This is a genomic window from Leeuwenhoekiella palythoae, from assembly GCF_900130045.1.
GTDB classification, from domain to species: domain Bacteria; phylum Bacteroidota; class Bacteroidia; order Flavobacteriales; family Flavobacteriaceae; genus Leeuwenhoekiella; species Leeuwenhoekiella palythoae.
This window is the reverse complement of sequence record NZ_FQXT01000001.1, coordinates 716,356-774,026: the sequence shown is the minus strand read 5'-3', so window position 1 is coordinate 774,026 and position 57,671 is coordinate 716,356. Positions and strand designations below refer to the sequence as shown.

The window sequence follows — 57,671 nt, the reverse complement described above, 5'->3', positions numbered from 1 at the left end:
AGCCTATTTTGGGCAACAGGAAATCTACTTTGGGCAATGCCCCAACAAACAGTATTCGGTACCATTACCGATACAGAGCAAAATCCCATTCCGGGCGTAAGCATACGCCTTTTAAATAGCAACACGGGTACGCAAACCGATATGCAGGGTGCTTTCAGTATTCAAGCACAACCTAGCGATACTTTAAGCATCAGTTATCTTGGGTTTAAAACGCTACGCCTACCGGTAGGGAATCAAATCACATTTACCATCACCCTACAACAGGACATCACCGATCTGGGCGAGGTGACCATCAACGCCGGGTATTACAATACCACACGCCGAGAGCAAACGGGCAGTATCGCCCGGGTGACCACCGAAGAGATCGAGCGGCAGCCGGTGACCAACCCGCTGGCGGCTCTTCAAGGTCGGATGGCGGGAGTGAATATCACCCAAACCACCGGAGTACCGGGTGGGGGTTTTGATATTCAGGTACGGGGGACTAACAGTATAGGCGCGGGCAATGACCCGCTGTATATCGTGGATGGGGTTCCGTTTTCAGGAAATTCTCTGGGTATTGCTACCAACAATGCTCGGGTAATTCCCGGTAGCGTTTCTCCTCTTAATGCCTTGAGTCCTTCTGATATTGCAAGTATTGAAATACTAAAAGATGCCGATGCGACGGCTATTTATGGTTCGCGCGGGGCTAATGGAGTAGTTTTAATTACTACAAAAAAAGGAAAGGGGGGTAAAACCAGCTTATCGCTGAATATGCAGACGGGAATTGCTGAAGTGGCTCAGTTTGTTGACCTGATGGATACCTCACAGTATCTGGAGATGCGCAGAGAAGCTTATGCCAATGACGAGATCACCACTTATCCTTCCAATGCTTTTGATGTTAACGGCACCTGGGAAGACAACCCGGAAACCGATTGGCAAGAAAAGCTATTGGGCAATCAAGCGCAGTTTCAGGAAGTAAACCTAAGATTAAATACGGGTAGTGCACAAACGCGATTTTTAATAGGTGCCAATCTTAGAACCGAAAACACGGTTTTTGAAGGAAACAGTGACTATACCAAAGCTTCGGTGTTGAGCGCGATGAATCACCAGTCTGCTGATGATCGATTTGCTGTCAATCTTTCCTTGAATTACGTAAGTGAGGATAATGTATTACCCTTGTCTGATCTTACCAGTCAAACCCGCATTCCGCCAAACTCCCCAGAGGTGTATACGGAAGACGGGAGTCTCAACTGGGCAGGCAACACTTGGGGGAATCCTTATGCCGCCATTTTAAATGAAAGCTACCGGTATAAATCAAACAACTTAATTGCAAATGCGACTTTTTCCTATGCGCTTACAAAAGCGCTGAGCTTTAAGGCGAATCTGGGTTATAATCAAATCGAGATGGAAGATAAACGCCTCTTCCCTTCTACGCGATATAACCCGGCAGCCAATCGAGACAGCCGCTACTCGGTGGTGTACAGCAACACCGCCTCAAGGGATTCCTGGATCGTGGAGCCTCAGCTTACCTACGAGAATCGATGGAAAAAGCTGGATGTATCGCTGCTTGCAGGGGTTACCGTACAACAGCAACGGGAAGAACAATTCTATGTATCTGCTCAGGGATTCCCAAGTAATCAGGAATTGGATAATCTGGCGTCAGCCACCACAACAACTATTTTGGATAACGGATCTTCACAATATCGCTATCAGGCCTTTTTCGGTCGTGTTAATTTAAACTGGGATAAGAAATACATGCTTAACCTTACCGGGCGTCGCGATGGAAGTAGCCGCTTTGGAACCGGCAATCGCTTTGCCAATTTCGGAGCAGCAGGTCTAGCGTGGATTTTTACTGAAGAAGCATTATTTAAAAATCAAAACGTATTGAGCTTCGGGAAACTAAGGGCGAGTTATGGAATCACCGGAAACGATCAAATAGGCAACTATGAATATTTAGATGCTTATACCCTAAGTGGTCGCAGTTATGGTGATCTTAACGGTCTTGCTCCGGCGCAGCTTTTCAATCCGAATTTTAGTTGGGAAACCAATAAAAAACTAGAGCTGGCTCTGGAAACCGGCTTATTGAATAACAGGATCTATGTAATTGCAGCCCTCTTTCGAAACCGCTCCTCCAATCAGTTAGTAGGTATACCTCAGCCGGGCACAACCGGCTTTACCAGTTTACGTGCTAATCTTAACGCCGAAGTTGAAAATAGAGGCTTTGAGCTGGAATTGCGTAGTGTGAATTTGGATGGCAAAGACCTAAGATGGGTGACCACGTTTAACTTCAGTCTACTTAAAAATGAGTTGCTTTCGTACCCGGGGTTGGAAAACTCCACCAATGCTAATCTGTTGGTTATTGGCGAATCTTTAAATCTGGTACAATTGTATGAACTTCAAGGGGTAAATCCGGAAACCGGTATTTATGAATTCCGTGATTTTAATGGTGACGGAAGCATTAGTTTCACCGAAGACCGAAAGTACATACGCTCCTACGATCCGAAGTATTTTGGGGGGCTGGGTAACGAAATATCTTATAAAAATTGGAACCTGAGTTTCCTGTTGCAATTTGTAGGACAGGATAAAAACGGGCTCATCACCAACATCCCGGGAGCCATGATAAATCAACCGGTAGCTGTGCTCGACCGTTGGCAACAACCGGGAGATGAGGCTACCTATCAGCGCTATACAACCGGGAGAAATTCAGCCGCCCTTACCGCATACAACCGTTTTGTAAACAGCTCCGGTAATTTTGTGGATGCTTCCTTTGTACGGTTAAAAAATGCTTATCTATCCTATCGTATTCCTACAGTATCTAAGACTATTACGAATGCAAGTATTTTTCTTCAAGGTCAAAATCTTATGACATTCACTCCTTTTGAGGGCGCTGATCCCGAGTCCGGATTTAGTACCAACCTGCCGCTCCTACGCCAATTCAGCCTTGGCCTTCAAATACAATTTTAAAACTACTATTATGAAACCTATTCTCCTATATACCCACCTAAAACCTTTTCTCGCCTTTTTGGTGCTACTCAACCTGATATTGACAGGTTGTGAATCGTTTATTGAAGTAGATCTGCCTCCCGGGCAGCTTACCGGTGAAGCGGTATTTACAGACCTGCGTACCGCTGAGGCTGCACTCACAGACATCTATGCGCTTCAGCGTGATCAGGGTATACTCAGCGGTGGTAGAAGTGGCATCAGTTCTAATCTGGCGCTCTATGCCGATACCTATGAACAATTTGGATCCCAAAGCAGTGATCCCTATTTCTTTTTCACCCATTCTGTAAGCCCCGATACACGTACCATAGCCAATTTCTGGAATACTTCTTATAACAGTATTTACGCGGCAAATGCACTTATCAAAGGCATCCCTGGCTCTGACGCTCTTGATGCAACCGCCGCTGAGCGTCCTCTAGGTGAAGCGTATTTTATCCGTGGGTTGATGCATTTTTATTTATCCAATCTCTTTGGACCTATTCCTTATGTCACCACCACCGATTATCGGGTAAATCAAGAGCTTTCAAAAAAGCCCGTAGATGAAGTCTATACTCAAGTAGTGCGTGATCTTATTCAGGCAGAAGCCTTAATCCCGGAAAGTTACAGTTCTGCGGAACGTACTCGGCCCAATGCCTTTGCGGTAAAGGCGCTATTGGCTCGGGTTTACCTCTATCAAGGCGAATGGCAAAAAGCCTATGATAAAGCCGGGGAAGTATTAGAGTCTGAGTTGTATACTTTGGATATTCCCTTAGATCAACTTTTTTTAAAAGAGAGCAAAAATACCCTCTGGCAATTTATGCCTCAGAATGCAGGAGCGAATACGCTCGAAGGACGCAATTTTATATTAAGCGTGCTTGGCAGTAATTATGCCGCTTTTAATCCTGACTTTGTAACTAGTTTTGAACCGGGAGATTTACGAATAGAAAGCTGGATCGATAGCATCACCCAGAATGGTATCACGGCCTACTTTCCCATTAAATACCGGGAAGAACTTAGTACTGCCTCCTCACTGGAGTACAGTAAAGTCTTAAGACTTGGAGAACTTTATCTGATACGGGCAGAGACAGCCTGGAGGCTGAACCGGATTCCCCAAGCTCTTGCTGATCTCAATGCCATACGCCTACGGGCAGGCTTGTCATCTTTAAATGCTGCGACTTCAGAAGAACTTGAAAACCTGATTTTATCGGAACGCCGGGCAGAACTCTTTACCGAGTTTGGGCATCGCTGGTTTGACTTAAAACGATGGGATAAAGCGGAGACCGTACTTCAAGAAAGCAAACCCGGTTGGGGTGCCCAAAGCTACCTGCTTCCTATTCCTGAAACCGAATTAGGTGCTAATCCAAACTTGCTCCCCCAAAATCCCGGATACTGATGTTTAGATTATTGACCACCCTTATACTATTTGTTGTGGGCATAGGAATTCCCTATGCCCAATCTAAGAAACTACCTGATCTAGATGACTATAAGCTTTGGTATTCACTAAAACTGCGGAGCACTTCCCCGAAGGGAACTTGGATGGAACTTTACAAAGATTATGAAAACCTACAGGATACCACCGAGATCCGTTCACTGTCTGGTGACAAACAATATGCGTTTACTAATATCCAAAGCGTAACGCTCGATGAAAATTGGTGTTTCTACAAGAGCCAAACCGGTATTGGAATCGTGAATTTACTAGAGGATACCCAAAACCATTTTGAAGGGTATAGCGCCTATACGTATATTCCTGATCTACATATGCTACTACTTGAAAGCAGGAGTGGAACAATTGACCTAAAGCTTCTGAATCTAAATAACGGGAGACAACAAGATCTAACGGACCTAGAGGATTACGCTTTAAACGCCCAGAAAACTCAGGTGGTTTACGCGCTACAGGATACAAGCGCTCCCAGACTTGAAGTTTATGATCTTGAAACAGGAACACGAAAACCGATACCGCTTAAGTTAGAACCCGGAACACACAACAGATTGATCTGGAATCCCGATTCTAGTAAAATTGCATGGTATTATACTCCACAGGGGACTAAGGAACCGGAACTCTTTTGCTATAACCTAGGCGATAAAACCTTGATGGCCTTTAATGCCACCAACCGCGCTGAATTTCCGGCGGACAAACAGGTAAACAAACCCTTTACGCATAAGCCTTTCACGTTCTCCAAAACCGGTGATTGCCTGTTTTTTCGAATACAAAGCATACCAAGACGGACATTAGCCTGGGGGTCCGGTGTAGAGATTTATCGCAGTAAGGATGTGTATGAAGTTATGAACCCTCGATATGTGGAAGCCCATATCAACACGGCTGATTATGGGGTTTGGAATCTGAAAACCAATGGGTATCAACAGCTAACCGATTCACTTTGGCAGACCAGTTACCTTACCGCCAATGATAGCCTGATCTTACTTACCCATTCCAAGCCCTACCATCCTAGAATTAAACTTATAAATGATGCCGATATTCAATTGCGAAGCACAATGACCGGTGATTCCATCTACGGCGCCTCTAAAATTGAAGGGATCACATCCTATACCGGAATAGAACCCCACGGACGTTTTATGTATTATTACAAAAACGGAAGGTGGCTGATTTATGATATCCAAAGGAAGGTGGAGATAGACCTTTCCGTCTACATCCCAACACCCCTGTCTACTGCAGATCCCTCACAAAGTGTCTTTCCTTTCCCCTATGGCTTGGCAGGTTTTGATAAAACCGGTACGCAACTATTGGTTTACGATCAGTTTGATATCTGGCAGGTGGATTTAATTAAACTTCAAGCCAAGCGCCTGACTCAGGGGCGAGAACAAGGTCGAACTTACCGATTGATAACCGAACCTAAAATCTTACAGGATTGGGAAGGTACTTCATTATTTACCCCTGACGTTTTAGATTTAGAAAAGCCCCTGTATTTAAAAAGTAGTGATGAGACATACAGGAGTGGTTTTGCATGTTATGCCAACGGAAAACTAAAAAATATCGCTTTTAAGGCTTCACGGCATTACAGTCCGAAAATAACAGAAAATGGGTTATACTATCTGGAGGAAAATCAAGATCTGCCGCCACGGGTCATGTTCTGGAATAGGGCTAACACAACACTCAAACGGGGCTATCAGTCCAATAGACACTATACGCGCTTCACTACCGGAAAAGCCGAGTTGCTGCAGCTAGATAATGAAAAACAAATGGACGGGTTACAGGCTACACTTTTATACCCTTTTGCTTACGATGCGTCAAAGTCCTATCCTATGATTATTGATTTGTATGAGCAAAATGCAGGTGCCATACATCACTACTCCGTTCCTTTTCTTGGAGACCGTAAGGGGATAAATTATACGCGGCTACGGAGCGAGGGATATTTCGTGCTGTGTCCCGACTTAACGTATAAGTCTAACCAACCCGGTGAATCCTCAAAACAAAGCATTGATTTGATTTTGAAAGAAGTTCTTAATAACACCGCTATCGATTCTAAGCGAATAGGCCTCAATGGCTATTCCTTTGGAGGTTTTGAGGTTAATTATATAGTTGGGTCCGGGGGACGATATGCTGCTGCAGTCTCCGGTGGTGGACTTAGTGATCTGACACGAAAATACACCACTGTTGACGGGGTGGGTAATACTAAATTTTATCATCTGGAAAATTACCAGGGACGTATGCAAGGCCCGTATTATGAAAACCAGCAGGCTTATATGGATAACAGTCCCATTTGGAAAGTAGATCAAGTGAACACGCCACTACTCCTTTATGCCGGTAAAGAAGATTATCATGTGAATCGCAACCAATCAATAGCCTTATATCTAGGATTAAAGCGCGCCGGTAAAGAATCAACCTTATTGCTTTACCCGGATCAGGGTCATGCCTTTTCAAATCTTAAGGCGATACAGGACGTAAATGATCGTATTTTAGCATGGTTTGAGCATTATCTTAATGGGGATCAAAAACCTCTGTGGATGAAAGCAAATGCCTATTAAAATAGAACCCGCACATGGTGCGGGTTCTCTCTTAGCCTATTGAGGTATTTGATACAATGGCGTTTCACACATTGTTCCATCTAACTCAAATAGGTTACGCGTACCATCGGTACAGGGAATTCCTGTATCAATAGTACTACATTCAACCCCGGCGTCTCTACACTCCAGCTGAACATTGTCGTAATAATACCCAGGTACCTGGGCATTGCTCGCAGCATTTACTTTTGCTGCACTTGTCATAAATGCTCCTCCCAGGGCCAGTCCAATGGCTGCTACCGGTAAGAACACTTGCTTTTTTAAATTTTTCATAGTTGTAAAATTTAATAATTATTGACCTACTCTAGTTCAGGTTTTCGGTCGTACTCCTGATATTGGCCGATATATTTTAATTGGGTGTTACTCTATTTTGTATTGTTTTTTGATAGTGTATCAAATAAGTTCCACAAATTGCATAGACTTGATTATTCTTTAGCGCAAGATCCATCAATGGTTTCATCCCTGGATGCTGCAGGTATAGGCTATGCGTATACAGGCCCTTATTGAGATCATAGACATCAACAATAGAACGTCCGTCATCCAGCTCTGGCTCGTACTTACCCAGACGTTTAGAATGAACATATAGTTGCTTGCCCGAGGTGGCTATAGTATTAGAAACGTGAATAGTATTTGATCCAAGTTTACGTTGGCCTTTTCCAGCAATCGTGTCTATTTGTAATTGTGCAATACTGATCGTATCGATAAGCTTTTTTCTATGAACCTCATTGAGATTGGTATCCATTATCAAATATTCATTCCGAAAGCGGTACACATAAATTATGCGCTGCAACTCCTCATTAAAGGTTAAAAAACCTTCTACGTCAAATATGCCGTCTACCTGTCGTTCAAGTATTTGTGGAATTAGTTTAAAACCAGAGGTATCTGCATAAGAATACAACCCCAGTTCATTTTCATTGGTGGCTGCCGCTCTAGAAGTAAAAGCATATCTATTTGATGCTAAAGGCTGCAGTTTGGTAAAATAAAATGGTGTACGCCGGGGAGTTATTTTTCTGCTTTGTAAGGCTCCACTAAAGAGCACCGGTACTGTACCATCATAGAGCAATAACACAGAATCATTTACCTTGACTTTAGAAGCCAAGAATTTGATATCAGAGGCATTTTCAAGCTTTATCTGTGAAGAATTGAAATCTGAAAGATTTTTATCAAAGCTCAATAAGGTAAAGGGAGCGGTTGAATTTCCCAGATAGATACTATCTGTGGTAAGCCCTGCTATATAATAGGAATTCACTCCTAAATCATACACTTGCTTTTGATCAAATACGTGCGGAATATATCTTCGTATAAAAGCATTGTTTCGATGTATTTGCTTTTCTGAGGTCAAAAAAAGTACAATTACCATAACACTACTAAAAAGCATCCCAGACCCTAAAGGCAATAGCCCGTTTGCTAAAGATCTGTGCTGTGACTGATTGCTAAAAGACAATCGATTTATAAAAAGGACTAGCAAGATCAGAATAATACAGAAGCCATTAAACAGCAAATGCTCCGTCCAACTTAAAGCTTCGAGAATGCCTCCGCAAGAGCAGGGAACAAAATCGGCGTAATTGAGAATGATGATGATATAGGTGGTAAAAGCCGTCATCAAACACAGACTCCCATATAAACCAATATTTTTCGTTTTTGGAATTAACAATAATGTACTCAACACATATTCACTCAAAGGAACCAACCAAACTAGAATACCCGCATAGGCACTTAATAAAGGAGATTGCCCCAATTGAATGCTAAAAGCTTCGAACTCCAACAGCTTAGCCGTAGCTGCATAGACCCATAGTAACATGAAGAGGGGTACTACTCCCATGCTTGCAACTTGTTTTATATAACCTGCTTTTGACATGCTTTGTGTTTACAGGTTAAAGGTATGAGAGGTGTTTGGGAAACAGTATGTTATGAGGGATTGAAACTCAGGTGTACGGGATTATTGGTGCATTTTCCGGTACTGACTGGGTGCTACACCGAATTCTTTTTTAAATGCCTGCCCAAAATGTACGTAGGACTTAAAGCCTGTTTGTAAAGCGATACTCGATAGGGGGTCTGTGGTGGACCTAATGAGATGCTTGGCCTTATGTAAGCGCTGTTGCAATTGGTATTTAAATACGCTGGTCTGATAAAGTTCTTTGAAGCCTTTTTTAAGTTTATATTCATTAAGACCAAAGCGTACTCCCAAGATCTTTAAGGAGGCGATACGATCTTCCGGGTGGTCTTGGAGATAGGCTTTCACATCCTGAATATTTTGTATGTCTCGTGTGTTTTTGAGCGCCTCGAGCTTCCGTATCGGGTATTCTTTTTTTGAAGCATCCTCTTTCAGTAAGGGATTAAGACTTTGAATGCGGGAGGCCACTACCAGAAAGTTACCGGCAACTGCATCGTAACGCAACTTAAAAAGTGTACATTCTAAAGGTACGTTCAGCGTGTTTGAAGCTCGCAATTCTAATCTACAAGGTACACTAGGGTATTGTTTTTTTAGCAACTGTTTTAAACGCTTTTTAAAGATTTTTTTTGAAGCTGGCGTTAACAGATGTAAAAAGTTTTGATCAACGAAAGTGGGTTCTGCATCGAGGTCAAAATTTGTAGAAAGTATACTATGCTCTGGGTTGATCAAAAAGAGGTAGTGTCTCACCTTAAAAATACTATCAGCCGGCGCATTGAATATAAAAGGATTGTACGAGACTCTCAATTCCTGAGCCAGCATATTAAGCGATGCTGCAATGGCTTCAGTTTCATTGTTTTCGCCTGTACGAGGAATTTGGTAGTTAAAATTACCTTTAGCCATTTCTAAAATCATCGTTTTGATTTGTTTTGCTCGAGTGTTTAAGTAGTTCATACGCAAGAAAGGAATTAGTTGAAGCGATCATCACTCTCGAAAGCTGCTTAGGAAGTTCCATGCAGTTCTAATATCAAATACCAATTGGGTGGGGATAGCCGCTGATCCGTTTTGTAAATAAAATTGCATCATAATTTCAGTTACTGGATAATCAATGCGAAAAGCCAGAGCACGCACCAAAGCATTGCCATTTTGAGATAAGAAATCCCGTGCTTCTTTTTCAGAATCTATAATAGGGCGTACATCGCAATATACCGGATAAGGTTGGCCCATTTGGACGGCAAGACGATCTTGAACGACCTCTTCTGCTGCCTTAAGACTTAGACAAGCTTCAGGTTTATAATATAAAAACAGGATTCCCGCTTTAATCCGATATTCAGCATACGCGTTTTCGTAATCAGGACGCATAGTGAACAAGTTTTGTAAGGTTAAATGTATTAAAAAGCCTGTCTAGTTGCTTAATTATAAAGGATTTAATCTATAGTGTTGAGGAGTTTTATGAAGGTTTTTGGAGTTAAAGTAAAGTCTCAGGGATAAATAGTAAAGTTTAAAGGAATAATACTTGTTGAATTTTTAATGCTGATATTCAAGGTGTTAATAATTGGTTAGATTCGGTCTGATACAACCAAACTTCTTTAAAATGGCTCAAATCAAACACAACAATTTTCGGGATACCGTTGATAAGGTGATCACGGAAGCTAAAGCGGAAGGTATCGTACATTTGCGTGCTGAAGACAGACAACATACCGGTAGATGGCTTACGGTACAAGGAAAAGCTTGTTATCACTTTGGAAATACCGGGTATTTAGGTTTAGAACAAAATAACCGGATCAAATTAGGGGCCATGCAGGCCCTCTTGCGCTACGGTACCCAATTTCCTTTATCTAAAACCTATATTTCGCATCCGCTTTATGAAGAACTGGAAGAGAAGCTGCAGCTACTCTTTAAAAATCCTGTAATTATTACCAAGAACAGCACCTTGGGTCATCTGGCAGTCATCCCGACGGTGGTGCGGGATGAAGATGCTGTTATCTTGGACCATCAAGTACATTGGAGTGTACAAAATGCAGCGCAGCTCCTTAAAGTACGAGGAATACCCGTACAGCTTGTACGCCACAATAATCTGGAAATGCTGGAAACCCTGATCCAAAAACTTTCTTCTAAAGTTTCTAAAATATGGTATATGGCCGATGGGGTATACTCGATGTTTGGAGATTATGCACCGGTTAAAGCATTGTTAGCACTCACTAAAAAATATCCGCAGCTCTATCTCTACTTTGATGATGTACATGGAATGAGCTGGCGAGGTGCTAATGGGATGGGCTATGTATTGAGTCAGCTGGGAACCCTACCGGAACATGTGTTGGTATTTGGAACCTTAAGTAAATCCTTTGGAGCATCGGGTTCCGTTTTAATCTGTTCGAATAAAAAGTTCTATAACCAAATCAAAAACTTTGGAGGTCCCTTAACTTTTTCAGCCCAGTTAGAACCTAGTGCGTTAGGTGCAGCCATAGCCTCGGCAAACATTCATTTGTCTGATGAGATTTATCGTCTGCAGGAAGCGCTGAATAATCGCATCGCCTACTTCAATCAACAATTGGTTATGGCCCATTTACCACTTATCGCGCGAAATAGTTCGCCGGTATTCTATATAGGAACCGGCTTGCCTGCTACAGGTTACTTTCTTGTAAAACGCCTGATGGAAGCAGGGATCTATGTAAACCTTGGTTTATTTCCCGCAGTCCCTGCTAAAAACACCGGACTTCGTATTACTCTCTCCAACCATAATGCTTTTGATGATATTGATCAACTGGTGGAGCAATTGATAAGCAATTATGATATCGCCCTTATGGCTACAGATAATTCCCGTTCTCGAGTGGGAAAAGCTTTCCGTATGGATTTTGTAGATGGTAAGCCCTTTGCCACCACTAACCAGGATTTACAATTTAAGGAATTTAAAAGTATTGCTGAGACTGATGCAACCCACTGGAATACAACCCTAGGGAAATTCAATATGCTAACTTATGATGGGCTTGCCTATTTGGAGCAAAGCTTTACTCAGAATCAAGAACCCGAGCACAACTGGCGGTTTTGGTATATACAGATTGTGGATGATGCTAACTGCCCAGTATTGATGACTTTTTTAACCGAAAGTCTTTGGAAAAATGATATGCTGGCTCCGGCTTCGGTCTCTAAACTGCTGGAGCACCAGCGAAAACGTAATCCCTATTTACAAACCTCGCGGGTATTATCTTTGGGCTGCTTATTTACTGAAGGAAACCATCTTTATCTGAATGAAGAACACCAACAGGTCACCTTGGCTTTAAAGCAATTGTTGGAATACATTGAAAATCTGGCACAGACAAGGAAGGTTACCATGACCGTGCTTCGCGATTTTGATCTGAACTACAACTGGTCAAAGGCGATTTTGGATCAAGGCTATATTCCCATAGATATGCCCGATTCGTGTGTATTGCTAGACTTACATCATAAGATCGAAGCTGATTATACCCAATACCTTTCTAAACGATCTCAAAAGCATTTCAAGAAAGATATCGAGCCCTATTTAAGTTTGGTTAAATCTAATGTGGTTCAACGGGTGAGTAGCGCAAACATTAAAGTCTATTACGAGCTCTATCTACAGGTTCAGCGTAAAAATTATGGACTTAATACCTTTACTTATCCTCTTGAGGCTTTTGAAGTCTTGCGCAGTCATCCCAATTGGGAATGCATTCTTCTTAAGGCTGTTGAAGATGAACGCCTATTAGGGGTTATGTTTTGCTATAAAAATTATTCAGGCGTTTATGTACCCAGTCTAATTGGTATGGATTATAAGTATTTAGAAGTATTTAAAACGTATAGACAGCTTTTATATCAAACCATTTTAAGAGCCCGAAAACTGAACATGAAACAGATAGATTTTGGGATGAGTGCCAATTTTGAGAAGCGCAAACTAGGGGCTGCAGTTCTGCCTAAACAAGCCTTTGTGCAAACTGATGACCATTTTTTTCTGGAGGAATTAGAGATGATGCGTACGGGGCACTCCGGTTAATTTTTGAGTGACCAATAGATTATCTCACTATCCTAATGCTTTTGAACCTATCAATTTCTCCTTATGTACTCACCTGTCTAACTGATGTTACCATGTTTGCTACAACCCTACAAAACTTTCACCATGAATTAAAAACTCAAGTATTTGTAATACCTGAAACCCTGAAAAAGGCAGAGGTGGGGATTGAAGTTGCATCTAAAACGCTGATCTGTCTCAAGGAGCTCGTAGAGCAGGAAGATTTTGAAGATGTACCTCATGAAATACACTTTTTTAAGCATCTTAAACCCTGCCCGATGAGTTATCTTATATACTTTACTGAGATGCGCACCTGTGAAATGAGAAAACCGAAAGCTGGCGCTTCTTTCCAGATTAGGTTTTATAAGAAGGAATTGCGCAAAATCAACAAATTCTTTAACCACAATATGCACTTTGTAAGGTATATGGAGGAAGAACACACCTATTTAGATCATCAGTTCTTTACGCGCAATACACAGCAGAATTTTCCAATGACCCCTATGCTGTACCACTACGATTATCCTGATTTTAGTAGTGCGTATGATATGCTCTGGGCTAAAGTGCAAGCCATGTATCGCCTTATACATTATATTCGTGATGCTCTTAAGACTCTAAATTCTCCCAGTGAAACTGTTCCGTTACCTCAGAAGTATCATGTGATGCTTTGGTCTGGGTCTAAAACAGCTTTAGTCGAACTCATTTATGCTTTACACGCGTCACAGTATCTCAATCATGGGTTGTCTGACCTTAGTACTTTAGTAGCCTCTTTTGAAGGTTTTTTCAATATTAAATTGGATGGAGTTTATAAAACGTATGGAGAAATCAAAGCCCGAAAGGGGAGTAGAACTAAGTTTTTGGAGGAGCTAATCTTAAAATTAGAATATAAGATGCGGCAGGATGACGTTTAATTTAGTAGTATAGCCTGCAGCAGATTTGAAACATAAAAGCTTTGGAATATTTTGCATTTCGTATTTTCAAAAAGGTACTCTTTTTTCAAAGCCTCAAAAGGAAAACAGTAATCGGAAACCTTGTGTATGTCGTCTTACCGTTGTGCTATTCAAACCGTTTCAAGCCTTTGGTCTTTACGTTATTCTTTGGGTTAAATCGCACAGCTCACGTGAAACTATATAGGTAGGTATGGCTTCTTTCATTATAAATTTACTTAAAAGTCTTGTCGCTAAACCTCGGGGTTGGTTTTTTTAGAATGAAACTGTAGCTCGAGGTTCATGCGTATCTGGAGGATAGAAACGGATACGCGCTCAAAAGGTTGTGTAATCATCTAAAAAAGAAGGTCTGATCATTTCATAAATGATCAGATTTACAAAGAAGCTGAACATCTTTAAGAAGTTTGACGCCAATTTGGTTAATTCATAAACCGAATGGCGCCAAACAGCATATTTAGTTTCAGTCAAGGATAGCTCAGACTATATTTTAGGAAGTTCCCATCCGTTATGGTAGTTCGCTCGAATAAGGGCATCTGCTTCAGGATTATTGAACGTTTGCGATTGCTCATCCCAATAAATTTTATTACCTGTTTTAAAGGCGATATTACCCATATGCGCTGTGATTGCTGCTCTGGCTCCTGCTTCGATATTACACTTGAGCTCGGTAGGCGTGTTATTACGTATAGTGTCAACAAAATTTTTAGCGTGATTGTCTAAGGCATTACCTTCACGGTCTTTCCAAGACACCTCCGGGGTTTTATCAATCCATTGATCGTTTTGCCTTTCCCGCTCGGGAACCACTTTCCATCCTCCTCGGTTGACCACTAAAGTTCCATTATTTCCAATAAATGCAATACCTTCTGTTGAACCATAATTACCCCCATCAATACCAGTAGCATGCTCCCATAACAGATTGAAATTTTCAAATTCATAGACGGTTTGTAGGGTATCTGGAGTTTCAGAAGCATCATCGGGATAGGCAAATTTACCACCAGATGCCAAAATAGATTTAGGAGCGCCCGCATTCATCGCATACAAGGCTATATCTAATTCGTGAACTCCCCAATCGGTCATCAGTCCTCCTGCATAATCCCAAAACCACCTAAAATTAAAGTGAAATCTATTCTCATTAAAGGGGCGTGAAGGTGCGGGACCTAACCACATGGTGTAGTCCACTTCTTTTGGAGGCGTTGTATTTGGCTTTACTGGAATGGGATTCATCCAACCCTGATACGACCAACACTTTACTAAACGTATAGGACCTAGTTTTCCTGATCTAACATAGTTAACAGCCTCATCATAATGTTGCCCACTTCGTTGCCACTGTCCCACCTGAACCATTTTAGTGTTGTAGCGTTTGGCTGCGTCAAGCATCACATTACATTCTTCGATACTGTTTGCTAATGGTTTTTCTACATACACATGCTTATCAGCCTGTAAGGCATGCACAGCATTTAAACAATGCCAATGGTCTGGTGTACCTATGATAACCGCATCAATAGCTTTATCCTCTAAGAGTTTCCTATAGTCAGTGTAACGCTTCGGTGCAGTACCAGAATTTTTTTGAAGTTCTAAAGCGCGTTTATTTAGAACCCGCTCATCAACATCTGCTAAGGCAATACACGTCACATTAGGCAATTTTAAATGTGCCTGCAAATTAGACCACCCCATCCCGTTGCAACCTATAAGTCCTAAATTTATACGGTCATTAGCTGAAAACAAATGAATAGGTTGTGCTAAAAGGCTATTGGTCAAACTTAAACCTGCAGAGGCTAAGGCAGTTTTTTGTAGGAACTTACGTCTGGGTAGTGTTCTCATATATAATAGAATAAAGGTTAGCCCTTAAATATAGTCATTTTTACTATATAGATAATTATTAGGGTGTGCATATGATCTCTACTAACCGCTATTTATGGCTACAGGAAAGACAAGATGCTATACACAAAAATCACAATCTGAAATCATATAGGGTTGCTCTCGATGTTTATAAATGATAACCTGTGCTCAAAACACGCGATACGATCCCCAATCTTCATTGGGACAGGCAGCGCGGAAACATCAATGTAAGATGTGCGTATTTCGTATTTCTACTTTTGTATTTTGTATTTCCGTTATCGTATGTTGAAAAAAGTCTCTGGTTTGGTAAACCATAAACAGCAAACAGAAACCTGCCAATTGCTACGGCCAACTGTTAATCTGTATTTCGTATTTCTACTTTCGTACTTCAGTATCTTATAAATACTACATAACCGGAAGTTCTAAGGTAACCGTAGTTCCTTGATCTTTTTGAGAAGTGAGATGGAAGGTGCCGCTCAAGGCCTCGCAGCGTTCACGAACGAAGCTTAGTCCTAGTCCATAACCGGTTTCTCCTTGGGTTCCTTTTCGTGGGATTGCCCTACCAGTACGCACCGCTTCTTGGGTTTCGGGAGTCATCCCGATGCCGTTGTCTTCTACCCTCACGTGAAGGATTTTAGCTTTTTGGGAAGATGCCAAGTGCATTGCAACTTGAACTTTTCCGTTGGTCGGCGTGAACTTTAGCGCGTTAGCAATAAGGTTACCAATGATAGGAAGGAGATTTTTTCGGGGAAAGCGCAGGACCGAAGGGGTCGCACGCACATTAAAGGCGATGGCTTTAACTTGAGCTTGCGGACTGTATAAATCGGTTAGTTTTTTGGCTAAGGCTTGGGTGTCATAAACGTGGAGCTGCTGGTCCAGAAGTGGGGTATCCTCTAAAATAGCTTCGGTTAGCTGCAACAAGCTACTGGCGGTACCTGCGGCATCGCTCAGTAAGCTTTCCAGATCGCTGCGCTGCAAGCTGCTTAAGCTGGTGGTTGAAAGCAACTGAGAGAGTCCGCTTAACGGACTGCGAATGTCGTGTGCCAGCCGGCGCTGCATACGTTTAGAATCGGCTAGCGCCTGTTCTAACAGCTGCTGTTGTTTCTGTTGTTGTAGCAAACGTTCCAGCTCTTTGGCAATCAGATGCAGTTGTTCTTTTTGCTCTTGGGTGAGGGATGTTTTATCTTTTCCTGCGACACATAAACTGCCTACGGTCACGTTTTGATCTAGCTTAAGCGGAATCCCGTAGTAAAACACATAGCCTTCATCTACCACATAGGTTGAGTCTTTAAAACGAAGATCTTCGGCTACCAGCGATTCAAAATACTGCTCCTGTTCAATGGTTACATTACAAATGGAAGTTTCCCTGGGTTTTTGTGTGGCTTGATTCTGGGTTCCGGCAACGGTCCATTGGGTATAGGCATCGATCAAATTCACCTCGGAAAGTTGCGTGCCTGTGACTTTTGCGGCGAGTTCGCTCAGCAGTTTAAAATCTTGTACAAGCTGCTGGTAATCCAGATCTAAGTCGGCCAGACTCTTTATGCGTGAATACTCTTTTGAATGCAATGCTCACTGATTTAGGGAAGGCAAAAATATCAAAATCTCTTTTGTAAAGAAGGAGGATCTCAAGTTTAAAAATACTTTAACACAGCAGCTTAGCGCCATAAAAAATCCCCGGAAGAAAAAGCTTCCGGGGATTGCTATAACATGCTGGAGCCGCTAGGCTAAAGCGTGTAGTACGGATTAATAACCCGGATTTTGCCAGTCGGCTTTCATATCCGGAGACAGGTTAGAACCGTCTTCATTGAGCAATCCGTCTATAAAGGATTGCGGTACCGGACGCAGTTCGTGCTTATTCTCAGTGATATTGGTCGCCTGCGGATTAAACGCACGCGCACGCTGAATCAAAGTTCCTGTACGAGAAAGCGTTTCCCAACGCATCCACTCGCCTAAATGCTCACGGGTACGCTCATTTAAGATAAAATGAAGGGCACGCTCATACGACCCGGAAACGCCTAATGCCGCAAGCACCGCTTCATCTTCGTCAGGCAGGTTGTCTGGGAAAGAGGTTAAACTCAGGTCAGAAGCCGCAGTGGTTACTTCAACATCCGGATTAGAAAGGTAATAGGTATTCATATTCAAATTGGAATTGACATAATTGGTAGCTGCCGAACCGGTATTGAGGCTGTTGTTTTCAAATGCAACAGAGCCATCGATATAATACGAACGATTTTCTCCTTCTTTCCAAGCAGCACGCGCACGTACGGTGTTGAGGTCGTTCATCGCATTGCCGTATTGCTGTAAACGCGCATAACACTCTGCACGCAGCAAGTAGGTTTCTGCCAGGCGTGCCATAGTCACGTCACGGTGCGCATCTCCTTTTTCTGCGAAACGAGAACCGTCATCGGTTTTGTTGATTCCGGCGAAAAAGTTTGAAATCGGTGTACTCTTAAAATCAGGCGAAACATACTGCCCATTTTGATACAACACTAACGAGTTGGGTACAAACTGCCCCGGAGTACTGGTTAGCGAACCTGAAGTTTCGGTTTGACGCATTCCTTGACGCCATTCGGGTAAGCGACCATCAACGTCTGACCAATTTGGGTTTTGAATATTGGCACCAAAAGTAAAGTCATTATAGGTATCGTCATCTTTCGTATTCAAGATCATTACAATCCCCGGATCTCCTAATTCTACCCCGGCATCGGCGTTGATCACATTGTTTACGCCATATACCGTTTTAAAGGTTTTCCACATACGCGAATCATTCACGTGATCAAAAACCGCATAGGTATATTCGGTAGGACGCAGTCGCTGAAAATCCATACCTCCAATCCATACACCACGACGTACCCAACCTCCTGAGAAATTAGAAAATTGTGGGGTGAAATAGTTATACGTACGGTTTCCGAAACGTCCTGTAGTCGATGCATCTGCATTGTGCGGCGCAGCCATTAGAATTTCGTCTAACTGCTCAGCTTCACTGTCAACACCCGTCCAATTGGCATATAAATCACGGTAATCTGCAGCGAGACCACCTCGTGCGTCAATCGCATAAGTAGCAGCTTCGATCGCTTCATTCAGGTCTCCTTGAATGTATTCTGCATTCCAATCGTCGTTACGCTCAGAAGCTCTAAACAATAAGGCTTTGGTAAGAAAGTGTGCTGCGGTAGCTTTAGTCCAGGTTACCCCTTTTCCATAGGTGTAAACTTCTCCTTCAAAGTAATTGTAAGCTTCTCTAAAGTCTGAAATGACTTGCGCCCAGGTCTCTTCATCAGTCGCTCGGGTAAAGTTACGCACCACACCTTCGGCAGGCTCTAACTGCAATACCACACCTCCGTATTGTGCGGCAAGGCGGTAGTAATTATAGCCTCGTAAAAAATGCGCGTGCGCCAGACAACGGTTGCGGATGCCCTCATCTTCAATCACCTCGGCATTAGCGATTATGGTGTTTGCCGAAGCAATCCCGTAATACATCTGATCCCAAAGCGCCGCAGGAGAGGTCGCGTTGTTGTTAGCCGCACCGGTTTCGGGCGTTGCACCTACCGGGTTCAAGCGGTTATCATAGGTGTTCCACATTTCATTAGTGAGGTCATTGGCGTTGGTGAACTCATCGGTACCGTAAAGGGTCAACCCATAGGCCCATTCGTACCCAAAATGCCATCTGATATTTCCGTAAAGGGAAACTGTAAGATCTTCAAGACCTTGAGCAGTTTCAAAATATTCTGTGGAGTACTGGTTGGTCAATTCTTCATCGAGAAAATCATCTTTACACGAGGTGCTGCCCAAAGCGAGCGCGCCACAGAGTAAAATAGTACTACTTCTTTTTAATATATTTAATTTCATCTTTTTCTTTTTTGAATTCAATTGAGGATTATAGTCCGATGTCTAAACCTACAGCAAAGCTTCGGTTGAAAATGGTTGAGTTGGTATCAAAATCATACCAAGCAGCCCCTTGATAAATACTTCCCGGGTTTACCGCTTGTACATACACTCTCAAGTTGTTTAAGCCCATTTTTTCGCTTTGCTCAGGAGAAAAATTATAACCCAGTGAAATGTTTCTGATCTTAACAAAACCGGCATCCTGAATCCCTAATAACCCTGAGAATTCATCCTGAGATCCTGAAGTCGCTTGACCTAAAATAGGCTTTTGAAAAGCAGCATCGGTATTGTCTGGCGTCCAGTAATCGATCTCACGCTGGTTAGAACGTGCGGTCATTGCCTCACCGCCTATATTGGCTTTATATCCTAAACGAGAGATGATAAGCGTACTCAATTCAAAACCTTTGTAGCTAAAGGAGTTGTTCCAACCTAAAGTCCATCGTGGTGTTGTATTGCCTAAGATCGTGCGATCGTCAGCATTCATAACATAATCGCCGTTCTGATCGGTAGGGCGCACATTACCCGGGCTGAAATCGTATCCGTTCTCATTCCATAAGGCCATTTCTGCTTGATCTTCGGGAGTGTCTTGCCACAATCCTTCGTTATCGTACCCATAAATCACTCCAATAGACTCGCCGATAAACCAGTTGTTGTCTACCATATCATTTTCGCCGTAGGCTAATTCTTCGATTTCGTCACGTTGCCACGCTACGTTAAGATCTGAAGCCCATTGGAAGCCTTTTTCGGTCGCTACCGGAATTAAATTCAGACTTGCTTCAAAACCTTTGTTGTTGGTTCTACCAATGTTAGCGATGGTAGAAGGGAACCCGGTCAGGGTAGGAATATTAACCGACATCAATAAATCTGAAGTATAGGATTTATACACGTTCAAACTACCCGAAACACGATTGTTAAACAGACCGAAGTCTACCCCTAAGTTGTACTGTGTGGTTTTCTCCCAGCCCAGATTTGGGTTGGCTAAAGACAATTGCGATCTGGAATAATACGGCTCATTGGTCGTATACCCGATTTGGTTCGAAAGTCCGTTAAACGGAAGGAAGATCGAAATAATATCTCCTTTAGTAGCGTATGGATCTACCGCTGAGTTACCTGTAGTACCATATCCTAAACGCAGCTTCAAGTTATTCACCCAATCTGCATTCGCAAGAAAATCTTCCTGATCTAATCTCCAGGCCAGCGCGGCAGAGGAGAAGAAGTCCCATTTATTGCCAGCGCCTAACTGTGAAGCACCATCCCAACGTCCTGAAACTGTAAGTAAATATTTACTGTCAAAACCATAGTTTAAACGCACCATATACGAACTCAACTGACGCTCGTTAAGGTTAGAGCCAATACTTACATTGTTTTCCGAATTGGTAAGGTCTATCGCACCGAAATTATTCCACAGCATAGAGGCTTTTGGGATATTGTTGGCAGACATGCCTGAACTTTCAATATTCCAAGAAGAAGCGGTTTGCAGTAAGGTTACATCAAGATTGTGTTTCTCTCCGAAGCTTTTGCTGTAGTTGATCTGGTTATCCAGCGTCCACGAAAAATCTCGTCTGTTGTTCAAACGCGCATAGTTAGTACCTAGTGAACCGTCTGAATTGATGCGGTGCGATGAACTTCCGTCTATGTAAACCCCTTCTCTGAAGTGACGAAAGTCAGGCCCAAAACGTATTAAGTATTCTAAACCTTTTAAAGGTTGGTAGATCTCCCCAAAATCAAAGGTAGCACTAAGACTACCCAGCGCACGCAAGGTTTGCGATAATTGGGTACTCTTATTCTCTTCGCCAATGATGGTATAAATGGTGGTCTCACCTCCCGGGTTGATCACTAAATTACCATCGGCATCATAGGGTACTGCAATATTGTAGATGTTTTTAGCAGCGCCGTAAATCGCATTAGGTACCGAACCGCTACGACCCCCTAAAGTAGAGAAACCATAATCTTGCTCACTCCACGATAGGTTAAAATTGGCATCAAACTGAAACCAATCTACCGGTTTAATACTTGCACTTAAGTTGGCCGTATAACGCTCGTAAAACTGTCCTTTTTGCGTTCCTTTATTATTTACATAACCCACAGAACCGTAAGCGTTGACTTTTTCGGTACCCCCACTGGCACTTAAGGTATGCTCGCTTAAGATTCCGGTTTGCGTTACAAAATCAGTCCAATCGGTGTTGCGCACGCGAGAAGCGTCAAAGCTTCCGTTTTGCCAACCTTGCAAAACATTATCTCGTGAAGTCTGCCCGTCAAGCGGACTGTCAAAAATATTGGTGTCATTAGCCAAAGTAGGACTGTCTGGGTGAGCATACGTCTCAGGATCGAGGTTGTATGCCGCCCAACGTCTAAAATCAATAAAGTCTGCAGCACTCATTGCCGGTGCACGATCTACGATATCAGAAGTGGTCACCGTACCCGAATAGTTTAGGGTAAATCGGCCGGTCTTTCCTTTTTTAGTCGTTACGATGATCACCCCGTTAGCCCCTCGCGATCCATAGACTGCGGTAGCCGAAGCATCTTTTAATACGTTGATCGACTCGATGTCTCTTGGGTTTATGGTTTCAATAGAAGAAGCTGAAAGCAGCGGTACCCCATCTACTACATAAAGTGGCGCATTACTCGCAGTTAACGAACGGTTTCCCCGAATACGTACCGATCCTACCGTACCAGGACGCTCACTGCTGGTAATGTCTACCCCGGCAGCTTTACCTTGTAAGGCTTGAAATACGTTACTCACAGGTTGTGTAAGCAGTTCTTCAGAACTTACTGAAGAAACCGCACCTGTAAGGTCAGATTGTTTTTGCGTTCCATACCCAACTACCACTACAGCATCGAGTTCGGCACTGTCTTCTTCCAAAGTGATCGTATAGGTGTTTTGTGCACCTACGACTTGCGAAATCGATTTCATTCCGAGGAAAGAAAAAAGCAAGGTCTCTCCTTGGGCAGCTTGTAAGCTGAAGTTACCATCAAAATCGGTTTGTGTTCCGCGCTGAGTGCCTTGTACCAAAACATTAACTCCGGGCAGCGGCATTCCGTCAGCATCAGTAACGGTCCCGGTTACCGCTTTTTCCTGAGCCCACAAGCTGGTGGAGAGCATCAGTATACTGAAACACAGTAGAAAAAATTTGTTTGTTTGTTTCATGTGTATTAGAATTATTTAAGAATATTAAACGTATCAAGTACATTTGATCGTGAAAGTAGGTAAAGAAAACGTTTGAGGTGTCCTGTACTATGATGCTTTTTAGCTAGAGAATTAGTTTAATTTTAAGTTAAATCGATTTAGAATCTAGGTTTACACGTAAGCATAAAAAAAGCTGTTCTTTAAGCAGAACAGCTTTTTTGTGGAAGCATTGCGCGAAAAAGCGTATTACTACAACTTCTTTTTATCGAAAAATACTAAAAATATCCCGGCATTAATCATACCCCGGATTTTGGTCATACAGGTTTTCTTTAACCGTGATTTGCGAACTAGGTACCGGGAACAGGATTTGGTTCTCATCCATGGTTTGCATTCGGTTTTGTACATCTTCGGTAGCGATCCAGGCATTGATCGTACTCACAACGGTACCCGTACGTACCAGATCGTACCATCTTCTGCTTTCTCCGGCAAATTCAAGACGTTTGGCCGCTAAGAGCGTTGCCAGATCCACATTGGCAACCGGATCTAAACCGGCACGGTCGCGTATTTGATTGACGATCCCATCTACTTCAGCTTGTGTTCCGTTTGCTCCCATAAGAATCGCTTCGGCTTTCATCGTTAAAATATCGGTATAACGTAGGATTGGGTAATTTAATCCCCAGTCAAAGCGGTCCTGTCCGGCGCGTTCCAGATTTAAATATTTCGTATAAAAAGGCACCGGATTGAAGTTTCCATTTTGATCGGTATATCCGTTTTGAATATCAAGATCGTCTCTAAGGTCGTCTGCCTCGTAGGCGTTGATCAAATCTGTCGCCACCTGTTTTGCAGTTTCCCCATTAGAAAAACCTACGCCATTCACGCGCAAATAGCCATCGGGCACCGGAAGGGAAGGGTATTCAGCTCCAACTCCTAAACCGCCTGAGAGGTATTCTATATTCAATACAATTTCGGCATTGTGCTCATTGTTGTAATCAAAAATAGCAGGGTAATCGCTCACAAAAGCAAAAGGTCCGTTATTGATGATATCATTAAACTGGGTTACTGCCAGATCGTATTCATCAGCATCTAAACCTGCGCCTTCAATACCGTAGGTAGGTCCGCTTCGGGTGAGATACACGAGGCCTAAGGTAGCTTTGGCAGCCCACGAAGTCACTTTACCTTGTGCGTCAGAACCATAAGAATCCGGGAGCAAATCGATGGCGGTATTCAAATCTTCGAGAATCAGGTTATAGACTTCGGCAACCGGAGCACGTGGGATCTCCAGAGTTTCGGTAGGCGTATACACCCGGTCAAACACGGGGACCTTACCGTAGGTGCGCACCAGATCAAAATAGAAAAAGGCTCTCCAGAAGCGTGCTTCTCCTATGATGCGGTTCAATACAGCGCCATCAGGTACCAACTCTTCATTGATCTGATCTAAAACGGTGTTCGCTCTAAATATTCCGGTGAAATCGGTGTTCCAGTTGTCTGCAACGATGGCATTGGTTGCGAGTGAACGATCAAAGGCATTGATAGGATCGTAAGCACGCACACCTGTAGGTGAAACCGCATATAAATTGTCTGAACGGGTTTCCGAAAGGTAAAATTGATAAATAGGATAGCTCTGTAGCGTGCTGTATATTCCGTTTACGGCAGCTTCAAAGTCTGCGGTATTTCTGTAGAAATTATTACTTCCCTGCTCAGAAATAGGCGTTTGGTCGAGTTCGTCTGAACACGAAACTACCAATACAGCTAGCAAGATTAAGGTTATATATTTTTTCATGATGCTTTTTTTAAAAGGTGAAGTTTAGACCGGTAACAATTGATTTTGAAAGTGGAAAGGCTCCATAATCATCACCGTTGCTGTTAACGGCTTCAGGGTTAAAGCCACCGTAGTATTGGTCATTACCAAACCAGTTTTCTGCGGTAACATAAATGCGTAAGCCCGAAAATAGATTGGTGTCTATCACAGCGCCTAAGTCGTAGCCCAGCGTGATGTTACGTATTCTCCAGTAGTCTGAAGAGTATAACCAGTCTGTATTTTTAATACGACCAAAGGTAGAGTAAGCTTTTCCTTCAATGCCGTTACCGGGATTTTCAGGAGATCTCCAGCGATCGCGAATAAACCCTAAATGGTTATCCTGATAGCCTTGCCCAGTTCGGTCAATCGCTCTACCAAAGGTGGAGTAGATTTTACCACCGGTTTGTCCCTGAACCAGAACGGTCAGGTCAAAACCTTTATACGTAAACGTATTGGTCATCCCATAAACATAATCGGGATTGGGATGTCCTGAGATCACACGGTCTGCCGGACTTATAACACCGTCTCCATTAGCATCAACATATTTAGGGTCGCCTTCCATCTGATTTCCGTAGAGTGCGGCGCCGTTGTCGATATCTTCCTGTGAAAGAATACCGTCTTGTTGTACTACATAAAGACTGTACAGCGGTTGACCTACCTGAAGAATATTGTGTTCAATATCAAAAGAACCACCTAGGATCGGGGAGTTATCCGGCCCTAATTGTTTTACCTCATTGGTATTGTGGCTGATGTTGAAATTAGTAGTCCAAGTAAGAGCACCCCCTTGTAGATTGCGGGTCGTTAACTCCAGTTCCCAACCGCGGTTCTCTACCTTACCAATATTGGTCACCGCTGACGAAAACCCGGAAGCGGTAGGTACCGGAACACTCAATAAAAGGTCTTTATTGGTTTTTACGTAATAGTCAAAAGAAGTAAAAATGCGTCCCTTTAAGAATCCGATGTCTGTACCAAAATTGATGGTCTCAGACTCTTCCCAGCTGAGGTTAGGATTGGCTGAATTGATAGGTACCTGCCCGGTTACAAAATTTCCACCGTAGGAATAGTTAGAAAATCCAATTCTGGAAATACTGGCGTAATCATCACTAAAAGTGTTGTTACCTGCAAGACCCCAGCTGGCTCTAAGTTTCATATTGCTGATAAAATCAACATCAGCAATGAATTTTTCTTTATCAATATTCCATCCTAAAGATGCTGAAGGAAATACTCCCCATTTGGTATCACGACCAAAATTAGACGAGCCATCACGACGTATACTCGCCGATAGTAAGTACTTGTCTTTATAACCGTATTGCGCACGACCAAAATACGACAGCAGTACTTTTTTAGTTTCAAAAGTATAGGTGCCGCTGGCGTTGATGTTGTTTGCTGCATTGAGTGTAGTGATGTCATCAGACCCAAACCCTTGAGCTGCAAGAATGCGCTGATTGTCATATTTAAAAATACTGTACGATGCTCCTCCTAATAAGGATAGGGTATGGGTGTCATTAAAATTGAGATCGTAGTTTACTGTATTCTCATTGACAAAGTTTTGCTTCTGATACGCGCTAAACGAACCAGCTGCCTGTCTATTACGATCTACAAACGAAGGCCTGAAGTATTTGTTCTTAGCTTCCGTATTATCTAAGTTAAGCGAAGATTTAATGCGTAAGCCTTCAATGATCTCATATTCTCCATAAAGGGTTGTGAGTGTTCTGAAGATTTTATTCTCTCCGATGGTGTTTTCAATAGTACGAATAGGACTCGGAACGCTGCGACCCCAGGCATAAGCGGTATTGTCGCCAATGTTATAATCCAGGCCATCTTCAGAAATAGGCGTGGCAGAAACCACATAGTGCATCAAGTTGTCTTTACCTTCAACTCCGGGATCTTGGGTTACCGAATACGAAGGCGCGATGTTCACACCAAATTTAAGATTGTCACTTGCAGTAATTTCCACATTAGCACGTGCAGAATAGCGCTTGTAGTTTACGCCCAAAGCAATACCATCTTGATTAAGATGTTCTCCGGAAATAAAATAATTTACAAATTCGTTTCCACCGCGTGCTGAAAGCTGATAGCTCTTTACTTCGCCGGTTCTAAAAAATTCGTCTTGCCAGTCGATATAATCCAGACCGGGATGACCTTCCTGAAACCAGCGGTCGTCTTTGATAAAGTTGGTGTCAAAACCGCCTAGAATGGCTTGCCGTTCTGCGCTCGTTTGGTCTGCCGTACGACCAGCTCCTGAATTTACCCAGCGGGCATCGATGATCTCCGAAGCCCGATCAACCCATTCTTCCGCGCTAAGCATATCAAGCTTTTTTACCGTTTTGTTGATCCCGTAATAAGTGTTGAAACTCAGTTTAGGTTTGCCCAGTTTTCCTGACTTCGTCGTGATCAAAACAACCCCGTTAGAAGCACGCGAACCGTAAATGGATGCGGCGGCAGCATCTTTTAAAACCTGAATAGACTCGATATCCCCGGGATTGATATTGTCTAAAGGATTTCCTGAGCCAAAATCGCCGTTGCCATTTTGTGTAGACGGCTCTAATGGAAATCCATCAATAACATAAAGTGGCTGATTTCCGGCAGAGATCGAGCCTGTTCCCCGTACCTGTACTGAAAAACTTTTTCCGGGAACCCCACTGGTTTGTTTAACGCGTACCCCGGCCATTTGTCCTACCATCGCCTGATCAACCTTACTGATGGGGCGTTGGTTTAGAATTTCGGTATCCATTGTAGCTACGGCAGTGGTAATGCTAGATTTTTTCTGTGTACCATAACCTACTAAAACTACTTCGTCGAGTTCGGCACTGTCGGCCTCCATCGTTATCGTATAGGTATTTGCGCTACCTACGGATTGTGTAATCGATTTCATTCCGAGGTATGAAAAAAGCAATACTTCTCCTTCTGAAGCTTGAAGACTGAAGTTTCCATCAAAATCGGTTTGTGTTCCACGTTGAGTGCCTTGCACCAAAACGTTTACTCCCGGTAGGGGCATTCCTTGTGCATCAGTAACGGTTCCGCTCACTGACTTTTCTTGTGCCCAAGCTAAGCCTGTGAAACACAGTATGCTTAAGCACGTCAGAATCCATTTGTTTAATTGTTTCATATTTTAAATAATTTGAGAGAATACTATATGAATTGATAAGTATTGCGTTAAAATTATGCTATTACAACGTTGTAGCTGTCCTGTACTTACCGTGCTGTGGTGTCCTGTACATTACGAATTTGAGCAATAAATAATAGTTTTCACAGGACGGCACAGGATAGCAAATGCTTCTTGAACTTCTAATTTTAGCCTAACTTGAAGCGCTTTGCAATGCATTGTATTTTCAATTTTCAACACTCTTTTATGCGTTTTTCTCTTTTTTCCACAGTGGTGGGTTGCTTATTGTTTTTTAGCTGTCAACATCAGGACACCCAAGCGGTCGCAACTGATGCGGCTCTTTGGCCAGAACTGACACAAACCGCTAAGCCCTGGACGCGCTGGTGGTGGATGGGAAGCGCGGTTGATAAACCCAACATCAAAGAACATCTAATCGCTTTTGAAAAAGCCGGATTGGGCGGCGTAGAGATCACTCCTATATATGGAGCTAAAGGCGAAGAAGAACAATTTCTCGAGTTTCTTTCTCCGGAATATTTAGAGCTTCTTGATTTTACAATCACTACTGCAGACAGCCTGGGGCTTGGTGTAGATATGGTTTTGGGTACCGGATGGCCGTATGGTGGCCCTCAGGTAGAGCGTGAATTTGCCGCGACCAAATTGGTTGTTCAAAAGTACGAACTCAAGCAAGGCGAGGTCTTTGATCAAGAATTAAAGCCGGATGCAAAAGAACGACAGCCCGCGTCCCTGAGCGCTGTGCTGGCTTATGATACTAAGGATAATTTTAAAGATCTAACCTCAGATGTAACTGAAAACAAATTAAAGTGGACCGCGCAAGATGCTGCTTACACGGTTTATGCTTTGTTTACCGGCAAAACCGGGCAGCAAGTAAAGCGGGCAGCTCCGGGAGGTGCCGGCTATACCTTAGATCATTACTCTAAAGAGGCATTTGAAGATTATGTACAACCTTATGATACAGCATTTTCCGAAATTCAAGGGCATCTGCGCGCGATTTTTAACGACAGCTATGAAGTTTATGGTACCGACTTTACACCGAAGTTTTTTGATTTTTTTAAACAATGGCGGGGTTATGACCTTAAACCTCACATCAATCTTTTATTGAGTGATAGCGATAACGATTTAGGAAATCGCGTTAAGAGCGATTATCGCGAAACACTGTCTGATTTACTCCTGCATCAATTCAATGAGCCTTGGACCGATTGGTCAAACCAACACGGATTTAAAACCAAATTACAAGCCCACGGCTCGCCGGGGAATCTTATTGATCTTTATGCTTCGGCAGATATCCCGGAGTGTGAGACTTTTGGTTCGATGCCTTTTGATATCAAAGGCTTTCGACGCGAAGAAGAAAATATTCGTACGGGCGATGCAGATCCCGTGATGCTCAAATTCTCTTCTTCGGCAGGTCATATTGCCGGGAAACCGCTTATTTCCTCAGAAACTTTTACCTGGCTTAGAGAACATTTTAAAACAGCCTTGTCTCAGGCAAAGCCTGAGGCGGAAGAATTACTGCTCAATGGCGTGAATCATATTTTCTTACACGGCTCTACGTATTCTCCGGAGCGTGCCGGTTGGCCGGGCTGGAAGTTCTATGCTTCAGTAAATTTTAGTCCGAAGAATACCATCTGGAAAGATGCTTCGGCATTGTTTGGCTACCTCGGCAATGTGCAATCGGTTTTACAAGAAGGAAAAGCAGATAACGAGACCTTGTTATATTGGCCTATTTATGACCAATACAATAGTTACAAGGATGGGAATTTATTTTTTCAGTTTAAGATCCATTCTTTAAATGAGTGGTTGCTTGATACGCCGTTCTATGAGACCACAAACACCTTGATGGATAAGGGCTACGGTGTCGATTTTCTTTCGGATGCTTTTTTAAAGCAAGCTAAAGTAGAAAATGGAAACATCGTTTTACCCGGCGGAACTTATAAAGCTTTGGTAATTCCTGATTGCGAATTCATGCCGTTAGCCAGTTTAGAAAAACTGGTAGCACTCAAAAACGCCGGAGCTTCTGTGATCTTTACCGGCTTACCAGAAAGCGTTCCCGGATATTTTGAATATGAACAACAAACTGCAGCACTTCAAGACCTGATCGCTAAAAATAATTTAGCCATTACTGCTTTAGAATCAGGTCTACGTGCAGCGGAAGTACATCCTGAAACCTTAGTAGAATCGGGATTGAAATTTATCAGAAGAGCTCAAGGCAATTCTAAGATTTACTATTTGGTCAATCATACTTCAGAAGCTATTGATACCTATATTCCATTATCGGGCAATGTCGATAATGCAGTGCTTTTAGATCCGCTTACGCGAAAAGTGGGTACGGCAGCTGTTCGTACTACCGAAGGACAGGCTGAGGTTAAAGTGCAAATAGCTTCGGGCGATGCGTTGATCTTAAAAACCAATTGGAGTTTGCCTGAAGAACACTGGGCGTATACGACGCCAATGGCTGAAGGAATTCCGCTAGAAACTGAATGGAATATCAACTTTGAAGAAGGAGGACCTGTGCTTCCGGAAGCTGCGACTTTGAGTAGTTTAAAATCCTGGACGAAACTTGGCGAAGATGCTGAGCATTTTTCAGGTACTGCAAGCTATACCACCACGTTTACTAAACCGGAAACCGAAGCAGGTACATGGCAACTTGATCTGGGAGATGTAAGAGAAAGTGCTGCCGTGTGGCTGAATGACACCTATGTGGGTACCGCTTGGTCGGCGCCATACCATTTGGATCTTGGTGCATTGCAGGCCGGGGAAAATACTTTAACCATTAAGGTGACCAATCTGGCAGCAAACCGACTTCGCGCTAAAGAATTGCGCGGGGAAGAATGGAAGACCTTTTACGAGATCAATATGGTAAATAAAGATTATAAACCTTTTGATGCCACCGTCTGGGAACCTACACCTTCAGGACTTTTGGGGCCTGTTCAATTGGTGCCATTGGCTATAGAAACAAAATAATTCACGAGATATAAAACGAATATAGATGAGAAAACTACTGGTTTTAGCTGTTTTGGCAGCATTCAACTTTAATTGTGCGGCGCAGCAACAAATCAATCGGGATGATGTGCTCGCAAAAATGGAACTTGCCAATGCGTATTTTATGAAGAAATGGCCTGATGTAGGCAAAACCATCATCACCAATAAAGAACGCCCGAGTAACATTTGGACGCGCGGCGTGTATTATGAAGGTTTGATGGCTTTGCACGAGATCTACCCTAAAAAAGAATATTATCAATATGCTTTAGATTGGGCCGATTTTCATCAGTGGGGTTTCCGCAGTGGAAATGAAACCCGTAATGCAGATGATTATGATGCAGCGCAGACTTACATTGATTTGTACAATTTGCAACCCGATCCTGAAAAGCTGAAGAACACCAGAGCCTGTATGCAAAAGTTTTTGGTAACACCACAAAATGGCGATTGGGATTGGATCGATGCCATACAAATGGGAATGCCGGTTTTTGCTAAAATGGGCGTACTGGAAAATGATGCGCGCTATTTTGAAAAGATGTACGAGATGTATATGGAAAGCCGCAACGTTATTGGTGAAAAGGGTTTGTTCAATCCGGAAGATGGTTTGTGGTGGCGTGACGCTGATTTTGATCCGCCGTACACTGAGCCTAACGGAGAAGACTCGTATTGGAGTCGTGGTAATGGTTGGGTGATCGCTGCGTTGGCAAAGACGCTTTCGATCATTCCTGAAGATGCTCCGCACCGCGAGCAGTATATTGAAGACTTGCAGGCGATGGCCGAAGCCCTTGTAAAAGTACAGCGCGAAGATGGGTTTTGGAATGTGAGTTTGCACGACCCAACACATTTTGGAGGGAAAGAAACTTCGGGTACGGCTTTATTTGTCTACGGAATCGCCTATGGAATCAACAACGATTTATTAGACCGTGAAAAGTACTTGCCGGTAATTACCAAAGCTTGGAATGCGATGGTCTCAGAATCGCTTCACGAGAATGGCTTTTTAGGTTGGTTACAATCCACCGGAAAAGAACCAAAAGACGGGCAGCCCCTATCTTATGAGAAGATCCCTGATTTTGAAGACTATGGTTTGGGGTGCTTTCTGCTGGCAGGAGCCGAATTGTACCGTTTAGAATACTAAAATTTAAGGGATGCCTAAACGCTTAAAAAATATACTTATGCTACTAGGCTTTGCAGTTACGCTGCAAAGCCTTTTTGCACAGCGCCAAACCTATAATTTCAATAGCGATTGGCAGTTTAAAACCGGTGAGATTGAAGGTGCTGAGGCTACTTCTTTTGACACCGAAGGATGGACGGAGGTAACATTGCCGCACGCGTACAATCAAGAGGAGGCCTTTTTAAAATCCATTGATGAGCACAGCACAGGAATTGTTTGGTACCGTAAAAATTTTGTACTTCCGGAAGCGGCAAAGGGACAAAAGATCTTTTTAGAATTTGAAGGCATCCGTCAAGGTGGAGACATTTTTGTAAATGGGAAACAGATAGGTTTGCACGAAAACGGGGTAATGGCTTTTGGTTTAGATCTTAGCGATATCGTTGTATTTGACGGGAAGGAGAATTCTATTGCCTTGCGCATTGACAATGATTGGCATTACCGTCAGCGCAGCACTAATGCAACCTACAGGTGGAATAACATCAATTTTAATGCAAACTACGGCGGGATTCCTAAAAACGTATTTCTGCACATTACCGATAACTTATATCAAACGCTTCCGCTGTATTCAAATCTTGAAACTACGGGAGTTTATGTCTATGCTATGGCTTTTGATATTCCACAGGCCTCAGCGACTGTGCACGTCGAATCTGAAGTAAAAAACGAATATGACTCATCTAAAACCTTTCAATATTCGGTAGCTGTTTTTGACCTGGATAATAAAAAGGTTGCTGAATTTACGGGAGCGGAAACTAGTCTTAAACCGGGGGAGCGCACGATAGTTTCCGCAGCACAACGTCTCAATGATTTGAATTTTTGGAGTTGGGGTTACGGGTATTTGTATACGGTTAAATCGATGTTGAAAGTTGATGGTAACGTCATTGATGAAGTCAGTACCCAAACCGGTTTTAGAAAGACCGAATTCAAAGAAGGAAAAGTTTATCTCAACGATCGCGTATTGCAAATGAAAGGCTATGCCCAGCGCACCAGTAATGAGTGGCCGGCGATCGGGATGTCTGTCCCGGCGTGGTTGAGTGATTTTAGTAATCGTATGATCGTCGAAGGCAACGGAAATCTTGTACGTTGGATGCACGTGACTCCGTGGAAACAGGATATCGAGTCTTGCGATCGCGTGGGCCTGCTCCAAGCGATGCCTGCCGGGGATGCCGAAAAAGATTCTCAAGGCGACCATTGGAAACAACGTACCAACCTGATGCGCGACGCAATAATCTACAATAGAAATAATCCCAGTATTGTGTTTTATGAAAGCGGGAATGAGTCCATTAGTGAGGCGCATATGGCCGAGATGAAGAGCTTACGCGATACCTACGACCCCTATGGCGGGCGTGCTATTGGTTCGCGTGAAATGCTAGATAGCCGTGAAGCAGAATATGGTGGCGAGATGCTTTACATCAATAAAAGTGCAGGAATCCCGATGTGGGCTACTGAGTACAGTCGGGATGAAGGGATGCGCAAATATTGGGATGAGTTTTCACCACCTTTTCATAAAGAAGGCGACGGACCTTTATACAAAGGGGAACCGGCAACGTCTTACAATCACAATCAGGATCGGCACGCGATCGAGGATGTTATTCGCTGGCATGATTATTATGAAGCCCGCCCGGGAACCGGTCACCGCGTGAGTTCGGGGGGTGTGAATATTATTTTTTCAGACTCCAACACGCATTATCGCGGGGAACAAAATTACCGTACGAGTGGGGAAGTAGACCCGATGCGTATTCCTAAAGACGGCTATTTTGCACATCAGGTGATGTGGAATGGCTGGGTAGATACAGAAGAGCACGGCACGCATATGTTGGGGCATTGGAATTATCAACCCGGCACACAAAAAGATTTTTATGTGGTTTCTACCGGCGAAAAAGTCGAACTTTTTATCAACGGAACGTCGCAAGGCTTTGGTAAGAAAGCTTACAGTTTTCTGTTTACGTTTGAAGATCTAAGGTTTGAAACCGGTAGTGTCAAAGCCGTGAGCTATGATGCCGAAGGAAGGATCCTGAGCACAGCAGAAAAGACCACCGCAGGAACACCACATAGCATACGATTGAAGCGTTTAGAAGCACAACTTCCATTTAAAGCTGATGGTGCGGATGTTGCCCTTTTTGAAGTTGAAGTGGTCGATAAAGACGGGCAGCGTTGTCCAATTGATAATTCTAAGATCGAATTTGAACTGGATGGTCCGGCAACCTGGCTGGGTGGTATTGCAGATGGTCCTGATAATTACATTCAGTCGAAAGTGCTTCCGGTTGAAAATGGTGTAAATCGCGTGATGATTCAATCTACGACGCAGGCCGGGAGCATCAAGATTAAAGCTAAAGCTTCCGGAATCAAAAATGCTTCTATACAATTGGATTCCGAAGCATTTGAAACCCAAAACGGATTGGCAAATGTATTACCCGGAGCAGATTTGTCATCTTATCTCGACCGCGGTCCTACACCCAAAACACTTTCTTTTTCATGGAAACGTAAGCCGGTGTTTATTCGTTCGGCACGAACCGCTAATGAAGAAGATGAACCGTATCTGAGTTATGATGATAACGAACTCACCGAATGGCGCAATGACGGTCAAGCAAAAACCGGTTGGATCACCTATACCTTAGCCAAAGAAGCTGAGGTCAATGAATGCGTGATTAAATTGACCGGTTGGCGCAGAAAAAAATATCCTTTACGTATTTTAGCAGGGGATGAAGTCCTCTTTGAGGGCGAGTCCTGGCAAAGTCTTGGGTATATCACCATTCCTCTGAAAACAGTAAAAACTGATGAGATCACGGTGCAGTTGGCCGGCGCTCAAAAGGAGGAAGATGGCTTTAATGATATTGTTGAGGTTGATCCCAATAAGGAACTTGATTTATTTAAAGACGATAAAGCGGCAGCAGCCAAAGGGCAGTTGCGTATAGTAGAAATAGAATTTTATGAAGAATTATAAATCCGTTTATTCGGTATTCGTATGGGTTTTAGGCGTTAGTTTTGTGAGTATGAACAGTCTTCACGCACAAAAGGAAGTCAAACTTTGGGAAAACGGAGTTCCTAACAGTAAAACCGATGCAGCCTATCAAGAAGTACAACACGCTGATAACGGGCAGGTGTATGGTGTAGATAAGGTTACCGATCCTACGTTGACCATTTACGAGCCCGAAGCCGTCAAGGCCAACGGAACTGCCGTAGTGATTTGTCCGGGTGGTGGTTATGGTCATTTGGCGATTGATAAAGAAGGCTACAAACTTGCTGCCTGGTTTGCCGAGCAAGGCGTAACCGGTTTTGTATTGAAATACAGACTCCCCAGCGATGCGATTATGGAAGATAAAAGCATAGGGCCACTACAGGATGTACAGCGTGCCATTCGCTATGTGCGCGAGCAGGCCTCTACTTACGGAATTGATACTTCAAAAGTGGGAATCATGGGCTTTTCTGCGGGAGGGCATTTAGCATCAACCGCAGCTACGCATTATGCTGATAAGGTTTATGATGCCACCGAAGGCGTTTCCGCAAAACCCGATTTTTCGGTGTTGATCTATCCCGTGATCAGTATGCAAAATGGTATTACGCATCAGGGTTCTAAGGATAATTTATTAGGGAAGAAAGCCTCCAGAGGCGCTGCGTATGCGTATAGCGGCGAGTATCAAGTAACGCCCGAAACCCCGATGGCTTTTCTGGCGCACGCCACCGATGATTATGCGGTTCCTGTAGAAAACAGCATTAACTACTACTTAGCATTGAAAGATGCCGGAGTTCCTGCGGAAATGCATTTATACGAAGATGGCGGCCACGGTTTTGGAATGGGAGGCACCCACACGGCCGATTCCTGGCCCGCAGCATTAAGCCTTTGGATGAAAAAGCACGACTTGATTACTGAATAAATGGCATCAATTAGTTTACGCTAAACATCTAGGTGTCAGGTCGAGCGCAGTCGAGACCTTATGATTATAAAATGAGATTAATAACTTCTCGACTACGCTCGAGAGGACGGTCTGCTTCGAACCAAATTAACTATACACATGTTACCTATGCTCAAAAACCTCTCTATTTGTCTAATACTAGCTTTAGCTTTCACCTCGTGTAAAGCTCAAGATCCAGCCTATATTTTTACCTATTTTAAAGGAAATGGAGAAGACGGTTTGCATTTAGCCTACAGTACCGATGCCTTACATTGGCAATCGTTGAATGATGATCAATCGATTCTTACACCTGAAGTTGGCGAGCAAAAATTAATGCGGGATCCTGCAGTGATCAAAGGTGGAGACGGCGTCTATCATATGGTTTGGACCACCGGTTGGACCGAACGTGGAATTGGTTATGCTTTTTCTAAAGATTTGATCAACTGGTCTGAGCAGCAACTCATCCCGGTGATGCAGCACGAGGAAACAGCGCGTAACTGCTGGGCTCCGGAAATTACCTATGATGCGCAAAATGATGAATATATGATCTACTGGGCGACCACAATCCCCGGCCTGTTCCCGGAAACGCAATCAGAAAAAGATGCCGGTTACAATCACAGAATGTATTATACCATCACCAAAGATTTTAAAGCGTTTACCAAGGCCAAAGTCTTATACGAACCCGGTTTTAACTCGATAGATGCAATGATTCAATGGGATGGTGAAAAGTATGTGATGTTCTTAAAAGATGAAACTCGTGAACCTGCGCGTAAGAACTTAAAAGTAGCTACTGCGCAACATTTGATCGGACCTTATTCTGAAGCGAGCGCTCCCATCACCGGTAAGTATTGGGCAGAAGGCCCTACCGCGATTCAGAAGGATGGCAAGTGGTTGGTGTATTTTGATAAGTATACAGATCATCAATACGGCGCTGTACAATCAACCGACTTAAAAAATTGGACTGATATTTCTGATCAGGTTTCTTTTCCTGACGGTATACGTCACGGTACAGCGATACAGGTTTCAACTGAAGAATTGAAAGCGATTCAGGAGGTGTTTCTCGATAAGTAAGGTTTTTATATACAAGCACGCGATGCAATCGCGCGCTAACATTTAGGTTTTTTGAGTCGTCATGCTGAACTTGTTTCAGCTTCTCATCAAAGATGCTTCAAGAATCAACTCCAGCTCTTCGTTGCTATCAATCCAATCTTCTGGAGCTTTTTACGACTGTTTTGAACCTTAGGAAGCTATGATTCCTTCTAATTTTTCCGATATTGATATATTCAGTAATTCAGAATTTTTAATTCATAATCAGAAAAACGGTTCCAGGCCTTCCCATTTTACATCCCAGCTTCCGTCTTTTGGGAATCCGGGATTTTTAGTTTCTGAGCCATCCCAACCCGCGCACATCATCGCCACCGCAGTAAGCAAACCGCCGTTACCGGGCATATACAGCGTTAAACGTTCTTCTTGATAGTTGTGACCATTTTTAAGATAGGTGTTGGTTTGTACATCCATAAATAAGGCATCTACAGCTTTTTCAGGCATTCCCAATCGCGCAGCGGTCATCGCTGTCATCGGGAAATCCCAGCCCCAGGTATCTTCCCATGTCCACACTTCCCAAACTTTATCAAAAGTATTGCGCATCGTAGCCTTGTTGAGTAAGGACGTTTCCGGGAGCATCCCATAGGCTCCAAAAACCGAAGGATGATCGGTTAAGAACTCAGGGTTGGTGTAGGAATCTGTGGCGCTTTCTGTGGCCAAATAATAATCCTCTTGAACCGGCAAATCCGAAAGCTTCTCAAGAACCTCCGTCCATTGCTCAGGAACAGATTCGCCAACGCGTTCTTTCCATCTTGAAGCGGTTTTGAGCGCCCAATTCCAATACGCGAGTTCGTAGGTTGGATTGAAGGTTTCGGTCTTTTCAAAACGCTCCTGTGCAGGAATTACCGGTGGCCCCAATACATAGCGATCATTTTCTTTATCATAATCGGGAAACGAAGCCATAAAATCTGCGGTAGCAAAAACGCGTTCTTTGTATTTGTTGAGCGTTGCTTTGCTAGAGTCTGCCCGGTAAAGCAGTTCGGCAAAGGTGATGAAATGCGGTTGTTGCCAAACCAGAAAAGCACCTACAGATGAAGGACCTTCATCTCCGTACGGATCGGTCATTTTTTGCCACCTCGCACCTTTGAATCCTTGACGTTCCGCCAGGGCTTTGGCATTATCAAAGGCACTTTCATACCAGTTTAATGTGTTTTTTAAATATTGAGGTCTGCCCCAAAGTGCGTAGTGAACCCCGTGCCACCAATGCATTTCCAAATGCGGCTTCCCATACCAACTGTTATACGTAAGTCCGGTTTCTTGCGGTGGCATTTTTCCGGCAGTTTGTGCTTTGGTCAAGTATTGGGAGAGCACCACACGACGCTCGAGTTCGTTTGCTCGCGGATTGGTACTTCCTGAGAAATCTACAATTCCGCCATTAGACCAATAGCTTTCCCAAGCTGTTGCGCTATTTTTAAAAATGGTTTCGGTAGCGTTCTTTCCTTTCGGTTCTGAATCTGCAAACGTGCAGGTTAATGCGATTTGGTCTCCTGTAGGTTCCACGAGAAAATAGTGTGCTTTCTTTTCAGAAACTGTGGCCGTTCCTTCCCAATTTAGAGCAACTTTATAGTTCAGTGAATCCAACTGACGTTCGATCAAGGCAGAAGTATCATCTTGCGCTGCTATACTGCTTTTATAATGTTTTGGATTTTCCCACTGCGTGCCATAATCGGTCCAGGCAGCAGTTGGGGCCGCAAAACGCAGATGTATTTTCAATTGGCCACTTGCAATTAAGGCTGAATTTACCTGAACGGCGATGGCGTCACTATCTGGAGCGCTGGCGGTTTTCACTTGCACAGGAATACCTTCAACAACAAACGAACTGGTGAGCAGGCCCGTCCATAAATCTAAGGTTTGATCCATGTCGCTGAGGTCTTCCGGTTTAACCGGAGTTCCATCCTTTTTGGTGAGTTCAAACCCCAGATTTCCTAAATGTACCCGATGCGGATTTGACCGAAAAAATTCAACAGCTTCCTTGGCATGTTGCGGGCTTTTTACCTGCGTGGCATAAGATACTTTTCTTCCGTTTTGATCATAGTCTTTTAAGGTTTCCTCAAAGGAATAGCCTTGATCGTTGGGTTTAGCATTCCAACCCCACTCAGACAAGGTTCCTAAAGGAATTCCTCTTTGATAATATTCCGGAAAGCTTTGCAACCCCGTGACATCTGTTGTAAACGCAAAAGCACCATTGCCCACGGTTAACGAAGCAAGCGTATCTACTTCAGAAATGTGCACGTTGTGCCTGGTGACAACCGCTTTTCGGTTTATAGCGTTATCTGCGGTTTCATCTTTATATTGTTCTTGTTTACATCCATAGAGGCTTAAAGCAAAAACGATTGTGGTGATCCAGAATGTATTTTTCATTTTCTTATGGTTTCAATAATGTGATACTCATCAGCCCGATGATCACATCATTCGCCTGCGCTTCGAGCGTTAGTTTTTCTAGTGTTTTTTGTGGGTTGAGCGGAAGGTCGAGAATCGTTCCTGCGCCACCATCGATTCCGTAATTGGTAAAGCCGTGAATGTTGATATAGTCCTTAAAATCGCGTTTAATCTCGCCATTTTTAAAAATCACCCGAGGTGGTTTGGGCGCACCGGTGGTAAACGCATAGCCATCGGTAAAATAATCCTGCTCGATAGGCCACCAGTTTTCAGGGTTTTTAAGTTCTAAAACTGTGGTAGTTCCATCAGTATAGGTGACAGTTACTGTGCCATTTACCAGTTGGGTTTGCATCGGGTTGGTGGTTCCTGCCATCATCAAATACGCGTGGGATGCCTTGCCTCTAAGCGGAATAGTGATCGAATCGGGATAGTTGTCCCATTTTGAGGCGAATGCAATATTGAGCGCATTTTCTTCTGAAGATGTTGCGTAAAGGATTTCATTAGATCCCTCAAGAACTCCGGATTTGGAAGCCTTGCGAAGTCCGCTATCATCCAGATGAATATCCTCAGCGACATTGGGATAACACCAATTGCCAACGCCGGTAGTAGGGAGTTGCAGGGTAGGAGATTGGGGGCGCGGACTCAAATACTGCTGCTGAAATACTTCGTCTACCCGTGCATTAAAAAAGCTACTGATGTTTGGCATCGATTGCTGCTTTCTGCTGGAGTTTGGAATATCCCAATTGGTAAATGGCAGCTGAATTTTTTCTCCCGAAGCAAAGCGCAGCTCAAGCAGGTTTGTTCCCGGAAAGCATTCCGCCAGTGCCAATATTATGGTTGCTGATTCTCTAGCTTTGAAACTTATCTGTTGCGCAGCTGTATGGTTGATCTCTAAATCACCGGAAATCTGTGCATCGGTATTATTTTGAATGGTTATCGCCAAATGGTCGTTTTCCAGTTGTGTAGATAGGATTTGAAATTTTGATTTTATTTCAATTTCTATCGGTTGCCACCATGTCATGTCGTTCTGTTTCAGCTTTACAAAAAGCATTTTGTGTCCGGTTGTAGCGGTAATGTTTCCTGAAAGTTTTTCCGTAGAAAGCGCTGTGTCAGACAGAATGCCTTGAGGATCTTTGAGCTCGAGGAGTTCTGCTTTATTTGATTTGAGTTCAAAAGCTGCTCCTTGCGTATAAAAAGCGTTGCTTTGAAGTTTTTCAGGCGTAGTGCCTTCAGTAGTGACCTGAATCGTATAGTTTTTATGAGTCCCCGCCGGAATTAAAATTTTCGGTTTACCAATGGCCTCAGCGACCAGTTGATAATTCACCGAATTTCCATTGACTAAAACCGCTTTGATAGCGGTGGTATTGAGGCTCAATTCCAGCTCCAGATCTACATCGGTTTTAAACTTATTAGCAATTGTGTAGGTTGTGGTATTTTCGGTTTTTTTGAAAGCAACATCAAGGTCAGGAAGATTGAGGCTGGCGTGATCCCAGTCTTCAGGAAAACCCGGCTTGATTTTTAGTTTGTGTTCCAAAAGATTGGGTTGAATACCAAAAAGTCCTTCTACCAAAGCCCGGGAAGCTACACCGATCGGGTCGGCAAAATCCCGATACAATTCCCCTCGAATCGCATCATAAAAGGATAACTGCTGAAAGCCACCCGGTGATGCGCCCAAATACATACTCTCCACCAAAGCGCTTTCAAAAAGTTTATAACCTGCTTCGGGATTCCCACCCTGCCAGAAGGCCAGTGCAGTGTTGAGGTTTTCAGCAAGTGCTACATTGTTTACAGACCAGGTGTAGGGTTGCCAGTTTGTGGTGGAAATCAATTCGAGATCTTCGTATGGAAGTCCTTCGGCCTGCACCGGAATATGCGGAATTTGCTTTTGAATATAATGTAAGGCTTGCTGCTGCTGAAATGCATCAGGCACTGCTTTATCGATGACGTGATACACCGTCCAAATTCCGGGAGACGTGTGAAGTAATTGATTGCCCAAAGCATCTTGGTATTCGGCATACACCCCTTGATCTGGAAGCCATAATTTTTGCTGAATGGCTGTTTTTATCTTTTCGGCTTCATCTAAATAGGCTTGCGGATCTTTACCCAGACGCTCTGCTAGCTTTGCCGCTAAAGTATTTGCGCGATAATTATAAGCCGAAGTATACGTGACTGCACCGCCGCTGTATTGCAAGGCGTCACTTGCCCAGATTGCCGCGTATGCATCATACAAACCATCATCGTTAGTGTCGTAGTTACGCTTTTCCCAAGCCAAATGCCGTTCGATTACCGGAAAGATTTCCTCTAAAAACTCGGGATCGTTGTTCCAGTTGAAATAGGTAAGGAGCTGGTCTATAAAAACCAGATTCATATCATAGTGATGCGCCCGATCATTGCGGTTGGGATGCCTGCTGATGTAACCTTTACTGAACATCGCCGTACCCAAAACCTCTTTCTGTCGGGCGAAATTACGACTGCTGTCAAGGACAACGGGTCCACGTTCGGGTTCGAGCACTTGAGAATTTCCGTAGCTTTTAAAATGGGTTTTTGCGCGATCGTGCCAACCTAACAAATCTGCATTATAGGCCCCACGCCATGCGTTGAGGTGCATCCGCCAGGCTACGGCACCGTGTAAAAAAGCGGGATCCTCCCAAATCGCATCTGCCCCTGTAGCCAGCGCACCACCTAAGGTATTGAGGTACGGATCAGGAGTATTTAGTTTAATTCTGTTTGCTAAGGTATCTGCTTTGAATCTTGCTTTTTTAAAGGCTGAAGCATTGCTTAATGCTTTATCAGAAGTATCGTTTATCGTATGCTCAATGTTCCAATAATAGGTTTGCGCGGCAGATCTGTCGACCGTGCCATAAATGACAGGAAGTGAATCTAATGTAGCTCGTTGAAGAGTATTGGGATTTTGAATAGCGTGAGCACTTCCTAAATTCAGAGGTCCTTCAGGAACAGACGCGGTCAGTGTTTTTTTATTGGTCTGACTTTTTGCATCCCAATTAAACTTAAGCCTAAATCCATTTTCTTTGAGTTCATAAGCATTGTGCCGGGTATATTCCGGTTGTAGATAAAATACCGCCTCCGGGTCTGCGCCAATATCGCCATCACGATGGAATTTCTTTCCACTGGCACCGCCAAAAAGCCAATGAAGAGCAACAGCCTTGGGAATATTATGTTCTTCAACCTTTAAAAGAAATCCTTCGGTTTCTGCTGAAGCCAAAACACTAAGTTTTAAAAATCCGTTGCCTAAGAGTGCATCACGAATTTCGTACTCCATCATTCCGGGAATGTATTTGGTTGTAATGCTGTCGGCTTCAGTGATCCATTTGGATTCTATTTCCTTAGATATTCCCAGTTTGAAATTTCCACCCATTCCGGGCAGGTATAATGCAAATTCCGGCAGGTCACCGGTTTCTACTCTAAAACCGGTATTGGTACCGTACAGAGCACGATTGAATTTTCGAGAACCATTAACCAGAACAAAACTGTTCCCCTCCGGTTTGTAATGAAGTGTTCTTGGTTTGTTATGCCAATATTCCTGTTTTTGCTGGCCACGTCCTGACCAGGTAAAGCCTATTAAAAACAGAATAAAGAGTGGTTTTAAAAAACGTTTGGTGTTACTGGCGTGCATCTCGATCAGTCTATAGTTTCCGGAATCAATTTTATATTGGGTTTTGGAGCTTTTTTCATTCCATAGCCCATATAAAAACCGGTATGCGGCGGTTGATTGTAGCCTACATTTTGCCAAGCGATGCTCAAGCGGTATTGCGGGTCGTGCATCAATGTGTACATACGTTGCATGGTAGGAATGGTGGTGGAGTAGATGCGCATCTCGTCACCCTCTTTACTTGGGAGGAGTAATTCTTCACGCCAATCCCCAAGAATATCAGCACTTAAGGAAGGTGTCGCTTTACTCCCTTTAGACCACGTAGCACCATCGGCCTTGAATAGCATTCCTTTTCCATATTTAGCAATGTAGGTACGGTCTAAAAGTTCGCGGCTAAAATCGCCATCCCACCAGATCAGGAAGTTGGCAGAGCGTGGTGCTTTACCAATTACTTTTCCTTTGTTGTCGTGTAAGTCGTGGGAGCCCAGCCACCACATTTGCGCACCTACACGGGTGGTGTCTATATTGGCAGCTACGCCACGACCAATATCGCGATTGGGTTCGGCGGTGTATAAAACGGTTCCGTCTTTTATAGAAAAGAGCGCAATTCCCGGACCTTCCGTTCCGTTTTCGATCTCGTGAATTCCAAAACGTTCTAAGCCGGGGACATCGGGGTCCAGATCACTTACGTGAATCGCGTCACCGTGTCTAAAACCGGTGGAATACATTCCTGTGCCGTCATCATCAATAGCCATTGCGCCAAAGATGATCTCGTCTTTACCATCGCCATCGGCATCTGCAACCGAGAGGTTATGATTTCCTTGTCCTGAATACGGATTTTCTCGGTTCTCACTATCAAATACCCAGCGCGAACTGATCTTGTTATTTTTAAAATCAAAAGCGGCAAGCACGGTGCGACCATAATAACCGCGTCCCATCACAAAACTAGGATGAATCCCATCTAAATAGGCCACACAAGCGGTAAAGCGATCTACGCGATTTCCGGTATTGTCATTGCCCCCGTTTCCACCGTGACCACCCCATTTGCTGATGTCACCACGCGGTGCGATATAATCGGTTGTGGCAAGTGCTTTCCCGGTTTGACCGTCAAAAACGGTGAGATATTCGGGGCCTTTTAGGATCTTGCCGTAGGTTCTACTTTTTTCATCGGTATCGCGCCAGTCAGCTTCAGGATCGCCTATGACATTGCCTAATGCATCGGTGGTGCCGTCTGCTGTTTTGCAGACCATTTCGGCTTTGCCATCGCTGTCAAAATCGTAAACCAAAAACTGTGTGTAATGTGCTCCTTCCCGAATGTTTTTTCCGAGGTTGATTTCCCATAATAGCTCGCCAGACAACTCGTAGGCCTGAAAAATAGGGTCGTCTGTTAGTCCGCGATGGGAGTTGTCGTGCCCTCTTCCCATCTGGTGAATAACCAACTCGTATTGCCCGTCTCCATCAAGGTCTGCTGTGCTGGCATCCCCGGGAGCGTAGCCATCCGGAGTTTGAAGTGGAATACTTAGATAAGGTTTGTGCTCGGCATTTGCCGCAATACTGAACGTACCGGGCTCTTTGATTTCTTTTCCGTTTAAAACCGAAGTCACAAACCAGGTGTTTTTTTTAGACCAATCTATATCAGTATCAATAAAAAATGTACCGCCAGAAATAGATGCTGTATTCAGTTTTTGAGGTGTTTCCTCGCCGGTCTGGCGGTACAAATTAAAATGAAGTTCGTCAGGGTCTGTACCTAAAACCCGCCAGCTGACTACCGCAGTCTGATCTTCTTGCGGAATGACCACCACGCCACGATCTAAGTGCTCCATGAGACGTTGTGCAATGCAGGCTTGAGATAGACAGAGTAAAACAATGATTAGACCATATTTTTTAAATTGAAAGCTCATAGTTAAGGTGTTTCCTGTGGTTGAAAGGTGTAGGGTAAAGGCTGGTGTTTTGCGCTAATCGTGAAATAATCGGGCAGTACGCCGGGATCAATTACAATTAGTTTTAATTGATGTTTTCCGGGATTGAGTTTTTGAAGGTTTACTGAAGCGCGTGCCTGATTACGCAAGACGTTAGTCTTCCAGTCTGCGCTTCTTCCTTGTGTTTTAAAATCGATAATTTGTATCGCTTGATCGTCCCATTGAACACCAATTTGCAACTGCTGCTCACCCGTGATTGGGTGATTGGGAACAGCGGTAAGCGTAAGGACAGCGTTGTCAAGACTTTGCTCAAGATTTATATCATAATGCAAAACGGGGTTGCCTGTAAAATCTGTAGCTGAATATGCTTTTTGAGTAACAGGCGTGAGTTGTAATGCAGTTTTAGAGTACCCTAAACCTGTTAATTCCTGCGGAAAGCCTTCTTTAAAATTTGCTGCATCAGAAAAGTCAGCCACCTTCCTTGAGATCACGGGCTTTGAATATTTCCGATTTACTTCTTCATCAGCAAGTACGGCATCCGGTATTTTGTAAACCGGTAAATTACGTGGCGCACTGTGCATCATTTTATTCCATTTTCCATCAGCGATCTGGGTGTTGTACTTTTTGGTAAGCTCCTGAATCTGCTGTTGTTTTAGCGCGATGGAATCCTGATAGTTTTGCATTAATTCTGGATTCTGTTTCGCATTGAAACTCGCTAAATCCCGATATAAATATTTATGATTCATTGCTGAAGCGCCCAAAATAGGGTAGGTCACAAGCTGAAACCAAGCGTCTTGTTGTGCATCATCTATTTTATTGGTGAGTTCCTGAACTTTGTGTTCCAGTTGTCGATAAGCGGCACGCCGCTGCGGATTTTCTTCTTCTAAACTGAATTCTGTCAAATGTGTGGGACGCGTAGGTTCGGTTTGACTCCACCCCATAAATTCAGGTTTTCTGAGCCAGGCGAGGTCATAATAGGTTTCCCGCAGGCTGCTAATTTCGGCTCCTAGATCACTTCCGAAGATTCCTTCGTAGAAATCAGTCATATGTTGTTTATAGCTATCCGGTTTTCTAAAGGATTCGGGATCAAAAGCGAGATCCATAAAGAACTGCATAGTGTATTCTGCAGGTTTAAGATCGCCTACATTAAGAATCCAGATCTTGTCGGCGCCGGTGTCGTAGGCTTTGAGCAGTTCTTCTCTAATGAGTGCCGGGTGGGTGGTGCTCAACCAGAGGTAATCGTGCGGTCTTCCCCAGTATGAGGCGTGATAATATACACCACTTCCGCCGCTGCGTTGGCGTTCTTCAGCGTTACTTAATCGGCGAATGTAGCCATAGTTGTCGTCGGTCCACATAAGGGTGATGTCTTCCGGAAGTTCGAGGCCATATTCATAGAGATCCAGCACTTCCTTGTAAACAGTAAATACTTGAGGGATTTCGTCTGGATTCCCAACGTGCTTTTGTAAAAGTTTCCGTTGATCCTGAATGATTTGATTGAGGATATTAGCCGCGTCTTCTGTGCTTTTTGCGCCCGCCATTCCGCTGTCGTGTACGCCACGCATTCCCACGGTGTAAATTCCGTTGGCGTTTTGAGCTTCTTCTACGCGATCTTCCCAATACTTGAGCACTTCTTTTTTATTGCTGAAATAGTTAAAATCACCCATCGTCTCGTGATCCCATTCGTCAACATTGTTGCGCAGCATCGGCTCGGCGTGTGAAGAGCCTAAAACGATCTCATAATTTTCAGCCATTTTCAGATTACCCGGATAGTGAAAAAAGGCTTTGGTGCTGGGGTGCATCGCCGGCCAGATGGCATTGGCTTTTAGGCGCAGTAGCAATTCAAAGATCTTGGCGTAGGTTTTAGGACCTATATCACCGGTTTCGGGTTCAAACGTATGCGCTGCCCAAGGTTGTAAACCCCAATCTTCATCGTTAAGAAAAATACCACGGTATTTCACTTTCGGACTTTTAGACTGAAATGAATTGATCTCAAGTGTTAATTCTTTTTGTTTGGTTGGCACTACATCAGCCCACCAGTACCAAGGAGAAACGCCAATTTTTTCTGAAATGTCAAACACGCCGTAAGCGGTTCCGCGTGCATCTGTACCTGCAATAAGCAAAGCATTTGTAATTGAGCCGTTTTTCGGTTTTATAAGTTCGATGCTGTAGCTTTCCCAAGCTAATTGTTGTGGTTTACTGACTTTTGAAAAGCTTTGGATCAGATCAGAGGCTTGATTACCGATAACGATTGCGTTGCCTGATATAGCATTTTGGTTTGTGGTGACTGTGGGTAAATATCCACTTACGCGTTCAATATCTTCAGCGAGTAAATGTGCAGCAATAGAATCAAGTGCAACTCCGTCTTTATCATAAACAATACTCACTTTTTGACGATCTGTTACCAGCTCAAACTGATTTGTAGCTTGAGAACGGGCGGCAGTGATCTGCAACATACAGAGGGAAAAAGCAATGTGGCGTAGAACGTTCAATTTCATATTAATCTTCATCATTTGCGATATATAGGGTATTAGGGAATTCAACGGCCGGCGCATTTTCTATAGTTAGCGTAGAACCATCGGCGATATTGAGACTCACATTGTCAAGGGTCCAATCTTTACTGTACGTTATTTGACCGGCTTCTTGTGCAGCAATATGTACATCTGTCAGTTGAATAGTATTAACCGTAGACGTTTCCATTCCGTTGACGTAAATGGCGCGTTTTGCACCTTGAACCTCAATGTTTGAAATGCTAATATCTTTAAATGTTGGAATTCCTTTTTCGGGCGGAGTAACTTCTTCTAATAAGGTTTTCCAGCGTTTTGGGATGGAATCGTAATCATAGCCCTCCGGTAATTTGGAGTAGCTGTATGAAGGATTCCAGTTCATCGAAACTTCCATAAAAGTCCCCACGCTATCCATCTTGATATTTTGCATATGAATGTCTTCTACGGTTCCGCCACGATTGGTTGCTGATTTTATTTTGAGTCCGGTTTTGGTTCCTTTTCCTTGAATATTAGAAACAAATACGTGCCGAATATCACCACTTGTCTCACTACCAATGGTCGTTAAGCCAGATCCTGCAAGGGCGATACAATCTCTAATCACCACATATTCGGTAGGACGATCAACTCGTAGTCCGTCCCAATCCCGTCCTGCTTTCAAGCAAAAATTATCATCATTACAATCGATATCGCAGTTTTGCACTAAAATATACTTAGAGCTGTCAATATCGATCCCATCGGTACTGGGGCCGTGACCGCCAATGTTGTTGCGAATGGTCAAGCCATCTACTGTGATATGGTTAGAGTAGAGTACTTGCACCGTCCAAAAACCTGCGCGCTGGATGTTGAGGTCTTTTAGAAAAACATTTTCAGCATTTTGAAGTAAGAAGGTACGTGGGCGTTTGGCATCATAATCTACGATCCAGCGTAAACCTTTGGGTTCATATTCTTCGCGTAAGTTCCAATAATAATCCCAATATACTTTTCCCTGGCCGTCCACCTGTCCTTCACCATCAATTGTTACGTTTTTTTGATCTAAAACGTTGATGAGTGCGGCAGGCCATTTCATTTCGATACCGGCAACGCGCGTATCGATCTCGGGGTAATCTTCAATCGACTCGCTACCCAAAATTTTCACCCCTTCAGGAATATTAAAATGTACATTTTCTTTGATAAAAATAGAACCGCTTAGATAGGTTCCCGGTTTGAACGTGACGGTTCCGCCTCCGTTTACCGCTGCAGCATCAATCGCTTTTTGAATAGCAGCAGTAGTTAATGCGCTTCCGTCTGCAATGGCATCGTAGTCATTTACATAGAAGACTTTTTTATTGAATTCGATCTCCTCAGCGCCTACTTCGCTGATCCACTCAGGTGTTGAAGTTTTACTTTCAGAGGCCTTAGGCTCTTTACAAGAAAAGAGCATTAAGCACGTAATTAGCGAAAGTATGGGCGTGGAATTTATGTTCATCATGCAATAAAAGTAAAATTAACTGTAAAATATACGTTTTATTGATTTGGAGCATCCTGTCCCTACCTGTCCCATATTATTTTATTAAAAAGAAATGGCCGTCAGTTGCGAGCTTGACGACCATTTACACACACAAATAATTATTGTTTACGCTTTATAGGGCAGCGTTAAAAGGTTTAATACTCCTAGGCTTGACCTGAAGGAGTTTATCTAAGATTACTAGTTTACGTACTCAACGGAGCAGTTTTAGTTTGATAAAATTTACTGAAAATTAAAAACAGGATTCCGCAGCTTATCCAGGCCGGTAAGGTTAGGAAGGATAAGAATACATCATACTGCACCGAGATGAAATAAAATACTCCAAAGCTTAATGCCCAAGCGCCGAATACCGCCCAATTGAATTTTACTCCTGTTTTTTCAGCATAAAATGGTTGAATTCCTGCAGTTTTTCCAAAGAAATGATCGAATACGATTATTGCTCCAATAGGGGCAAGAATGAATCCGTAAAGTGCTACGAAGCCTAATAATTTCATTGCAAAAGCGGGGAATAAACCTGCAATTGTGGCTACAGATCCCGCAAGAATGGTAACCCAAAATGTAGAAACTTTAGGCATAATGGCTTGAAAAGCAAGTCCGGCGCGATAGATCGTTGGATTTGCAGTCGTCCACCCCGCAAGGATCACGGCAATAATCCCGAAGATTCCAATAGCATTGTTAGCTAAAGGACCGGGAGCTACCGATGGTGCTTCGCCACCTGCCAGCATTGCTTGTGCTTCGGGAGATTTAAGATATACCGCATATAACAAGGCGGCTGAAATCCAAGCAACATAATGCCCGATATAGATTCCGCCGGCGGTCGTCCAGCCTGCGCTTGGTTTTTTCGCAAAGCGGAACACAGAGAGGTCAGACATCCCAATGTGCATCGCAGCATTGGCAAACCACGACCATAATACAACGTGCCAGAACGTATATTTTATTTGTCCCGGAAAAGGTTCGCTACCTTCTCCCCAAATATTCCAAAAGTCGGTAAAGCTGTGTACATCTAACTGAATCAACGCCACCACGCCACAAGCGATAAACGCCAGCACAATCACCGGAGACATCCAGTTTGCGGCTTTTGCTACGGTTTGATATCCTTTTGCAGCAATTATGGAGATCACAGCACCAATAGCGATCACAATGATCACCCATGTAGGACTGTTAGGAGTCGTATCGGTGAGTTTGGGCATTTCCATATCAAACGGAATCCCAACGGCTGTAGCCGAAACCGTGATCATCGCCCCGGCAAGGAAACAGAAGAGTACACCATTGGCGAGATTGTAAGCGGTTACTAAGCGTTTTCCGCAGATTTTTTCAAGGTGGAAATACAGCGTGTATCGAAACTTGGTTCCGATCTCTGCCGTTAAAAAACGCCAACTCAAAACCGCCATTAAGTTCCCAATGAGCAATCCAACGATAAGGTCAAAAGCGCTTACTCCCGTAGTAAGGAATAACGGACCGATTACAAATTCGGTTCCTGCAGCGTGCTCTCCGGCGTACATACCTAAAAATGCCTTCCAACTTTGTAGTCTGGATTGAGGTACCGCCTGGCGTTCAAATTCACCACCGGCGATTTCCTCTATAGTTTCTTCTTCTTGATTGTATTGCGACATAGTTAGGAGGTTATTAAATGTTTGGGTAGATCTTCAACGCGCTCACACACCAATTGATCCATCACTTGTTTGAATTGGGTTTTGAGCATCCCGATGGTGTGATCTCCGCCTTTGTTACCTAGTGCGCCACAGCCGTACATAAAGGAGCGTCCCATAAAAGTGAATTTAGCACCACAAGCCATCGCACGCGCGATATCTGGCCCTGAGCGTAAACCACTGTCCATCATTACTTCAATTTGATCCCCGTAGGTGGCTGCAATTTCTTTTAACGAATTAATCGTTGATTGTGCAGCATCCAGTTGGCGGCCGCCGTGATTAGAAACGATGATTCCATCAAAGCCCATTCTTATGGCATCCTGAGTGTCTTGCAACGATTGTACACCTTTGAGTACTAGTTTTCCCTTCCAGCGATCGCGGATGGGTTTTATTTTTTCTTCGTTGAGTTTTCCTGAAAAGGTACGGTCCATAAACGCGCCAAGTTGTTTCAGATTTAAACCTTCCGGCGTATAGGGTTTTAGGTTTTCAAAGGTGGGCTGACCGTGTTTAAGCGTGTTAAACGCCCAAGTAGGTTTACCTAAAATCTGCATAATATTTTTGGCAGACATCTTTGGCGGAAGTGCGAGTCCGTTTCTAAAATCTCGTGGTCGGTAGCCAAAAGTAGGTACATCACACAGCAGCACTAAAACCGGACAACCGGCAGCTTCGGCACGGTCTATAATGTCGTTGCGCACCGCATCTTCAACAGGATTATACAACTGAAACCACGCATTTCCTTCGGTGAGTTCGCTGGCCTTTTCAATATTCATTGTGGTCACCGTACTCAAAATAAACGGAATGTTATTTTTATGCGCTGCTTTAGCCAAGATCGCTGGCGAATTGGGCCACATCAGTCCTTGTAATCCCACCGGAGCGATACCAAATGGCGCGTCAAATTCCATCCCAAGTACTTTGGTCTTCGTCGAACTTTGTCCGTAATTGTTGAGGTAACGCGGCTGTAGCTGTACATCGCGTATTTCTGAAGTGTTGCGTTGTATGCTTACATCTTCATTACAACCACCATCCAGATATTCAAAAGCAAAGGCGGGAACGCGCTTTTTTGCTTTGGAGCGTAAATCATCAACCGATGGATATGCAGTGTCAAAGGAGTTAGCCATAGTGTTTATTTAGCGATGAAAGGAATATGCTTTTTCATCGAATAATTTTTCTTTAAAAATTTAGAGTTCAGTTGGGTGTCAGAGATACAAATCGCTGCGCCTAAGGCAGATCCCAGCGAGGAGTCTGTGGTGCGCAATTCCATTGTTCTGAAGTGATGCGATAACAAATGAATATAGATATCGTTATCGCTGAAACCACCGTCAACAAAGAGTTTTTCGATGGTCATATTCCCTTTGGCGCTTTTAATACTCTCTACTTGAAGTAGCACGAGTTCCATCATTAAATGATGATAGGCGTCCTCAAATGAGGTATAACGCAAATGGGTTTCTTCAGGCATTTCAGGATCGACAATCGATTCCCATTTAAATAGCTTTTCAAATTCTTTTACGATCTCGTAATGAATCTCGGGATCAAATTTTACCGTCTTGTGATAGTCTTTGTCTACGCCGTAGTGCTCAGTGAGCTTTTTTACTTGAATGCTGTATTCATTACCCAAGAAAAGGCGGGCCGATTTAACTGGTTTTCCATTAATGCGCATATAATTGATACAATCATCTGCCACATCTTTTTTGCTCAAAGTGCGTTCTACAAACGGATTTAACGCGATACTCCAGGTTCCCGTAGAAATCAAAATAAATTGATTTTTAAGACTGCGTACATACGGAAGCAAAGCCGCAGAACTGTCGTGAATACCCACGCCAATTTTAATACGCTTACCGTTATAATTCATATTGATGCTCGTTTCGGTAGAAACGATAGGCGGGAGGATCTGATCTAAGTTTTCGGCATACACCCAATCGTGATAATCTCTTTTTTCAAAATCCCAAAGCGAGGTATGACAACCTATACTGGTGTACTCGCTCAGCGGAATTCCCGTAAATACAAAACTTAAATACTGCGGAAGGTGTAAAGAATACCTAATTTTCTTAAAAACTTCCGGCTTGGTATTTTTCAACCAGTAGAGTTGCATTCCGGCATTGAGCATTCCAGAGCTAGACGAACCAGTTTTTTGATGAAAATCTTCTTCCGGACCGTATTTCTCGTAAAAGCTGTCAATAATTTCCTGCGGAATCGATTTCGTATAATTATATAGCGGGAAAATCACATCGCGGTTCTCATCGAGATGTACTAAGCTAGCCCCGTATGAAGAAAAATTGATGGCTTTGATATCATACTTTTCAGTTTTGAGCATACGGTCAAAAACGGTTTTTAACCAATCGCGAAGTGCTGAAAGATCTTCGGTAGGATGGTCGTCTTCATCTGTGATTTCATCAAACTGAACGTACTCGCGATAAACCTCTTGAAATTCAGCATCAAAAAGAAAGAATTTTTTATTGGTTTTCCCTATATCAAATACTGCCGTAACTGTTTTCTTCATCTACTCTTGCTTGCAGTTTATAGCCCTGTCGCTACTGTGTTTTTTCCTCTTGTTTTAATAAGTGCATCACGCACGCCTAGATCGCGGTAGGCCGCAATAGGATTCAGTGCACCGCCGGTTTTTAGGCGTGCCTCCTGAACTAATGGTCGTACATCGGTGCGGTATGCAGTTTGTAAAATCTCTTGACACAAGGTAACGTCGTTATTTTCCTGAGCCGCTCGTAAAGCCTCTTGATCGATCAAGAGGGCCTTAGCATAGGCTTCTTGAATCGCTTCAAGCGATTGAATCAAATCTTCAAGCGGATCTTTAAGGTTATGACTCGCATCGATCATCCAGCCCAATTCCGGGTTTTGTGGATTGTTCTGCATTCCGTAAACCAACTCGTTAAAGATCAGGAAAAGTGCATACGGTTTGATACTTCCAACGGTGATATCATCATCACCATATTTACTGTCATTAAAGTGAAAACCTCCAAGTTTGCCTTTCAGCATTAAGATGGAAACAATTTGTTCAATATTCGTGTTCGGAAGGTGATGTCCTAAATCTACCAAAGTGTACGCGCGTTCACCGCAGCCGTTGGCAAGCATTAGCGACGTCCCCCAATCCTGAATAACCGTACTGTAGAAATAAGGCTCGTAAGGTTTATACTCGATAAACATTTTCCAATCTGCCGGCATATCTTCATAGATCGAGATCAAGCTGTTTTGGGTATGCGTTAGTGCAGTCTGAAAATTGTTTTGCCCAGGAAAGGAAGCACCGTCAGCTAACCATACGGTCAAGCTTTTTGATCCTAATTTATTTCCGATCTCTACCACTTCTTTATTGTGAGCAATCGCTTGCTCACGTACCGCTGCACTGGTATTACTTAGCGAACCGTATTTATAGGTTTCCTTTTGATTTTTTTGATCCTGAAAGGTGTTGCTGTTTACTGCATCAAACTTGATCTTGTTAAGCGCAGCGAGTTCTTTGATCGCATTGTAATCTTCCGGCACATCCCATGGAATGTGTAATGATATAGCTCCTGCCGTTTGTGTTAGCTTATGAATAAGCCCGATGTCTTCAATTTTTTGTTCTAAAGAAGCAGGTTCCCCTCCATAAGAGAATCTTCCGAAGCGGGTTCCGCCGGCACCTAATGCCCAGCTGGGAATCGCCACTTGAAAATCGGCTAGTTTTTTAATAACCTGATCTACATCGACGTCAGAATTCGACAACGTTTGAGTTAAGAAATCGAATTGAGATTTATGAGTAGAAAGGTTTTTTGCGTTAAGATCTTGTAGTTGTTGTGTTTCGATATTCATTGGAAGACAAATTTGGAGGATATTAAATTAACAGAAACTCCTGAGACTAGAAACAGAATAAGGAGTTTCCTGATAATTAAAACAATTCAATTAAAATTAGCGCACAAAAGCATTGGCCATACCACCGTCTACGTTGATGGTATTTCCGGTACTTTTTTGCAGTACGCCCACACAGGCAAAAACACCGTCTGCAATATCATCTGGCAGGATGATCTCGTTAAGCAAATTACGTTTTGCGTAGTGTGCAGGTAAGTCTTTAACTTCGATACCGTACGCTTTTGCGCGACCTTCGGCCCAAGCGCCTTCCCAGATCTTGCTACCTACGATAACACCATCAGGGTTTACGGTATTTACACGAATTTTATCACCGCCTAATTCTGCAGCGAGTAGGCGTGTCATATGTTGTTGAGCAGCTTTTGCAGTACCATAACCTACGTTATTAGGCCCTGAAACGAGTCCGTTTTTACTTGCGATATTCACAATGTCACCGCCTAAGCCTTGCTTGCGCATAATCGCAACACCTTCCTGAGCCATTAAGAATTGCCCTTTAACAAGTACATTCTGTAAAAGATCCCAATCTTTTTGTGTCGTATCTTCTAATGCTTTAGAAATTGCTAATCCTGCAGAGTGGATCACGATATCTACACCACCAAAGGCCAAGCAAGCTTCTTTATAGGCTTTTTTAATAGCTTCTTCACTGGTAACATCGCAAACCGCACCGGCAACTTGATCTTTTTTATAGGTCGCAACAGCTTCTTTTAAAGCTTCCTCGCTCATATCGGTAAGTACGACATTAGCACCTTCAGCAACAAGCTTATCTGCGATCGCTTTACCAATTCCGCCGGCAGCACCGGTAACCAAAGCTACTTTGCGAGAAAGCGGTTGCTCTTTAGGCATACGTTGCAATTTTGCTTCTTCAAGCAACCAATATTCGATATCGAATGCTTCTTGGCGTGGCAATGAAGTGTAACTGGTGATCGCTTCTGCACCGCGCATTACGTTGATGGCGTTGATGTAGAATTCGCTTGCTACACGTGTGGTTTGTTTATTTTTAGCAAAGCTGAACATCCCTACTCCGGGGAAGATGATGATCACAGGGTTAGGATCACGCATCGCCGGACTGTTGTCATGTTTACAGCTTTCGTAATAATCTTTGTATTCCTGACGGTATTGCTCAAAAGAAGGTTCTAGTTTAGCCAATACTGCTTCGGTGTCGTCAAGATCTGCGTTTTTATCTAAATCTAGAATTAATGGCTGAATCTTAGTACGCAAGAAGTGGTCAGGGCACGAAGTCCCCATTGGAGCTAATTTTTCCAGATCATTACTGTTAATGAACTGAAGCACCGTGTCACTATCAGTAAAATGACCAATCATACGGTTTTCGGAAGAAGCGAGTCCGCGAAGGAGCGGCATTAATTTAGCAGCCTGATCTTTACGCTGATCTGCCGGTAAACTTTCGATCTTTTGTCCGCCAAAAACGTTTCCGTTTTCCTTTACCTTTTTCTCGATATAAGAAGACGCTTTCTCGATCACTTCAAGACTATTGATATAGCATTCGTAAGAAGTATCTCCCCAAGTGAATAAACCGTGGCTTCCTAGGACAATTCCGCGGATTCCAGGGTTTTCATTTAGGCATTTTTCTAGCTGAAGGCCAAGGTCAAAGCCAGGGCGCTGCCAAGGTACCCAACCCATTGTGTCACCCCAAATTTCTTTGGTGATTTTCTCACTATCTTCTGCCGCAGCAATTGCGATAAGCGCATCAGGATGCAGGTGATCTATATGTGCAAAAGGAAGTAAGCCGTGCAGTGGCGTATCAATAGAAGGTGCTTTTGAATCTAAGTCGTAAATACAATGATTAAAAAGGCCTACCATACGGTCTTCATCTTCAAGCCCGCCGTAAACATTTTTAAGGTTTCTCAGGCGCTCTGTATATAAACCGGCAATTCCTTGTCGGGTTAGCGTACCTATATCACCTCCAGAACCTTTTACCCACATCACTTCGACGTCTTCATTAGTAAGCGGATCTTTTTCTATGGTTTTGCAGCTGGTATTACCGCCGCCGTAATTTGTTATTCTTAAATCTGCGCCAAGGATGTTAGAGCGATACAGAAAAAGAGCAACCTGATCGTCTCCTAATTCTGCCGCTTTTTGTTCATCCCAAAGATAATCTACGTGGCTAAAAGTTTTTTCCATTTTTAGTTTGTAAAGGTTATAGCATCTGACCCAAAAATAGATGTAAACAAAAAGGATAGCATCCTGTGCTGTACTGCAACATATTTGTTTTAATACGCTAATCTTTTGATTAGTTTTACAAAACACAAACAAACACACGCTTCTTATCTATGTCTCAAAATGTAAACATTAGTATTAATGAAGATTCTCGAATACCCAAATACAAGCAGATCGTTGACTCTATAATTAATGATGTAGCGAAAGGAAAATTAAAGATTGGGGAGAAAATTCCATCTATCAATGAACTGAGTGAATCTGCTTATTTAAGTAGGGATACTGTTGAAAAAGCGTACAAGATTTTAAAAGAACGCAAGGTGATCATTTCGGTGAAAGGGAAGGGGTATTACACCGCAAAAACCGAATTGATTTCGCGTATTAATGTGTTCTTCCTCATCAATAAACCCAGTTCTTATAAGATGATGATCTTTAATCATTTTGTGAACACTTTAGGCGTAAATGCGCACGTAAACCTGTATATCTATCACTGTGAAGAGTCTCTGTTTGTAAATGCTATTGAGAAGAATCTTGGCGCTTATAACTATTACGTTATCATGCCACATTTTAAAGACAATGACCTTAATCACATAAGTTTTACCCCCGAAGTCTTGAAAGCCATTGAGCTAATTCCTAAAGATCAACTGCTAATGGTAGATAACACCAAGCCTGAGATCAAGGGTAATTATGGTTCTATCTATCAGGATTTTAAAGAAGATATTTTTAACGCGCTCAAAGAAGGAATGGATAAGCTTAAAAAGTACGACAAGCTTATTCTAGTTTATCCTGAAAAACTCATTCACCCGTATCCAAGACGTATTATGCACGGCTTTAAGCAATTTTGTATGCAATATGATTTTGAGTACGAAATTCTCAATGAGATCTACGATGATATGGATTTTGAAAGTCGCGATGTTTACATCACGATCGAGGAAATGGACTTGGTAAATCTTGTGCGTCAGATACGCGAGCGCAATTTGACTATGGGTAAAGATATTGGCGTGATTTCTTACAACGAAACACCGTTAAAAGAATTACTAGGCATCACCGTGATCAGTACCGATTTTAAAGCGATGGGCGAGACCGCCGCCTATATGGTCCTTAAAAATAAAAAAGAAAAGGTCAAAAACGTATTTAAATACATTGAGCGCAACAGCGTTTAATATTAATTGTAAAATATACGTTTATCATAACAGTACAGGATAGCTTATTAGGTTAAGAATTGTAATTTTCATTTTTATTGGCGAGGCCATAGGGTTTAAGACGCCATCCCAATAGTTATCGGGATGCCTCAAAATTGAAAATTTGTTTCCAACTAATGCCTCACGGGCTTGCCCTGAGAT

At 43.2% G+C, this 57,671-nt stretch carries 31 protein-coding genes (1 of these 31 running past the window's edge); 11 read left to right on the top strand and 20 right to left on the bottom strand.

Annotated features, from left to right (window positions below; all coding sequences use genetic code 11):
• The 3 genes in view from BUA96_RS03045 to BUA96_RS03035 are tightly spaced (at most 10 nt apart) and all read left to right on the top strand, a layout consistent with a single transcriptional unit that may run on beyond the window.
• Nucleotides 1-2,943, top strand: the 3' portion of a protein-coding gene (locus BUA96_RS03045) for a SusC/RagA family TonB-linked outer membrane protein (protein WP_072980204.1). It extends 48 nt beyond the left edge of the window; only the last 2,943 of its 2,991 coding nucleotides appear in the window; its start codon lies beyond the left edge, outside the window; it ends in the stop codon at nucleotides 2,941-2,943.
• Nucleotides 2,944-2,953: 10 nt separating this feature from the next.
• The gene (locus BUA96_RS03040; protein ID WP_072980202.1) at nucleotides 2,954-4,351 is read left to right on the top strand and encodes a RagB/SusD family nutrient uptake outer membrane protein; all 1,398 of its coding nucleotides are present in this window, start codon (nucleotides 2,954-2,956) and stop codon (nucleotides 4,349-4,351) included.
• A complete protein-coding gene (locus tag BUA96_RS03035) occupies nucleotides 4,351-6,942 on the top strand; it encodes an alpha/beta hydrolase family protein (protein WP_072980200.1) in 2,592 nt (863 codons plus the stop codon). The genes BUA96_RS03040 and BUA96_RS03035 overlap by 1 nt, the downstream gene beginning before the upstream one ends.
• A 36-nt stretch (nucleotides 6,943-6,978) precedes the next feature.
• On the opposite strand, the gene BUA96_RS03030 is transcribed toward BUA96_RS03035, so the two are convergent.
• From BUA96_RS03030 to BUA96_RS03015, 4 genes are all read right to left on the bottom strand, one after another.
• On the bottom strand, nucleotides 6,979-7,251 hold the full coding sequence (locus BUA96_RS03030) for a DUF6520 family protein (RefSeq protein ID WP_072980198.1): 273 nt from the start codon (nucleotides 7,249-7,251) through the stop codon (nucleotides 6,979-6,981).
• 76 nt (nucleotides 7,252-7,327) lie between these two features.
• Nucleotides 7,328-8,800, bottom strand: coding sequence for a MauE/DoxX family redox-associated membrane protein (locus tag BUA96_RS03025; protein WP_128755742.1), 1,473 nt, complete (start codon nucleotides 8,798-8,800; stop codon nucleotides 7,328-7,330).
• A gap of 117 nt (nucleotides 8,801-8,917) precedes the next feature.
• Nucleotides 8,918-9,823, bottom strand: coding sequence for a helix-turn-helix domain-containing protein (locus tag BUA96_RS03020; RefSeq protein ID WP_084673035.1), 906 nt, complete (start codon nucleotides 9,821-9,823; stop codon nucleotides 8,918-8,920).
• Nucleotides 9,824-9,853: 30 nt separating this feature from the next.
• Nucleotides 9,854-10,231, bottom strand: coding sequence for a DUF7793 family protein (locus tag BUA96_RS03015; protein ID WP_072980192.1), 378 nt, complete (start codon nucleotides 10,229-10,231; stop codon nucleotides 9,854-9,856).
• 232 nt (nucleotides 10,232-10,463) lie between these two features.
• On the opposite strand from BUA96_RS03015, the gene BUA96_RS03010 reads away from it, so the two are divergent.
• The gene (locus BUA96_RS03010) at nucleotides 10,464-12,875 is read left to right on the top strand and encodes an aminotransferase class I/II-fold pyridoxal phosphate-dependent enzyme (RefSeq protein ID WP_072980190.1); all 2,412 of its coding nucleotides are present in this window, start codon (nucleotides 10,464-10,466) and stop codon (nucleotides 12,873-12,875) included.
• Nucleotides 12,876-12,967: 92 nt separating this feature from the next.
• Nucleotides 12,968-13,798 (top strand): RteC domain-containing protein, encoded by an 831-nt coding sequence (locus BUA96_RS03005; protein ID WP_072980188.1) that lies wholly within the window; start codon nucleotides 12,968-12,970, stop codon nucleotides 13,796-13,798.
• Nucleotides 13,799-14,314: 516 nt separating this feature from the next.
• On the opposite strand, the gene BUA96_RS03000 is transcribed toward BUA96_RS03005, so the two are convergent.
• The 6 genes from BUA96_RS03000 to BUA96_RS02975 form a co-directional block, all read right to left on the bottom strand.
• Nucleotides 14,315-15,652 carry a Gfo/Idh/MocA family protein gene (locus BUA96_RS03000; RefSeq protein ID WP_072980186.1) on the bottom strand — a complete coding sequence of 446 codons (1,338 nt, stop codon included), beginning with the start codon at nucleotides 15,650-15,652 and terminating at the stop codon, nucleotides 14,315-14,317.
• A 423-nt stretch (nucleotides 15,653-16,075) separates the two neighbouring features.
• Nucleotides 16,076-17,236 carry a sensor histidine kinase gene (locus BUA96_RS02995; protein WP_072980184.1) on the bottom strand — a complete coding sequence of 387 codons (1,161 nt, stop codon included), beginning with the start codon at nucleotides 17,234-17,236 and terminating at the stop codon, nucleotides 16,076-16,078.
• A gap of 177 nt (nucleotides 17,237-17,413) precedes the next feature.
• On the bottom strand, nucleotides 17,414-19,516 hold the full coding sequence (locus BUA96_RS02990; protein WP_072980182.1) for a RagB/SusD family nutrient uptake outer membrane protein: 2,103 nt from the start codon (nucleotides 19,514-19,516) through the stop codon (nucleotides 17,414-17,416).
• A 28-nt stretch (nucleotides 19,517-19,544) separates the two neighbouring features.
• Nucleotides 19,545-22,700 (bottom strand): SusC/RagA family TonB-linked outer membrane protein, encoded by a 3,156-nt coding sequence (locus BUA96_RS02985; protein ID WP_072980180.1) that lies wholly within the window; start codon nucleotides 22,698-22,700, stop codon nucleotides 19,545-19,547.
• A gap of 271 nt (nucleotides 22,701-22,971) precedes the next feature.
• Nucleotides 22,972-24,459 carry a RagB/SusD family nutrient uptake outer membrane protein gene (locus BUA96_RS02980; RefSeq protein WP_072980178.1) on the bottom strand — a complete coding sequence of 496 codons (1,488 nt, stop codon included), beginning with the start codon at nucleotides 24,457-24,459 and terminating at the stop codon, nucleotides 22,972-22,974.
• Nucleotides 24,460-24,469: 10 nt separating this feature from the next.
• Nucleotides 24,470-27,586 (bottom strand): SusC/RagA family TonB-linked outer membrane protein, encoded by a 3,117-nt coding sequence (locus tag BUA96_RS02975; RefSeq protein ID WP_072980176.1) that lies wholly within the window; start codon nucleotides 27,584-27,586, stop codon nucleotides 24,470-24,472.
• Between the two features lie 243 nt (nucleotides 27,587-27,829).
• On the opposite strand from BUA96_RS02975, the gene BUA96_RS02970 reads away from it, so the two are divergent.
• From BUA96_RS02970 to BUA96_RS02950, 5 genes are all read left to right on the top strand, one after another.
• Nucleotides 27,830-30,562: a glycosyl hydrolase gene (locus tag BUA96_RS02970; RefSeq protein ID WP_072980485.1), complete on the top strand. Its 2,733-nt coding sequence runs from the start codon at nucleotides 27,830-27,832 to the stop codon at nucleotides 30,560-30,562.
• 25 nt (nucleotides 30,563-30,587) lie between these two features.
• On the top strand, nucleotides 30,588-31,712 hold the full coding sequence (locus BUA96_RS02965) for a glycoside hydrolase family 88/105 protein (protein ID WP_072980174.1): 1,125 nt from the start codon (nucleotides 30,588-30,590) through the stop codon (nucleotides 31,710-31,712).
• Between the two features lie 10 nt (nucleotides 31,713-31,722).
• Nucleotides 31,723-34,689, top strand: coding sequence for a glycoside hydrolase family 2 protein (locus tag BUA96_RS02960; protein ID WP_072980172.1), 2,967 nt, complete (start codon nucleotides 31,723-31,725; stop codon nucleotides 34,687-34,689).
• Nucleotides 34,676-35,620, top strand: coding sequence for an alpha/beta hydrolase (locus tag BUA96_RS02955; protein ID WP_072980170.1), 945 nt, complete (start codon nucleotides 34,676-34,678; stop codon nucleotides 35,618-35,620). The genes BUA96_RS02960 and BUA96_RS02955 overlap by 14 nt, the downstream gene beginning before the upstream one ends.
• A 147-nt stretch (nucleotides 35,621-35,767) precedes the next feature.
• Nucleotides 35,768-36,709, top strand: coding sequence for a glycoside hydrolase family 43 protein (locus BUA96_RS02950; RefSeq protein WP_233430600.1), 942 nt, complete (start codon nucleotides 35,768-35,770; stop codon nucleotides 36,707-36,709).
• Between the two features lie 240 nt (nucleotides 36,710-36,949).
• Here BUA96_RS02950 and BUA96_RS02945 read toward each other — a convergent pair whose 3' ends face one another.
• The 10 genes from BUA96_RS02945 to BUA96_RS02900 form a co-directional block, all read right to left on the bottom strand.
• Complete coding sequence (locus tag BUA96_RS02945) at nucleotides 36,950-39,103, bottom strand: hypothetical protein (RefSeq protein WP_072980166.1); 2,154 nt, start codon at nucleotides 39,101-39,103, stop codon at nucleotides 36,950-36,952.
• 4 nt (nucleotides 39,104-39,107) lie between these two features.
• Complete coding sequence (locus BUA96_RS02940; RefSeq protein ID WP_072980163.1) at nucleotides 39,108-42,755, bottom strand: DUF4450 domain-containing protein; 3,648 nt, start codon at nucleotides 42,753-42,755, stop codon at nucleotides 39,108-39,110.
• A 5-nt stretch (nucleotides 42,756-42,760) separates the two neighbouring features.
• A complete protein-coding gene (locus BUA96_RS02935; protein ID WP_072980161.1) occupies nucleotides 42,761-44,632 on the bottom strand; it encodes a rhamnogalacturonan lyase in 1,872 nt (623 codons plus the stop codon).
• A gap of 2 nt (nucleotides 44,633-44,634) precedes the next feature.
• Nucleotides 44,635-47,145 (bottom strand): glycosyl hydrolase 115 family protein, encoded by a 2,511-nt coding sequence (locus BUA96_RS02930; protein WP_072980483.1) that lies wholly within the window; start codon nucleotides 47,143-47,145, stop codon nucleotides 44,635-44,637.
• A gap of 1 nt (nucleotide 47,146) precedes the next feature.
• Complete coding sequence (locus BUA96_RS02925; protein WP_164916947.1) at nucleotides 47,147-48,574, bottom strand: glycoside hydrolase family 28 protein; 1,428 nt, start codon at nucleotides 48,572-48,574, stop codon at nucleotides 47,147-47,149.
• Nucleotides 48,575-48,843: 269 nt separating this feature from the next.
• Nucleotides 48,844-50,271, bottom strand: coding sequence for a purine-cytosine permease family protein (locus BUA96_RS02920; RefSeq protein ID WP_072980159.1), 1,428 nt, complete (start codon nucleotides 50,269-50,271; stop codon nucleotides 48,844-48,846).
• Nucleotides 50,272-50,273: 2 nt separating this feature from the next.
• Entirely contained in the window at nucleotides 50,274-51,425 is a 1,152-nt protein-coding gene (locus tag BUA96_RS02915) for an alpha-hydroxy acid oxidase (RefSeq protein ID WP_072980157.1), read from the bottom strand.
• Nucleotides 51,426-51,430: 5 nt separating this feature from the next.
• Nucleotides 51,431-52,804: an FGGY-family carbohydrate kinase gene (locus BUA96_RS02910; RefSeq protein ID WP_072980155.1), complete on the bottom strand. Its 1,374-nt coding sequence runs from the start codon at nucleotides 52,802-52,804 to the stop codon at nucleotides 51,431-51,433.
• A 17-nt stretch (nucleotides 52,805-52,821) separates the two neighbouring features.
• Nucleotides 52,822-54,102, bottom strand: coding sequence for a sugar isomerase (locus tag BUA96_RS02905; RefSeq protein WP_072980153.1), 1,281 nt, complete (start codon nucleotides 54,100-54,102; stop codon nucleotides 52,822-52,824).
• A 96-nt stretch (nucleotides 54,103-54,198) separates the two neighbouring features.
• The gene (locus BUA96_RS02900) at nucleotides 54,199-56,295 is read right to left on the bottom strand and encodes a bifunctional aldolase/short-chain dehydrogenase (RefSeq protein WP_072980151.1); all 2,097 of its coding nucleotides are present in this window, start codon (nucleotides 56,293-56,295) and stop codon (nucleotides 54,199-54,201) included.
• 149 nt (nucleotides 56,296-56,444) lie between these two features.
• Here BUA96_RS02900 and BUA96_RS02895 point away from each other — a divergent pair, with 149 nt between their 5' ends.
• Complete coding sequence (locus tag BUA96_RS02895; RefSeq protein ID WP_072980149.1) at nucleotides 56,445-57,491, top strand: GntR family transcriptional regulator; 1,047 nt, start codon at nucleotides 56,445-56,447, stop codon at nucleotides 57,489-57,491.
• Nucleotides 57,492-57,671: the final 180 nt, after the last annotated feature.

Coding starts and splice junctions, on each gene's coding strand:
- BUA96_RS03040 (WP_072980202.1), top strand. CDS start 2,954: ATGAAACCTATTCTCCTATATACCCACCTAAAACCTTTTCTCGCCTTT.
- BUA96_RS03035 (WP_072980200.1), top strand. CDS start 4,351: ATGTTTAGATTATTGACCACCCTTATACTATTTGTTGTGGGCATAGGA.
- BUA96_RS03030 (WP_072980198.1), bottom strand. CDS start 7,251: ATGAAAAATTTAAAAAAGCAAGTGTTCTTACCGGTAGCAGCCATTGGA.
- BUA96_RS03025 (WP_128755742.1), bottom strand. CDS start 8,800: ATGGGAGTAGTACCCCTCTTCATGTTACTATGGGTCTATGCAGCTACG.
- BUA96_RS03020 (WP_084673035.1), bottom strand. CDS start 9,823: ATGAACTACTTAAACACTCGAGCAAAACAAATCAAAACGATGATTTTA.
- BUA96_RS03015 (WP_072980192.1), bottom strand. CDS start 10,231: ATGCGTCCTGATTACGAAAACGCGTATGCTGAATATCGGATTAAAGCG.
- BUA96_RS03010 (WP_072980190.1), top strand. CDS start 10,464: ATGGCTCAAATCAAACACAACAATTTTCGGGATACCGTTGATAAGGTG.
- BUA96_RS03005 (WP_072980188.1), top strand. CDS start 12,968: ATGTTTGCTACAACCCTACAAAACTTTCACCATGAATTAAAAACTCAA.
- BUA96_RS03000 (WP_072980186.1), bottom strand. CDS start 15,652: ATGAGAACACTACCCAGACGTAAGTTCCTACAAAAAACTGCCTTAGCC.
- BUA96_RS02990 (WP_072980182.1), bottom strand. CDS start 19,516: ATGAAATTAAATATATTAAAAAGAAGTAGTACTATTTTACTCTGTGGC.
- BUA96_RS02985 (WP_072980180.1), bottom strand. CDS start 22,700: ATGAAACAAACAAACAAATTTTTTCTACTGTGTTTCAGTATACTGATG.
- BUA96_RS02980 (WP_072980178.1), bottom strand. CDS start 24,459: ATGAAAAAATATATAACCTTAATCTTGCTAGCTGTATTGGTAGTTTCG.
- BUA96_RS02975 (WP_072980176.1), bottom strand. CDS start 27,586: ATGAAACAATTAAACAAATGGATTCTGACGTGCTTAAGCATACTGTGT.
- BUA96_RS02970 (WP_072980485.1), top strand. CDS start 27,830: ATGCGTTTTTCTCTTTTTTCCACAGTGGTGGGTTGCTTATTGTTTTTT.
- BUA96_RS02965 (WP_072980174.1), top strand. CDS start 30,588: ATGAGAAAACTACTGGTTTTAGCTGTTTTGGCAGCATTCAACTTTAAT.
- BUA96_RS02960 (WP_072980172.1), top strand. CDS start 31,723: ATGCCTAAACGCTTAAAAAATATACTTATGCTACTAGGCTTTGCAGTT.
- BUA96_RS02955 (WP_072980170.1), top strand. CDS start 34,676: ATGAAGAATTATAAATCCGTTTATTCGGTATTCGTATGGGTTTTAGGC.
- BUA96_RS02950 (WP_233430600.1), top strand. CDS start 35,768: ATGCTCAAAAACCTCTCTATTTGTCTAATACTAGCTTTAGCTTTCACC.
- BUA96_RS02945 (WP_072980166.1), bottom strand. CDS start 39,103: ATGAAAAATACATTCTGGATCACCACAATCGTTTTTGCTTTAAGCCTC.
- BUA96_RS02940 (WP_072980163.1), bottom strand. CDS start 42,755: ATGCACGCCAGTAACACCAAACGTTTTTTAAAACCACTCTTTATTCTG.
- BUA96_RS02935 (WP_072980161.1), bottom strand. CDS start 44,632: ATGAGCTTTCAATTTAAAAAATATGGTCTAATCATTGTTTTACTCTGT.
- BUA96_RS02930 (WP_072980483.1), bottom strand. CDS start 47,145: ATGAAATTGAACGTTCTACGCCACATTGCTTTTTCCCTCTGTATGTTG.
- BUA96_RS02925 (WP_164916947.1), bottom strand. CDS start 48,574: ATGCTCTTTTCTTGTAAAGAGCCTAAGGCCTCTGAAAGTAAAACTTCA.
- BUA96_RS02920 (WP_072980159.1), bottom strand. CDS start 50,271: ATGTCGCAATACAATCAAGAAGAAGAAACTATAGAGGAAATCGCCGGT.
- BUA96_RS02915 (WP_072980157.1), bottom strand. CDS start 51,425: ATGGCTAACTCCTTTGACACTGCATATCCATCGGTTGATGATTTACGC.
- BUA96_RS02910 (WP_072980155.1), bottom strand. CDS start 52,804: ATGAAGAAAACAGTTACGGCAGTATTTGATATAGGGAAAACCAATAAA.
- BUA96_RS02905 (WP_072980153.1), bottom strand. CDS start 54,102: ATGAATATCGAAACACAACAACTACAAGATCTTAACGCAAAAAACCTT.
- BUA96_RS02900 (WP_072980151.1), bottom strand. CDS start 56,295: ATGGAAAAAACTTTTAGCCACGTAGATTATCTTTGGGATGAACAAAAA.
- BUA96_RS02895 (WP_072980149.1), top strand. CDS start 56,445: ATGTCTCAAAATGTAAACATTAGTATTAATGAAGATTCTCGAATACCC.